This window comes from Eubacterium sp. BIOML-A2 (assembly GCF_009680135.1).
Classification (GTDB): Bacteria; Bacillota; Clostridia; order Lachnospirales; family Lachnospiraceae; genus Faecalicatena; species Faecalicatena contortus_B.
Map to the genome: position 1 here is coordinate 1 of NZ_WKZK01000046.1, position 57671 is coordinate 57671.

General features: G+C 46.3%; 43 protein-coding genes, 1 tRNA gene and 1 riboswitch (1 of these 45 running past the window's edge). Of the genes, 33 read left to right on the forward strand and 11 right to left on the reverse strand.

Going from position 1 to position 57671, the window contains the following annotated elements; genetic code table 11:
* The first annotated feature begins 187 nt into the window (after positions 1-187).
* Complete coding sequence (locus GKG43_RS15445; protein ID WP_129879319.1) at positions 188-1600, forward strand: deoxyguanosinetriphosphate triphosphohydrolase; 1413 nt, start codon at positions 188-190, stop codon at positions 1598-1600.
* Positions 1601-1789: 189 nt separating this feature from the next.
* Here the strand turns inward: GKG43_RS15445 and GKG43_RS15450 are convergent, their stop codons facing one another.
* The gene (locus GKG43_RS15450; protein ID WP_129879320.1) at positions 1790-3250 is read right to left on the reverse strand and encodes a DUF6128 domain-containing protein; all 1461 of its coding nucleotides are present in this window, start codon (positions 3248-3250) and stop codon (positions 1790-1792) included.
* A gap of 179 nt (positions 3251-3429) precedes the next feature.
* Between GKG43_RS15450 and tadA the strand changes: the two genes are divergently transcribed.
* The gene (tadA, locus tag GKG43_RS15455; RefSeq protein WP_055151510.1) at positions 3430-3906 is read left to right on the forward strand and encodes a tRNA adenosine(34) deaminase TadA; all 477 of its coding nucleotides are present in this window, start codon (positions 3430-3432) and stop codon (positions 3904-3906) included.
* Between the two features lie 103 nt (positions 3907-4009).
* Here tadA and GKG43_RS15460 read toward each other — a convergent pair whose 3' ends face one another.
* From GKG43_RS15460 to GKG43_RS15470, 3 genes are all read right to left on the reverse strand, one after another.
* The gene (locus GKG43_RS15460) at positions 4010-5614 is read right to left on the reverse strand and encodes an amidohydrolase (protein WP_129879321.1); all 1605 of its coding nucleotides are present in this window, start codon (positions 5612-5614) and stop codon (positions 4010-4012) included.
* A 62-nt stretch (positions 5615-5676) separates the two neighbouring features.
* On the reverse strand, positions 5677-6243 hold the full coding sequence (locus tag GKG43_RS15465; protein WP_055151504.1) for a chromate transporter: 567 nt from the start codon (positions 6241-6243) through the stop codon (positions 5677-5679).
* Positions 6240-6806 carry a chromate transporter gene (locus GKG43_RS15470; protein ID WP_202976925.1) on the reverse strand — a complete coding sequence of 189 codons (567 nt, stop codon included), beginning with the start codon at positions 6804-6806 and terminating at the stop codon, positions 6240-6242. The genes GKG43_RS15465 and GKG43_RS15470 overlap by 4 nt, the downstream gene beginning before the upstream one ends.
* A gap of 107 nt (positions 6807-6913) precedes the next feature.
* On the opposite strand from GKG43_RS15470, the gene GKG43_RS15475 reads away from it, so the two are divergent.
* From GKG43_RS15475 to GKG43_RS15510, 8 genes are all read left to right on the forward strand, one after another.
* Positions 6914-7789, forward strand: coding sequence for a LysR family transcriptional regulator (locus GKG43_RS15475; RefSeq protein WP_129879322.1), 876 nt, complete (start codon positions 6914-6916; stop codon positions 7787-7789).
* 722 nt (positions 7790-8511) lie between these two features.
* Complete coding sequence (gene sstT / locus GKG43_RS15480) at positions 8512-9735, forward strand: serine/threonine transporter SstT (protein ID WP_082202709.1); 1224 nt, start codon at positions 8512-8514, stop codon at positions 9733-9735.
* Between the two features lie 108 nt (positions 9736-9843).
* Positions 9844-10869, forward strand: a complete 1026-nt coding sequence (locus GKG43_RS15485) for an aldo/keto reductase (RefSeq protein WP_055155301.1) — start codon at positions 9844-9846, stop codon at positions 10867-10869.
* 156 nt (positions 10870-11025) lie between these two features.
* Positions 11026-11709: a response regulator transcription factor gene (locus GKG43_RS15490; RefSeq protein WP_050638928.1), complete on the forward strand. Its 684-nt coding sequence runs from the start codon at positions 11026-11028 to the stop codon at positions 11707-11709.
* Positions 11706-12737, forward strand: a complete 1032-nt coding sequence (locus GKG43_RS15495; RefSeq protein WP_055155296.1) for a HAMP domain-containing sensor histidine kinase — start codon at positions 11706-11708, stop codon at positions 12735-12737. The genes GKG43_RS15490 and GKG43_RS15495 overlap by 4 nt, the downstream gene beginning before the upstream one ends.
* 305 nt (positions 12738-13042) lie before the next feature.
* Positions 13043-13708 carry an ABC transporter ATP-binding protein gene (locus tag GKG43_RS15500; protein ID WP_050638970.1) on the forward strand — a complete coding sequence of 222 codons (666 nt, stop codon included), beginning with the start codon at positions 13043-13045 and terminating at the stop codon, positions 13706-13708.
* Between the two features lie 13 nt (positions 13709-13721).
* Positions 13722-16349 carry an ABC transporter permease gene (locus tag GKG43_RS15505; RefSeq protein WP_129879323.1) on the forward strand — a complete coding sequence of 876 codons (2628 nt, stop codon included), beginning with the start codon at positions 13722-13724 and terminating at the stop codon, positions 16347-16349.
* A gap of 194 nt (positions 16350-16543) precedes the next feature.
* Positions 16544-17338 (forward strand): SseB family protein, encoded by a 795-nt coding sequence (locus tag GKG43_RS15510; protein WP_055155298.1) that lies wholly within the window; start codon positions 16544-16546, stop codon positions 17336-17338.
* A 215-nt stretch (positions 17339-17553) separates the two neighbouring features.
* Here the strand turns inward: GKG43_RS15510 and GKG43_RS15515 are convergent.
* Together GKG43_RS15515 and GKG43_RS15520 are read right to left on the reverse strand one after the other, a co-directional pair.
* A tRNA-Ser gene (locus tag GKG43_RS15515) sits at positions 17554-17639 on the reverse strand.
* A gap of 52 nt (positions 17640-17691) precedes the next feature.
* The gene (locus GKG43_RS15520) at positions 17692-19017 is read right to left on the reverse strand and encodes an MATE family efflux transporter (protein WP_243125863.1); all 1326 of its coding nucleotides are present in this window, start codon (positions 19015-19017) and stop codon (positions 17692-17694) included.
* A gap of 377 nt (positions 19018-19394) precedes the next feature.
* Positions 19395-19467: riboswitch (Fluoride riboswitch) on the forward strand.
* A gap of 143 nt (positions 19468-19610) precedes the next feature.
* On the opposite strand from GKG43_RS15520, the gene GKG43_RS15525 reads away from it, so the two are divergent.
* From GKG43_RS15525 to GKG43_RS15535, 3 genes are all read left to right on the forward strand, one after another.
* Entirely contained in the window at positions 19611-20840 is a 1230-nt protein-coding gene (locus tag GKG43_RS15525; RefSeq protein WP_129879325.1) for a chloride channel protein, read from the forward strand.
* Between the two features lie 1001 nt (positions 20841-21841).
* Positions 21842-22186 carry a helix-turn-helix transcriptional regulator gene (locus GKG43_RS15530; RefSeq protein ID WP_129879326.1) on the forward strand — a complete coding sequence of 115 codons (345 nt, stop codon included), beginning with the start codon at positions 21842-21844 and terminating at the stop codon, positions 22184-22186.
* Complete coding sequence (locus tag GKG43_RS15535) at positions 22183-23187, forward strand: hypothetical protein (RefSeq protein WP_050638921.1); 1005 nt, start codon at positions 22183-22185, stop codon at positions 23185-23187. Before GKG43_RS15530 ends, GKG43_RS15535 begins: the two co-directional genes overlap by 4 nt.
* Positions 23188-23348: 161 nt before the next feature.
* Here GKG43_RS15535 and GKG43_RS15540 read toward each other — a convergent pair whose 3' ends face one another.
* Complete coding sequence (locus GKG43_RS15540) at positions 23349-23813, reverse strand: HEPN domain-containing protein (protein ID WP_050638920.1); 465 nt, start codon at positions 23811-23813, stop codon at positions 23349-23351.
* Complete coding sequence (locus GKG43_RS15545) at positions 23798-24133, reverse strand: nucleotidyltransferase domain-containing protein (RefSeq protein ID WP_050638919.1); 336 nt, start codon at positions 24131-24133, stop codon at positions 23798-23800. Before GKG43_RS15545 ends, GKG43_RS15540 begins: the two co-directional genes overlap by 16 nt.
* Before the next feature lie 332 nt (positions 24134-24465).
* Here GKG43_RS15545 and GKG43_RS15550 point away from each other — a divergent pair, with 332 nt between their 5' ends.
* Complete coding sequence (locus tag GKG43_RS15550; protein ID WP_050638918.1) at positions 24466-25590, forward strand: ROK family transcriptional regulator; 1125 nt, start codon at positions 24466-24468, stop codon at positions 25588-25590.
* Positions 25591-25841: 251 nt separating this feature from the next.
* On the opposite strand, the gene GKG43_RS15555 is transcribed toward GKG43_RS15550, so the two are convergent.
* Positions 25842-26846 (reverse strand): LacI family DNA-binding transcriptional regulator, encoded by a 1005-nt coding sequence (locus GKG43_RS15555; protein ID WP_050638917.1) that lies wholly within the window; start codon positions 26844-26846, stop codon positions 25842-25844.
* A 199-nt stretch (positions 26847-27045) separates the two neighbouring features.
* Between GKG43_RS15555 and GKG43_RS15560 the strand changes: the two genes are divergently transcribed.
* The 17 genes from GKG43_RS15560 to GKG43_RS15640 all read left to right on the forward strand — a co-directional run bounded on the left by GKG43_RS15560 (position 27046) and on the right by GKG43_RS15640 (position 52292).
* A complete protein-coding gene (locus GKG43_RS15560; protein WP_050638916.1) occupies positions 27046-27996 on the forward strand; it encodes a sugar phosphate isomerase/epimerase in 951 nt (316 codons plus the stop codon).
* 50 nt (positions 27997-28046) lie between these two features.
* Positions 28047-29219 carry a Gfo/Idh/MocA family oxidoreductase gene (locus GKG43_RS15565; RefSeq protein ID WP_050638915.1) on the forward strand — a complete coding sequence of 391 codons (1173 nt, stop codon included), beginning with the start codon at positions 28047-28049 and terminating at the stop codon, positions 29217-29219.
* Complete coding sequence (locus GKG43_RS15570) at positions 29197-30483, forward strand: extracellular solute-binding protein (RefSeq protein ID WP_050638914.1); 1287 nt, start codon at positions 29197-29199, stop codon at positions 30481-30483. Before GKG43_RS15565 ends, GKG43_RS15570 begins: the two co-directional genes overlap by 23 nt.
* A 134-nt stretch (positions 30484-30617) precedes the next feature.
* Positions 30618-31520: a sugar ABC transporter permease gene (locus GKG43_RS15575; RefSeq protein WP_050638913.1), complete on the forward strand. Its 903-nt coding sequence runs from the start codon at positions 30618-30620 to the stop codon at positions 31518-31520.
* Positions 31517-32353, forward strand: coding sequence for a carbohydrate ABC transporter permease (locus tag GKG43_RS15580; protein WP_050638912.1), 837 nt, complete (start codon positions 31517-31519; stop codon positions 32351-32353). The genes GKG43_RS15575 and GKG43_RS15580 overlap by 4 nt, the downstream gene beginning before the upstream one ends.
* A 20-nt stretch (positions 32354-32373) precedes the next feature.
* Positions 32374-33315 (forward strand): sugar phosphate isomerase/epimerase family protein, encoded by a 942-nt coding sequence (locus GKG43_RS15585; protein ID WP_050638911.1) that lies wholly within the window; start codon positions 32374-32376, stop codon positions 33313-33315.
* Positions 33316-33382: 67 nt separating this feature from the next.
* Complete coding sequence (locus GKG43_RS15590; protein WP_050638910.1) at positions 33383-34354, forward strand: sugar phosphate isomerase/epimerase family protein; 972 nt, start codon at positions 33383-33385, stop codon at positions 34352-34354.
* 92 nt (positions 34355-34446) lie between these two features.
* Positions 34447-37152, forward strand: coding sequence for a TetM/TetW/TetO/TetS family tetracycline resistance ribosomal protection protein (locus GKG43_RS15595; RefSeq protein ID WP_129879327.1), 2706 nt, complete (start codon positions 34447-34449; stop codon positions 37150-37152).
* Positions 37153-37498: 346 nt separating this feature from the next.
* Entirely contained in the window at positions 37499-38524 is a 1026-nt protein-coding gene (locus GKG43_RS15600) for an alcohol dehydrogenase catalytic domain-containing protein (RefSeq protein WP_055155189.1), read from the forward strand.
* A gap of 63 nt (positions 38525-38587) precedes the next feature.
* Positions 38588-40087 carry an MFS transporter gene (locus tag GKG43_RS15605; protein WP_278314256.1) on the forward strand — a complete coding sequence of 500 codons (1500 nt, stop codon included), beginning with the start codon at positions 38588-38590 and terminating at the stop codon, positions 40085-40087.
* 1618 nt (positions 40088-41705) lie between these two features.
* Positions 41706-43607, forward strand: coding sequence for a DNA mismatch repair protein MutS (locus tag GKG43_RS15610; protein ID WP_050638908.1), 1902 nt, complete (start codon positions 41706-41708; stop codon positions 43605-43607).
* 97 nt (positions 43608-43704) lie between these two features.
* Complete coding sequence (locus tag GKG43_RS15615; RefSeq protein WP_050638907.1) at positions 43705-44430, forward strand: MurR/RpiR family transcriptional regulator; 726 nt, start codon at positions 43705-43707, stop codon at positions 44428-44430.
* Positions 44431-44636: 206 nt separating this feature from the next.
* Entirely contained in the window at positions 44637-46577 is a 1941-nt protein-coding gene (locus GKG43_RS15620) for a beta-glucoside-specific PTS transporter subunit IIABC (RefSeq protein WP_050638906.1), read from the forward strand.
* Positions 46570-48000 carry a 6-phospho-beta-glucosidase gene (locus GKG43_RS15625; RefSeq protein ID WP_050638905.1) on the forward strand — a complete coding sequence of 477 codons (1431 nt, stop codon included), beginning with the start codon at positions 46570-46572 and terminating at the stop codon, positions 47998-48000. The genes GKG43_RS15620 and GKG43_RS15625 overlap by 8 nt, the downstream gene beginning before the upstream one ends.
* A gap of 741 nt (positions 48001-48741) precedes the next feature.
* A complete protein-coding gene (locus GKG43_RS15630; protein ID WP_055154965.1) occupies positions 48742-49557 on the forward strand; it encodes an FAD binding domain-containing protein in 816 nt (271 codons plus the stop codon).
* Positions 49558-50025 (forward strand): 2Fe-2S iron-sulfur cluster-binding protein, encoded by a 468-nt coding sequence (locus tag GKG43_RS15635; RefSeq protein WP_055154964.1) that lies wholly within the window; start codon positions 49558-49560, stop codon positions 50023-50025.
* A complete protein-coding gene (locus GKG43_RS15640) occupies positions 50022-52292 on the forward strand; it encodes a molybdopterin cofactor-binding domain-containing protein (protein ID WP_055154963.1) in 2271 nt (756 codons plus the stop codon). Before GKG43_RS15635 ends, GKG43_RS15640 begins: the two co-directional genes overlap by 4 nt.
* Positions 52293-52497: 205 nt before the next feature.
* Here the strand turns inward: GKG43_RS15640 and GKG43_RS15645 are convergent, their stop codons facing one another.
* Both GKG43_RS15645 and GKG43_RS15650 read right to left on the reverse strand, forming a co-directional pair.
* Positions 52498-53598: a glycerol dehydrogenase gene (locus tag GKG43_RS15645; protein WP_050638901.1), complete on the reverse strand. Its 1101-nt coding sequence runs from the start codon at positions 53596-53598 to the stop codon at positions 52498-52500.
* Between the two features lie 280 nt (positions 53599-53878).
* Positions 53879-54364, reverse strand: coding sequence for an acetyltransferase (locus GKG43_RS15650; RefSeq protein WP_050638900.1), 486 nt, complete (start codon positions 54362-54364; stop codon positions 53879-53881).
* Between the two features lie 247 nt (positions 54365-54611).
* On the opposite strand from GKG43_RS15650, the gene GKG43_RS15655 reads away from it, so the two are divergent.
* Together GKG43_RS15655 and pflB are read left to right on the forward strand one after the other, a co-directional pair.
* Positions 54612-56009: a L,D-transpeptidase family protein gene (locus tag GKG43_RS15655; protein WP_050638899.1), complete on the forward strand. Its 1398-nt coding sequence runs from the start codon at positions 54612-54614 to the stop codon at positions 56007-56009.
* 162 nt (positions 56010-56171) lie between these two features.
* Positions 56172-57671, forward strand: the 5' portion of a protein-coding gene (pflB, locus tag GKG43_RS15660) for a formate C-acetyltransferase (RefSeq protein ID WP_055154960.1). It continues 753 nt past the right edge of the window; the window shows 1500 of its 2253 coding nt (coding positions 1-1500); the start codon lies at positions 56172-56174; its stop codon lies beyond the right edge, outside the window.

Sequence of the window (57671 nt, forward strand, 5' to 3'; positions counted from 1 at the left end):
GAAGTAAATACAGTATAATGTCCATGAGCATTGTCTCCTTGGTTTAAGGTTGGTTTGGCGATTGACATTATACCAGAAAAAGGGAGGTCAATGCTCTTTTTATTGCAAACTCCCATAAAATCAAGGTTTAACAATAAAAAAAGGTAGTGAAACTTGACACTACCATCGAAAATAAGGAGGGTGCGTTATGGAGTGGGATACATTATTATCGGCAAAACGGATGCGGGGCGGCGTGTGGAACCGGCGGAATGGTTCAACGGATCTGAGAAGCGAATTTGAAAAGGACTATCACAGGATTATCGGGAGCGCTTCATTTCGGCGCCTGCAGGATAAGACACAGGTATTCCCACTGGATAAAAGTGACTTTATCCGCACCAGGCTGACACATTCCCTTGAGGTATCCTCACTGGGAAAGTCTTTGGGGCAGAACATTGGAGAAAATATATTAACAACGAATAAAGATCCCGGATTCACGGCCCCCATGAAGGAGGATATCTGCAATATCCTCCAGTGTGCGGGGCTTATTCACGATATAGGAAATCCGCCCTTCGGGCATTTTGGAGAAAACGCGATTCGGGAATGGTTTATCCGTAACCTTCCGGATCTCACTTGTTTTGGTAGATCGGTGGAAGAGATGCTGACGCCGCAGATGAGAGAGGACTTCTATCATTTTGAGGGAAACGCCCAGGCTCTGCGTCTTGTGACGAAGCTGCATTATCTGGTGGATGAGCACGGAATGAACCTGAGATATGCGCTTTTGAACACCATCGTGAAATATCCGGTTCCATCCACAGGAATCGACCCTGCCACGGGCAATATCAAGGATAAAAAGATGGGCTATTATTATGCGGATCAGGCTGTATTTGAGGAGATCTCAAAAGAAACAGGGGCCGGCACGTCCAGACATCCCCTTACCTACATCCTGGAGGCGGCAGATGACCTGGCCTATAAGACGGCAGATATTGAAGATGCCTATGTAAAGGGATTTATAACATTTTATGACTTGGAAAAAGAGTTGGAAATATTGCAGAAGAAACAAAATAATGCCAATTTCCAACCGCTTGACAAACTCCGCACCCTCTATGAAAGAGGCAAAGAAAAAGGTGTAAGTCATCCGGAGTCCTACGCTGTGAAGAACTGGATTGTGAGGGTGCAGGGATATCTGATCAGCTGCGCAACTTCTGGATTTACATCCCATTATGACGAGATCATGGAAGGGACTTTTAAAGAGGACCTGTTCTATGGAACCTTTGGACAGGATCTGATGGATCTGCTTGGTGATATGGCTTACCGTTATGTATTTGCATCCAGGGCGATCTATAAGATGGAGGTAACGGAGGCAGTAATTCTGGATTTCCTGATGGATAAGCTGGTTCATGCGGTACTGTATTACGATACAGACCGGCCGCTTGGATCTATCGACAGCAGGGTGGTGTCCTTTATCTCGGATAATTATAAGAATGCATACAGACTGCAGGCAGAAGGAAAGAGTGAGGCGGAGAAGCTGTATCTTCGTCTGCTGCTTGTCACGGATTATGTATGCGGGATGACGGACAGCTATGCCAAACGGTTGTATCAGGAAATGAACGGGCTTGTTTAGGGGGATGGGGGCGCGAATGACAGTGCGATCCGGCTGCCGGTACAGGCTCACCCGGATCATTCTTTTTGAAGAAGCGCAGGCATCAATACAGCGATGAACTGGCAGAGGCGCGCATCATGTACAGTATGACGCGCGCCTCGCTGCAAGTACGCTTTAGTGCATTTGAATTAATTGAGTCTGCCGGAGACACTATTTGATAAACCGGCAGAAGTGCCCAAAATCAGGAGTGGGTGCTTTTTCGTCTTCATCCAGTTCCAGCTGGTCTACATAGGTCTTGGTGAACTGCGGGAAACCGAACAGTTCCGCAGCCCGGGCTTCCCTTGGAGAGTAAATAGCAGGGACTCCCAGCCAGTAACGGCCATCTTCTTCAACCAGTAGAAGGTGGTTATAATTGTGATATCCATGGAGGAGAAAACTGTTATTCGCAAGGTTCCAGCAGCGGCGGGGGAGAATCGAGAGATCGGAACGCTGTATTTTCCTGGCTGTGGGGCCGGTTTGTGTTTCTTCTTCCCCGGAGTCATATGACTCTGTTCGGATTTCGCCGGCGGGGGTATCTGTCTGGGCTGCATTTTCATCAGACATGGCAGTATCTTCTGGCTCCGCCGGGGTATTTATTATCTCCTCAGTGTGATTGAATTCTGAGGGAGGTATATCCGTTTCAGAGGAAGGGAGTGTATTTCTGGTTATTTCGTCTTCATCAGAAGGGGGAAATGCCCTTCGGGTTATATCATCCTCATCAGAAGGAAGAAGTGAACTTCGAGTTCTGACTTCCTCATCAGAAGGGGGAAGTGAACTTCGTGGCCTGACTTCTTCATCAGAAGAAAGACGTGTACTCTGGGTCACATCTTCTTCAGAAGGAGAGGTGAGTGCATCAGGGGATATATCTGATTCAGAAGAGGTTTGTGCATCTGACATAACATCCGTATCAGCTCTGTACGATGCATCTGAGGATATATCGACATCAGAACCGCTGAATGAATCAAAGTACAGATCGTCATCGTAGCTACGGAATGTATCCGTGGAGATATCAGCCTCAGACTCGTGAAAAGTATCAGAATACATAAGATTTTCAGGGTCATTATATGCGTCTGCGCTTTCCTCGCTTTCGGAGAGGCTTTGTGACTCCGCCTGTGCTTCTTCATCGATGACGTCAGGTAAACCGGCCCCGGCCCTGGTGCTCACGGCGGGTCCTTCGTCTGCTGACTCCTGGGAGGGTACTTCGGAGGGCGCAGGCTCTTCCAATACTGCGGCTGTGCTGTCTCCGGTTTTTTTCCACAGTTCGATTTCGCGGGTATCAAAGTCTGCTCCATCTGCGGCGGCGGTATAATACTGGCCGGAGTCCGTTTTCAGGAAAAAGCCGTCTATCTGCTCCAGGGGCCTGCCTTCCGGGAAAGTGGTTTCTGAAATGGTGAATCTTGCAGAGATACATTTATCCCCGCAGATGATCTCGTCGACCTGACTGGAAATAAATTTTGAATTCTGCCTGCAGAATGCATACAGCTTGACTGTGCTGCCGGTCTGCACCGGAATTCCTCTGACATTGACCTGCAGTACACAGGACTGGTAATGCTGGATTAATTTTATAAAGCCTGCATTACGCAGTTTTTGATTATTATTGTATTCATAAATATAACAGATACCGGGATTCATAATACACCTCTGGTCTTGTCTTTCTTTCAATCTAATTTATTCAGAGAGGTTTTGAAAAAGAACACTATTTGTGGTAAATTATATCAAAAGGGAAAAATTAGTGTACCGGCACATTGAAATTTAGGCTGGATATTAAGCTGTATATCAATCAGACAGTGCACGGGGGTGGAGAGATGATTATGAATGCAGACGAAAAATATATGAAAGAAGCTATCAGGCAGGCAAAAAAGGCATATGCCCTGGAGGAGGTTCCGATCGGATGTGTGATTGTATATCGGGATAAAATCATAGGACGGGGCTATAACAGGCGTACGATCGACAAGAACCCTCTGGCCCATGCGGAACTGACTGCGATACGAAAGGCCAGCAAAAAGCTGAATGACTGGCGGCTGGAGGAATGCACCCTGTATGTCACCCTGGAGCCATGCCAGATGTGCTCCGGCGCGATAATCCAGGCCAGGGTGCAGCGCGTGGTAGTTGGATGCATGAATCCCAAGGCAGGCTGTGCGGGATCCATTCTCAACCTGCTGGACATGCAGGAATTTAACCACCAGGCAGAGCTTACGACGGGGGTGCTGGAAGAAGAGTGCAGTACGATGATGAAGCAGTTTTTTAAGGAACTGCGGGAAAAGCAAAAGAAGATGAGGGCCAAATAAAAGTAACAGCCAGAGCGTGTCTGAAAATTGCTTGCTGCAAGATGTTGCCCCAGTTTGCGGCAATGAATTTTCAGACACGCTCTAGGGCAAGCCTGCCCTTCCATTACTTTTTGTACAGGGTTTTTCCTTCTTTCATCGTTTCCAGAACCACGATGTCTTTCAGTTTCATTTTGTCTGTTTTCAGCGGATTTTTATCGAGAATAACAAGGTCTGCCAGTTTTCCGGCCTCCAGCGTACCTTTTTCCTGTTCCTCGTGATAGGCGTATGCCGTGTTAATGGTGATTGCCTTCAATGCATCATACACCCCAATCCTCTGTTCCGGGCCCAGGACTTCCCCGCCGCGCGTAACCCTGTTCACCGCGGCCCATACGGAGTGCATCATATCCGGCTTCGTAACCGGCGTATCCTGGTGAAAATTCAGAACCAGCCCTCTGTCCAGCGCTGATTTACAAGGGCTGATTCGTCTGCCGCGGGTATCGCCCAGATTCTTTTTGTGAATATCGCCCCAGTAATAGACATGCCCCACAAAAATGGAGGGGATCATCTTCAAATCCGCCATTTTGTCCAGTTGATCATCCCTTGCCGTCTGGCAGTGGATCATAACAGGCCGGAGATCTGCATCAGCAGCCTCAGGTATCTTCTTCAACGCTTTCTCATAGGCTTTCAAAAACTGATCACCCGCCGCATCTCCATTGCAGTGCACTAGGATTTGTTTTCGGTCCCTCAAAGCCTGTTCCATAAACCCGGTTACGGTTTCATCTGTGAACCATGGATATGCACAGTAGTCTCCGCTGTTTTCATAGGGATTTGTCAGCCATGCCGATTTCCCCTGGGGTGAACCGTCCAGCACGGTTTTGTAACCCCCTAGCTTAAAATGGTTATTGTACTTCCGGTCACACTCCGGATACTCGATAAAGAGCTGGCCCGGATCAGCTTCGCTCATAACCGGATAGGATACGACATCAAGTACAAAGGCGCCCTCATCACATGCTTTTTTCATGAACTGAACTGCGTCTGTGCTGCTGGCGCCGTCCTGAACGGTTGTGATTCCGTATTTCAGGTATTCCTGCTGTACGATCCTGAGGCCTTTCATGAGATCCATCTTCATATGAACGGAGAGTAGTTTCTGCAGCTCTATCATTGCGGCTTCTTCCAGATATCCGTCCGGCTCTTTGGTTCCGGGGATCTTGCCGATGACACCGCCCTGGGGATCTGCAGTATTGCTGCCGATCCCTGCAAGCTTCAAAGCAGCACTGTTTGCGCAGCCCATATGGCCGGAAGCATGGGATACATAGATGGGGATACGTTCAGATACCTGATCCAGAATCTGTCTGGTGGGATGCCCTCCTTCTTTCAGGAAATTGTGGTCATAGCCGAAACCGACGACGACATCATTTTCTGAAATGTGCCTCGCCTCAATATATTGCTTTAAGGTATTGATGATATCCTGATAGCTGCCGCAGCCGCTCAGATCGGCATTTAAGGCCATCTGCGCTGCCATTGAGACATGTCCGTGTCCGTCCAGAAAGGCAGGCATCAGAGTCTTTCCATTCAGGTCAATATATTCGGTATCCGGGCCTGTCAGCTTCTCTGCCCCGGCTTTCGGGCCTGCGTATGCAATTTTTTCATCTGTGACAAGCAGTGCCTCCGGCATATTGTGTTCCCCTGTCATCGCGATGATATTTCCGCCATAGTACAATTTTTGCATAATATATTCCATCCTTTCTGAAAGCGGATTTCGCTTGATCTTATTTCAAATTATACCTCATATTACAAATAAAATACCACCCCCGCAGCACCACTTATGACCATAATCAGAATCGGATTCATCTTCCGCCTGCGCAGTATCAAAAGCATCACAAAAAATAGGAGAACTGCGATCCAGTTAATTTTCGAGAACATGGAACTTAAATGAAATGTGCTGGTGCCAAAAAACGCGAGTAGTATAATTGTAGCTGCCGCCGAGATAATCAGGCCTAAAGACGCTGACTTCAGTCCGTTTAATATTTCAAAAATATAGGTAGAACTTCGGTGTTTCTGAAAAAAGCGGTATAAAAATAAAGAAATAGCTACTCCGCATATTACACAGCCGATTGTAGCTGCTGCCGCGCCTCCAATCCCTCCGATCTGCAGGCCGACAAAGGTAGAGGTATTAACGGCCAGCGGGCCCGGGGTCATCTGTGAGATTGTAATAATGTCCGTAAAGAGCTTTTCACTGATCCATCCGGCCTGATTTACCACCTGCTCCTGAATTAAAGGAATGATTGCATAACCGCCTCCAATACTGAGCAGGCCGATTTTGAAAAATGTAATAAATAAATTCCAGATTGTCGTCATTTCATCTTCCTCTTTTCCCAGAACACCCGTATCACACATAAAAAGCAGCAGACAACCAGTATCAGAGCCACATTGATACCGAGCACAAAGTTTGCCAAAAAGGCTGCAGGTATCATGGCAGATAAAAACCAGGACCGCTCCTTCAGGATCAAAGCGCACATGTCGATGATCAGATCTACAATCAGTGCGGCCACGCCCGCCTGCATCCCTTTTAACACCGCTGCAACAACAGCGTTTGAGATAAAAGCGGTATAAAATGCCGATACCAGTCCCAGTATAACAAGGGGCGGTATGACGGCGGCAATGCAGCTGATGGCTGCGCCCAGAGTTCCTGCGACCCGGTATCCCGCCAGCGCAGACAAATTAATGGCAATCGCCCCGGGAGTCGACTGTGCCACAGCTGCCATACCCACCAGTTCCTCCTCCGTAAAATACTGTTTCTGGGTTACAAAATAACGGCGGACCATAGGTACAACCACATAGCCGCCGCCGAAAGTAAAACTGCTGATAAACAGGTTGACTGCCAAAAGCCAGAAATATGTTTGTTTCTTGGGATGCTCCATCATGCCCCTCCTCTCTGTGTCTCCCATTATAGTTCTTGTTGAGGCATCTGTAAAATGATATAATTATATACAATACATAAAATTTATTCATGTCAGGAGAAGAGCCTATGAACATACGGCATCTAGAAATTATAGAAGCAGTTGAACAGACCGGAACTTTTACAGGTGCAGCAAAAAAACTGCACCTCACACAATCTGCGGTATCACACGCGATAGCAGAACTGGAACAGCAGGCCGGGACAGCACTGTTTGACCGTCTGCCGCGGGGCGTATGCCTGACGAGCTGCGGTACAATGCTGCTGAAAGAGGCGCGGAATATACTGGCCTCCTGCCGCAGCCTGGATCAGCGGATCAGCCGTTTAGAAGAATGCACGCCTGTAAATATTGTGTCCAGTATCACGATTGCATCTTTTCACCTGCCCCAGATTTTAAACCGTTTGAAAGCCGTACTTCCGGAACTTCAGGTGAATGTGCGCGTAGCAAGTGCCAATTCGGCAATGGGGATTCTACAAAACGGGGAAGCGGATATTGCCTTTTGGGAAGGCGTTGAGCCACAGGGAGCATTTCGGACCATTTTATTGGGCAGTTATAAGCTGTGCGCCGTGTGCGCTCCTGATTTTCCACTGCCTGACCGGGCAGTATCACCCCGCCAGTTGTGCAAATTGCCGCTATTACTGCGGGAGAAGGGCAGTGCGGTACGGGATACTTTTGACAGTACACTGTCACTTGCAAACCAAAAGGCCTATCCCAGATGGGAAAGCGTAAACTCTTTTGCACTTATTAAAGCGGCAGAAGCGGGCCTGGGCGTGGCCATTTTGCCCGCGTGTTTATTGACAGCCCCTGTTTCGGAGAAAAAGTTACGCCTGATCCAATTGGAGGGGATGGAAATGGAAAATAAAATGCTGGCAGTACTGCATGAAAATAAATACATTACGCAGCCTATGCAAATGATATTGGATACCATAGCAGGCATGCCTTTGTAGTAAGCAGATATATAATCGGGAGTTAGTGACGCGCTTTAGTCGCGGCACGGATGGGGACGCTCCATAAAGGGATAGCCGAAAACCTCCCGGAGAACATCCATGTCCTTTCAAAAACGCGGCCGCGGACCTAAGAAATTCTAGGCGGGAAACAGCCCTGAAAATGGAGCACCACTGACACATCACGAGAAATCCGATGATTTCTCGCGCTGGGTCAGCTGATTTTTGGATTCGGAATCCAAAAATCTCTCCATTTTCAGGGCTGTTTCCCACCAAGAATTTCTAAGGTCCGCTTTGAGCGTTTTTGAAAGGACATGGATGTTCTCCGAGAGGTTTTCGGCTATCCCTTCATGGAGCTGGCGCATCCAACCGGCAGGAAAAAGCTCGTTTCTAAGGAGGGGCCTCAAGCGGGGGCAGCGTATGGTATTGAATTGGCGGGACTTTTATGTCCCCAGTAGGTGTACATAAGCAAGGGAATACAGCTTTCAGAATAATCAAACCTGTGAGCGCGATAGGATTTATTGATGGCTTGCAGCTCTTTTTGCCATTAAGCGTCCCCAGACGCTTCCGGGGACGAAAGCCAGTCCGTTGTATTTTGATTTTAGATTTGCCATATGCCGTTTCCTGCGCTATACTTAATTATATTCTAAAGCAGGCGGCAGAAGATTGAAAATGGTGGAGGTACTTGAGCGTGCCTGAGTGAAGCGAAAGGAATGGATTTAAAAATGAAAAAAGTGTTTGAGAAATGGATGGAGATCAGCCTTGTTAAGCGAATTCTGGGAGGTTTGATCATTGGAGCGGCCCTGGGGCTTCTGATTCCCTCCGTAACAGCAATCGGTATACTGGGGGATCTTTTTGTTGGGGGATTAAAAGCGGTTGCGCCGATCCTGGTATTTTTCCTTGTCATGAGCTCGCTCTGCAATGCAGGAAAATCACATGGAGGCGTGATTAAGACGGTTATTATTCTTTATATGTTCAGCACCTTGCTTGCGGCAGTCATTGCAGTGTTTGCGAGCATGGCTTTTCCTTGTACGCTGACACTGACAAAGGCAGTGACGGATACCGCGCCTCCAAGCGGAGTGGCGGAAGTGCTTCAAACGCTGCTGTTGAATGTTGTTTCCAATCCGGTGAGTTCGCTGGCAGATGCAAATTATCTGGGGATCTTATTCTGGGCAGTACTGCTGGGACTTGCATTCCGGAGGGCGGCGGAGACGACGAAAAACATGCTTAGGGATATTTCAGGCGCAGTCTCTACGCTGGTGACATGGATTATCAATCTTGCTCCGTTTGGGATTCTGGGCCTTGTGTTCCGTACGATTTCTACCAGTGGGTTAAATATTTTCACGGAATATGGAAAGCTTCTTGTTCTTTTGGTAGGGTCCATGCTGGCAATTACCTTTATTACGAATCCGATTCTTGTATACTGGTGCATCAGGAAGAACCCGTACCCACTGATTTTCAGATGCTTAAAGCGCAGCGCCATTACGGCATTCTTTACAAGGAGTTCTGCTGCCAATATCCCTGTGAATATGGCAGCGTGCGAAGAGATGGGGCTGGACAAGGATACTTATTCCGTCTCCATTCCCCTGGGGGCTACCATTAATATGGACGGCGCCGCTATTACGATTACTGTTATGACGATGGCGGCTGCCCACACGATGGGGGTTCCGGTGGATATCCCTACAGCCATAATTCTAAGTGTACTGGCTGCTCTGTCGGCCTGCGGAGCATCCGGGGTTGCGGGGGGATCTCTGTTACTGATACCTATGGCATGTTCCCTTTTCGGGATATCAGACGATATCTCCATGCAGGTAGTTGGTGTGGGATTTATCATAGGGGTTGTACAGGACTCGGTAGAGACTGCACTCAATTCTTCTTCAGACCTGCTGCTTTCTGCATCTGCAGAACTGAGACAGTGGAGAAAGGAAGGGCGGGAGATCAATTTGTAAAGGATTTTGACAGCAGGTTGTATTTTCTCTGCCGTATGTTTTTGATTATGCGAAGAACATGTATGAAAGACATATCATGATGATGTAAGGAGTGAACGGACTATGAAGATGAAACAGGTTACATTAGGTACCACGGGAATTACTGTCCCGCAGAATGCATTTGGAGCTCTGCCGGTACAAAGAGTGGACATGGAGAATGCGGTAAAGATTCTCAGGAGGGCCTTTGAAGGCGGTATGACATTTTTTGACACGGCGCGTGCATACAGCGACAGTGAGGAAAAGCTGGGGAATGCTTTTGCCGGTATTCGCGGGGAAATTTACATAGCAAGCAAGACAATGGCGCGCACGCCGGAGGAGGTTGAGAAGCAGTTGGATCTTTCCTTAAAGCTGCTGCAGACCGATTATATAGATATTTACCAGTTCCACTGTGTGGATGTCTGTTACCGTCCCGGCGATGGCACAGGAATGTATGAGCGCATGCAAAAGGCTAAGGAGCAGGGAAAGATCCGCCATATCGGAGTGACTGCACACAAAATGGATGTTGCAAAGGAGTGTATTGAATCCGGGCTTTATGAGACGCTGCAGTACCCGCTTAGCTATCTGTCCTCAGAAAAAGAGCTGGAACTGGTGGAGCTGTGCAGGGAAAGAAATATGGGCTTTATCGCGATGAAAGGGCTGGCAGGCGGTCTGCTTACGAACTCCCGCGCTGCTTCTGCGTTTATGTCACAGTTTGATCATGTGCTTCCGATCTGGGGCGTCCAGCGGATGGAAGAACTGGAGGAATGGCTGGAATATATGGAAGATGCCCCTGTGCTGGATGAAGAGCTGGCGGCATTTATTGAGAAGGAGAAAAAAGAACTGACCGGAGAGTTCTGCCGCGGCTGTGGCTATTGCATGCCATGTCCGGCTGGTATTGTCATCAATAATTGTGCAAGGATGTCACTTATGGTAAGGCGGGCTCCATCGGCGGGGTGGCTGAGTGAGGAATGGCAGGAAAAGATGAAGAAGATAGAGGGGTGCATGCAGTGCGGGCAGTGCAGGAAAAAATGCCCCTACGAATTGGACACGCCGAATCTTTTGAAAAAGAATTACGAAGATTATCAGAAGATATTGGCGGGGAAAATCACAGTCTGATATGAGTTGAATGATTGGAGCATTTAAAATTAAAAGGGCGGAGGAACCTCTCTAGTACAGAGAGGGATCTTCCGCTTTTGTTATGGTACAAAAACATGTATAATAAGAAACAGATTGTCGGTAAATGGAATAGCGGTGTGAAGGAGCAGAGTTAAAATGGAGAGAATATTGGTCGTAGAGGATGACAGGATTTTAAATATGACCCTGAGTTATAACCTGAAAAGTGCAGGATATGAGGTGGAATCGGTTATGAATGCGGCGGATGCAGAGAAAATTGTGGGGGGACAGCAATTTGCACTGGTTGTGCTGGACGTGAACCTGCCGGACGGGAACGGGTACGAGGTGTGCCGTACCATAAAAGAGAAGCAGGATGCCGCCGTGATATTTGTAACGGCGCAGGATATGGAGAGCGATATGCTCAAGGGCTATGAATGCGGGGCGGACGATTACGTGACAAAACCCTTTTCCGTGGCAGTATTTCAGAAGAAAGTGGCAGCGATTCTGAGCCGCATGGAGAAAAAGCTGGTATCGGATGTGTTCGATGACGGGTATCTGGCAATTGATTTCACAGAGAACACCTGCACGGCAGGACAGCTACCTGTGGCTCTTACCCCAAAAGAATGGAAGCTATTGAAAATCTTTGCCAAGAGCGGGAAGCAGGTTCTTACCAGACAGATCCTGCTGGACAGGTTGTGGGATATAGACGGCAACTTTGTGGATGACCATACACTGACAACTACATTGAGTGCGCTGAGAAAGAAGATTGAGAATAAAGAACATACCTATATACAGACGGTGTACGGAATGGGTTATATGTGGAAGGGCGGTGAGCTAAGATGAATTATCATAGCCTCTCCCTCGGGAGGATTGTCCGTTATATCAGCTGTGGGGTGATATTGACAGATGTGGTGATCCTTGCTGTGGTTTATGCTCTGACCGGGAGCCGCACCGCCGTGTTTGGTACAGCGGCCGCGGCGGCCGCCACTGTCTGCTGGGGAATTGCTCTAACCGTTGTTTTTCAGAAGAAATTATCCGTGTTTACAGAAGAGATCTGCGCCATTTTGGAAGAAATGGCAGAGGACAACCTGCAGGAAAAGCCTTATATGGAAGAAGAGACACTTTTAGCCAGGATTGTACACAGACTCAGGCAGCTCTACAAGGTCATGCAGAAGCAGAAGGAGCAGAATGTCAGAGCAAGGGAGGAGCTTCAGTCCCTTGTATCGGATATTTCACACCAGACGAGGACTCCGGTCACAAACCTGAAGATGATCCAGGAGACCCTGCATGATGACAGCCTTACGGAAAGCGAGAAAAACGAATTTCTCGAAGCTTTCGCTTCTCAGATTGACAAACTGGATTTCCTTGTGCAGGCCATGGTGAAGACGTCGCGGCTGGAAACCGGAGTTATCATGCTTACGAAGAAAACACAGAATCTGTACGATACGCTGGCAGAGGCTGTGGGAGGCATATTTACAAAGGCGGCACAGAAGCAGATGGATGTGCGGGTGGACTGCCCGGAGACATTTCTGGTGTCTCATGACCCAAAATGGACCACGGAAGCCATCTTTAATATTCTGGACAATGCGGTGAAGTATACGCCTCCAGGGGGGATGATCAGTGTATCGGTGGAACGCTGGGAGGCCTATGTAAAGATTGACATTGCAGATACCGGAAAGGGGATCCCGGAAGAACATTATGCCCTGATTTTCCAGCGCTTTTACAGGGAGGAAGAGGTGCATGATGAGGAGGGTGTGGGGATCGGACTGTATCTGGCGCGGGAGATCATTTCCCTTCAGGGAGGCTATGTGAAGGTTAGCTCACGGCAGAGGAGCGGTTCAGTTTTTTCTGTCTTTTTACCAAATGAATGAGAAATATGGCAGTAGTTCTGTGGCTATTATATGGCCTGTTATTAAAAATTAGAATATTCTTTCAGATAGATTAGCAGAAGTTTTTGTGGTATGCTATGAATAAAAAGGAAGAACAGGCAGTAATGACTGGAATGTTTTCAGCATGCTGTCTGTTCTATTTATGTGAGAAGAGCGGAAATATAATGAAAAGTCCCGAAAACGGGACTTTTTCAGTGAGAATAATCAAAATTAACGAAAGAGCCCGGAGGATTCCCGGACAATTGCCGATTATAATAGGCTTTAGAAAGTCAGAGGAGGAAATCAAAATGAACATATTACAGGTGACTGGATTAAAAAAATATTATGGGGAGGAACCAACTATTACAAAGGCGCTGGATGGAGTGGATCTTTGTGTGGAAGAGGGGGAATTCACGGCAATTGTCGGAACAAGTGGGAGCGGGAAATCTACGCTTTTGAATATGATGGGCGGCCTGGATATACCGACATCCGGAAGTGTGGTGGTGAGAGGAAAAGAGCTGTCTAAAATGAATGATGAACAACTTACGGTCTTCCGAAGAAGAAATATCGGATTTATTTTCCAGAACTATAATCTCATTCCGATTCTGAACGCTTATGAAAATATTGTTATGCCGGTGGAATTGGACGGGAACCGGGTGAATGCACGCTACGTGGAGGAAGTGGCAGGACTTTTGAGCCTGAAAGACAGACTCGAATACATGCCCGGCAGTCTTTCGGGAGGGCAGCAACAGCGAGTGGCCATTGCGCGCGCCCTTGTATCAAAACCAGCCATCGTCCTGGCTGACGAACCGACCGGAAATCTGGACAGCAGAACAAGCGCCGATGTGATCGGGCTGTTAAAACGAACCTGTTATGAGCTGAACCAGACAATTGTCATGATTACTCACAATGACCAGCTGGCCCAGATGGCAGACCGGATCATACGGATCGAAGACGGCAGGATCACAGCATAGGAGGGCATAAGCGATGGTATTACCTTTTGAAAATGACAATCTGAAGATTATGAAAACGCTGTCAAGAAGAAGTTTCCTGGCAAGCCGTTTCCGCAATCTGGTAGCAGTGCTGGCGATTGCACTCACGGCCGTTCTGTTTACTTCCATTACCACGATCGGCATGGGAACCATGGAATCTATGAAGATGACCCAGCAGATTCAGAAAATGAGCAAGGCGGATGTGGATATCCGGAATTTGACAGAGGAACAGTATGAAAAACTGAAAGAAAGCGGTATCGCCAGTGAATTAGGACTTCGTATGCCTATAGGCTTTCTGACAAATACGGTGAGACATGAGATAGAGCTGGATCTGGAAAACTCTGTTCAACGGGAGCTAACCTTCTGCCAGCCAACTCACGGAGTGGAACCCGTGAAAGCCAATGAAATTGTAGCATCAGATAGAGCGCTGGAGGAACTGGGGGCAAAACCGGAAGTGGGAGCAGAGGTGATCATTGAATTCACCGTACACGGAAGGGATTATCAGCTTCCAATGGTTGTATCGGGATGGTATGAAAGTTCCCATGACGAACTGAGCATTATGACTGTGTCAGAGGCATTCAGGGAGGAGCATCCGGAGATTTTTGAGTATACTTACCGGGAAGATGCGGAACTGGCAGGGACATACTGGGCCGATTTTATGATGGCGGATAGAACGAATATGGAAGAGCAGCTGGATGAGTTCGTAGAATCAATAGGCGGATCCAGGGAAATCGGCGCCCCAAACAGTATCCCGGCGGTGATCAACCAGGAAACGAATCCTGGGATGGACAGTAAAATGATGGCTGCTTTTGCGGTACTGGTGATTCTGTTTATCTTTTGCGGGTATCTGCTGATCTACAATGTTTTTGATATTGCTGTTATGCAGGAAGTAAGGCGTTATGGCCTGTACTGGACCATTGGTATGTCAAAAAAACAGGTAAAACAGCTGATCAACAGGCAGGCGGTATGGGTGTCCTGCATGGGAATCCCGCTTGGTCTGCTGATCGGATTCTTTGTGGGAAAAATAACACTTCCGAAAATTATGGATATCCTTTCAACGGAGTATAAGAACATTGTGATTTCGGTTTCCCCGAATCCGGTAATCTTTATCGCAGCGGCGATTCTGGCCGCGCTGACTGTATTCATCAGTACGAGAAAACCTGCAAGAATGGCATCCAATATCTCTCCCATGGAAGCATTCCGGTATGTAGAGACAAAAGGGAAAAACCGGAAAAATGCCAAGGTGAAAAGACATTACAGAGGAATCAATCTCGGACAGATGGCATTTGCGAATCTTGGAAGAAATAAAAGACGTTCCGTATTCATCGTTGTCTCTCTGATGCTCAGTGTAGTGATGCTAAATACGGTAGGTACGGCAGCAGGAAGTGTGGATGTAGAGCGTCAGGTGAATGAGATGATACGTACAGACTTTGAGATCGCCCATGTGGATACAAGAAGCAATTTGAAAGGATTTATCCGCCATGACCAGGCAGTTCCCCAAGAGGCTGTCCAGGCCGTGCAGGAAATGCCGGGCGTGACAGACGCAAGTTTGGTATATAAGAATACGCTGGAAGACCTGCAGGTAACTTTTGATTACGGCATGAAAATCTCGGATATTAAAGTATTCGATGAGCAGGGAACAGAGCAGAGGGCCGGCCTGGATCCGGATGGCCGTTTTGTATCGGTGGGAGCAGATGATTATCCGATCTGCAATGTATATGGAATGGAAAAGGCCGGGCTTGCACATCTGCAGATTGCGGAGGGAGAAAAAGATTTTAATAAGCTTTATGAAAAGCTGATGGAGGGCGGCAGCGTCATTCTGGGAATGCAGGCTGACAGAAAAACAAAAGTGCTGAAAGAATACTATAATTATATGAACGTAGGGGATACCATAACCGCCCGCATAAACGGGGAAGAGATAAAGAGCTATACTGTGATCGCAAAAGCCGCCCTTACAAGCGATGATGAAGGGTTTGGATACAGTGTAAGCAGTTCGATTGATGTGGGGATTGATGCGCCTTATCTGTATCTCCCGCAGGAAGAAATGAAAGAGCTTTATCAGGAACCGGCTGTTATGAAGTATACCTTCGATGTAGAGGAGGGCAGCAAAGACGAGATGAGGCAGTTCCTGGAATCTTATATACAGGAGAATCCGTCCCTCACCTACCTGTCCGCGGATAAGGCAAGGGCAAGCGCAGAATCTTCAAAAACCATGATCTATATGGTCGGCGGAATCATTGCATTCATCTTCGGAATCACAGGAATTCTGAATTTGATTAATATGATGAGCACAAGTATTCTGGCAAGGCGGAGAGAATTTGCTACAATGCAGAGCATCGGAATGACGAAAAAACAGCTGAGAAAACTGCTCATGCTGGAGGGCTGCTTTTATGCGGCGGGAGCAGCGGTTCTGGGAATCGTGTTCTCAGTAGTGGTTGATCAGACACTTTTAAAAATGATGCTGTCCAATCCTTCTATGTGGTACTTCACATATCACATTACAATCCTTCCGGCGGTAATTCTGAGCATGATACTGGTTGTGATATCTGTGCTTATACCGCGGGGGGCAATGCGGATGTTCTATAAGGGAAGTGTGGTGGAGCAGCTGAGGATAGCTGAGTAAGGGAAACCGAGGCATTAGGGTTAAGCAGGGTTCATACAGGAAGACTTGACACTTCCTGATTGAACTCTGCTTCTGTTTTGTACAGACCGTCCCGTTTCAATGAAGTATTATGCCTTTCACTCATTCATACTTTTCGATTGCCTTGTGGATTATCGTGTAGTATAATTTAGAAAATAAATGAATCGAGGTCTGACATGGAAAACGAATTTCAAATACAAGTTAAGAAGCTGCAGAGGTTAGAAACTACATATGTGATTTTTGGACAAGGCACGAAGATGCCTTTTCTGATCTGTGATGAAGAATCTTTTAATGATCAGATCTGGGTGTTTACCACTGAGGATGGAGCAAAAGATTTTGCACAGAAGCGCAAGGATGAGAATAAAGACTTCATGATGGTTGTCAAACTGGAGAACAAGCAGCTCCTTGGATTCTACAGCAGCCTGTACCTCCTGGGTGTAAATGAGATCGTATTCGCAGAGGAGGCGCAGCTATCCAAGATTCCTCTGGAGCAGCTGGTGGTACAGAAGGATTATTCCAAGCTCCCCAGGAATCAACAGCCGCTTTTGAATCCGCAGATGCAGCTGACCGGACTCTATTTTATGCAGGAAGTCCAGAGGGCCATCCCGAATAATGAGAAGCCGAAGCTGCGTGAACTGGAAGAAGAGATGGCGGTGAATCTGGTGAGATCCAGATTCTTGATTGCGGTAGAGGTAGAGGGCGAAAAGAGGCTGCCGGATGGCTCCAATATCAAGATCCCCTGTGTAAAGAACCAGGAGGGCAAGATGTTCCAGCCGATTTTCACGGATTATAATGAGTTTGTAAAGTTCAATTCACAGGGCAAATTCCAGGCCAATATGATCGAATTTGCCAATATAGAGAAGGTGCTCGGCAAGAATGTAGAAGGCATCGTGATGAATCCGCAAAGTATGAATATCGTTATATTAAAAAGTAAGATTCCTGGGCTGCTGCAGCGGTTCGTGCAGGGGTAGTGTATTACCGTTTCTATATTTGCTGGCTTTTAGAGTGATAACATAAATACTCGGAAAGTCTTCTCTTTTTTGTGATGACACAGTCGCTTGGCAAATACTTGCTTTTCCCTTCATTTCTCGAGTATAGATAAAATAAAAACGGCCCATACCCTTTAAAATGGATATGAGCCGTTTTTGCTACCGTGTAATTGTAAAGTATGCCGGTAAATAAAAAACGCAGCAGGAGGGATTTGAACCCCCGGAGCGTTGCCGCTCTTCTGCTTTCGAGGCAGATGCCATCAGCCAACTCGACCACTGCTGCGTATGGGGTGCGTCACTTATCTGGCACACCTCTGATATTGTAACAAATTTCGTCAGGAAACTCCAGTATTTTTTGAAGAAAATACTGCTTTTTTTTGAAGCCGTGGGTAGCCCCATTTAAAGAACCAGAAGCACAGGACAATCTGGACCACGGTGGAACAGGGCGTAGCCAGTGCTATGTGAAACAACGACACTTCTTCCGCCTGGCTTGCCAGCCAGGACACTGGGATCCGCACCCCGAATGCTCCGATTAGGCCCTGGATCATAACAAAAGTGGTACAGCCGCATCCATTAAAATACCCGATGAAGCAAAACAGAAAGGAAACCAGCAGTGTATCAATCGCGTACCCTTTCAGGTATTCTGCTGAGGCCAGGATAACAGCTGTGTCTCTGGCAAAAATGCGTGACAGGGCGGCTCCGTGGAAGAATGCAAAATAGCTCATGACCAGTCCCAGGCAGAAAGAGGTAGCCATGCCATAATACATGCCCTTCCTTGCCCGCTGGGGCTGCCCTGCTCCGATATTCTGTGCAACATATGCGGACATGGACTGGGTATAGGCGGAGGGAACCAAAAGGATAAAACCGCAGAGCTTCTCCGCAACGCCTACACCTGCCGATGCAATTACACCTAGTTGGTTGACGATTGCCGTAATTGCCAGAAACGAAATGCTGACCAGCAGATCCTGCAGTGCACAGGGAGCGCCCATCTTACAAATCCTGAAAATGACTTTTTTATGAAACCGGATCTGTTTTCTGGAAAACGGAAAAATCAGTCCCCGCTTCCGGATAATAAGCATGGACAGAAATACACTGACTGCCTGTGCTGTAACCGTGGCAGCGGCAGCTCCGGCCGCGCCCATGTTCAGCCCGGCTACAAAGAGCAGGTCCAGCGCAACATTGGCAGCACAGGCAATTGCTACAGCCATGAGCGGGGTATGTGAATCCCCCATCCCCCGGAAGATACTGCCCAGAGTATTATAGGCGGCGATAAACACAATCCCTCCGGAGCAGACTCGGACATACTGCACAGTAAAGTCATAGGCCTCCGGAGGAGCCTGGAGAAGACGGACCAGAGCTGGTGCAGCCAGAAGCATAACAGCGGTAAGGATCAGTGAAAATGCGGCAAAAAGGCAGATCCCGGCTCCCACGGTATTGCCGATTTCATTTTCCTTATGCTGACCAAACTGCTGACCTATGATAATTGTGACACCCATAGAAAGCCCGGTGATAACCACGGTCAGCGTATAAAGAATCTGGCTGCCGGTAGCCACAGCTGACACTGCCGCAGGCGCGGCGAACTGCCCGACAACAAGCAGATCCACGGCTCCGTACAATGTCTGTAGTATCAAAGCCGCCATAATAGGCAAAGTAAATTTCATAAGGGGTCCTAATATCTTCCCCTGCGTTAAATTTGAAGCATTATGCATCTCAGTCATCCCCTTTAAACTTTTGTAATGTAATGTTTTATTTAACAGGCAAAATAAAAGTCTACCCTGTAAAATAAAAAAGGATAAGAAAGCAGACATTTCAGTCCGCCATCTTATCCGGCAAATAATCTATCTTGAGTATCCGCCCTCCGATGAGCAAGTTTATTTTAGAACAAAAAGGAGGAAAATGTCAACTGATTTTTAATGCCTGTTTCTTATATATTTTAATCATTGTAGAATTAAAGCAGTTTTCAAGTGGTCATAAAGGGCCATAAATGACAGGCAAGTATATTGACATGCGGGTACATAAATGATATGCTACTAAAAGTAAACTTTGAGGGAATGAAGTTCTCCCGTGGATGATTCCAAAAACGCTTTTTAGCTGATGACTTCTGTGTAAAAACAGGGGTGTCAGCTTTTTTTGTTGGAAATTATTACGCCGTATCTGTTATAGGAGCTGAGACCTTCCGGCAGTCAGGCTGTAATTATCCCGTATTGTGGGATGGCTGTTGGAGAAGAAAACTAGAGTAAAGGATGAAGAAAATATGTATGACAGAATAAAAAGAGTATTAATGACTTATAAGGAATTGGTGGTTTTGGGCCTGCTGGGAATTCCGATCGGGTTGGTAGTGGGCAGCATTGATGCGGTATTTGGGAGGATTCTGCTGGGGATCACTGATTTCAGGGATGCGCATCCGTTGCAGTTGATCCCCTTTCTGGCCCTGGACGGTGCATTCATAGCATTCTGTTATCTCAAATTCGGGGGGAAAAGCAGTAAGGGAATGAATTTGATTTTTGAAGTCGGCCATGGGGAGGAGGAAGTGATTCCGCTCAGGTTGATTCCGTTTGTCATTTCCGGCACCTGGATTACTCATTTATTTGGCGGCAGTGCTGGGCGGGAAGGGGTGGCAGTACAGATTGGGGCGACTTTTTCCCATTGGGTGGGTAAGAAAATTCCGCTGAAAAACAGTTCCCATATCTTTTTGGTAACAGGGATGGCCGCCGGATTTGCCGGACTCTTTCAGACACCGCTTGCGGCAGTATTTTTTGCAATGGAGGTTCTGATAGCCGGTGCATTGGAATATCAGGCGCTGCTCCCTGCCGTTACAGCTGCATTTACAGCCAGTATGACTTCTCATTTCCTTGGGCTGGAAAAGTTCACCTTTGCTCTGACAGCGGAAATGAATTTGAATCTGCCGGATATGGGAAAGCTGATCCTGGCCGGAATTCTGTTCGGAATTGTGGGCGGCGCATTTGCCTGGACGTTGAAATACATAAAAGCGAAACTTTCCAGGATTTGGAGCCAGCCGGTTATCCGCATCTTCTACATGGGACTTATCATAAGCTTGCTGCTGCTTTTGCTCTATCAGGGGAGATATGCAGGGCTGGGGACGAATCTGATCCATACAAGTTTTTATGGCGGGGAAATTTACAGCTTTGACTGGATGCTGAAATTCATTCTAACAATCATGACACTGGCGGCCGGTTTTCAAGGCGGTGAGGTCACTCCGCTGTTCGCCATCGGCGCAAGTCTGGGAGCGGCAGCCGGACCTGTGCTGGGAATCCCCCCGGAACTTGCGGCGGCGCTAGGCTATGCCGGCGTCTTCGGAAGTGCCAGCAATACATTTCTGGCGCCGGTGCTGATCGGGGCGGAGGTGTTTGGTTTTGCATACTTTCCACAATTTTTTATAACGTGCGCGTTTGCGTATCTGTTTAACCTAAACAAATCCATATATTCTCTACAGAAGATATGGGGAGGAACGCGTTCTGGTTAAAGGGGCGCGCTGTAGATGGACAGTCAGGGAGCCGCATTCGGATATACATGCTGTCTGATAATGCACCCGTGGGTCAACGAATTCTAGGAAAAAATCAGGCGGGAAACAGGGGCACGGGATGACACAGCGTGAGAAAATTGATATTTTCCCACACTGGGTCATCCGAGACCGTGATTCGGAATCACGGTCTCTCCCCTGTTTCCCGCCTGATTTTTTCCAAGAATTCGTAGGATCCACTCTAGCATTATCAGACAGCATGTATATCCGAATGCGGCTCCCTGACTGTCCATCTACAGCGCTAGACTCATCAAGACAGAAGTGCGGCTTTCCCGGTGGGGATATCAGATGGGAGCAGTGGATCACGTTGGGCTGCAAGTGGGATATTGGGAGGGGAAACAAAAACGGACGGCCAGTTGTGAACATGTTGGGAGCCACATATAAATCCAGTGGTAATAAATTACGGTACTGAAAGTATACAATATAACCAACATACAAAAGCGTCTGCATAAAAATACTGGAGTCAATATTCCTCCTATTATCCAATTCAATCCGCTGCTCCCGCCGATCATTCCCCCCAAGTGTCGGAACATCTTCCGCAAGGATGCACGCAGCCTGCCGAAAGAGGGGGTTCTGCCCGGGGGCGGGAAACAGGAAGGGGCCTTTCAGCAAGCATAGAATGCGCGCTAGAACGGCTTAGCGGAAACCCTGCCGGATTTTGAGGCTGAACTCGGCTCACAAAGCCGAGTTCAAGACGGCCTGAGCTGCACAATCATCAAGATTGTGCAGTGAATGCCGTCGGTGTCTCAAAATCCGGCAGGGTTTCCGCTAAGCCGTTCTAAGCAAATGGACAGCTTGCAGAAAGGCCCCTTCCTGTTTCCCGCCCCCGGGCAGAATCCCCTCTTTCGGCAGGCGTCCCCCCTTACACACATCTCCCGCCCACTATTATGATCTTGACAATAGTGTGCGTCATACAGTATAATTTGTTTATAGGAGGATTTACTATGCCGGAAGAGAAGGATTTGATGGCGAACCTGACGTCAGAGCTGCGCAGGGGCACGCTGATTCTTAGTGTGCTGAGCCAGCTGGGGGAAGCCAAGTATGGATATGCTCTTGTCCAGAGCCTTGAGGAGAAGGGCGTAGAGATCGACCCGAACACGCTGTATCCTCTGCTTCGGCGTCTGGAGAAGCAGGGACTTTTGAGCAGCGAATGGGACGTGGGAGAATCAAAGCCGAGGAAATATTACAGAAGGACTCCCATGGGAGATGATATTTACAGGGAACTGAAGGCGCAGTGGGAGCAGCTTTCGTTTAACATGGATCGGATTTTAAGGGAGGGAGCGTTATGACAGACAGGGAGAGAGAACTGATTAATCGCTATGTATATGAAGTTACGAAACGTGTCCCAAAGGAGCAGCGGGATGAGATTGAGCTGGAGATGAGAGAACTGATCGGGGATATGCTGGAAGAGCTGACGCTCGATCAGGTATTTGCAAAACTTGGAGATCCGGCTGTGTTTGCCCGAAAGTACAGGGAAGATAAAAATTATGTCATCAGTCCTGATTATTATGACAATTATATCTGGGTGATGAAGATCGTGCTGATCTGTGTATGGACAGGGATGTTTATTTCCATGGTGGTTCAGTGTGTGATTGACTATAGAAATGTATTCTACGAGATAGCGCGTTTCATAAGCGGGCTAATGACGGGGTCTGTTGGTGCATTTGGAGCGGTGACGCTGGTCTTTGCATTTATGGAACGGCAGAAGATAAAGGTGGAACTAAAGAAGGATAAGGTCTGGACCTCCGATATGCTGAATCCGATACCGGATAAGAAGGCCAGGATCAGCCGGGGGGATTGTGTGGCATCCCTGGTATTTATCATGATTTTTGCCTTTATTCTCATATTTGTACCGCAGTTTATTGGAGCAAGCTTTACAGATGGGAACGAAGTTACACGCATTTCCCTCTTTAATCTGGACAAATGGGGGATGATACTGCCCATATTTCTGGTTGCCCTGATGGCTGCATTTGTAGATGAAATTATCCGGCTGGTAGCCGGGTGCTACTGCCGGACTGTGATGCTGAGCAGTGTCATAGCGAATGTGATTCAGGTAATATTGGCGATACTTGTATTAAAAGTATTTCCCATCTGGAATCCCAATTTTGTATTTGAGTTAGAGTCAAACTTAAGCGAGTCATTACACTGGAAAAATGAGCTGATTAACAGGTGGAATGCAGGGCTGCTATCTGACATCATCCTGGGGATCATCGTATTTGCATCAGTCATAGAGGTTGGACTGACCGTGTACAGGACTGTGCGGTATGGGAGAGATTTGGGCGGGCGTTGAGATATGAAAACCAGTATGGTTTCCGGAAAAGAACACTTTGAATTAAATAGACGCTGAGAAAGAGGTATATTACTGCTTATGCAGATGCATCCAGAGTACCTCAAAAGCAGGAACACAGCCAGGGAGTTGTATGCCCTGGCTGTGATGTTTTGTGACTATAATTACAGATCAAAAGAATCCAGTTCTTGGATTTGTCTCTTTTTTTGCTGCATTTTGCTATGGTTCTGCTCCAAGAGCGGGGTTATCTTTTGGCATAAATCCTCGGTTATCCGCAGGCATTCCAGCGCGTCCTCCCTGTTAACCTCTACAAAGTTATCACCAGGATATCTGGCGTCATAGTAAAAATCGCCAAGCCACTTCATGTCTTTTGATGAAAGGTCTAATTTAGGATAAATTTCTTTCAGCTTGTTGGTGATAGCCCGCAAATTATGGGAATGCATAAGTCCCAGAGCATCTTCCGCAAAAGTTACTTCTAAAATTGCCTTCAGGTATTTCTCAGCAGACTGCGCGCACAGAGCAGCGACTCCATTATAGTTGCCAAGCTGTTCACCTACCTGCATTCCGGCCTTTGCATAACAATAATCGTTATACGCCATTCCATAGTAAGAATTTATTTTTTTTTCCATAATACGATTCCCTCCTTTTTGACCTGAGATACTAAAAGGCATTCTGAGTTTCGAAATGTTTCAATATCATAAAAAACTAAATCTATATTCTCTTCATCAAATTCACTGCATAAATCACCTCGGAGTAAGCGGTCGGGAATGCATGATGTAATTGCCATTAAATCAATATCGCTTTTTATGGTTTGTTCTGTACGTGCATAGCTGCCAAACAGTATAATATATTCCAAATCAGGTATTCGGCTGATCAGGTACTGTATCTTTTCTGCAATGAAAGTTTTTGTAGTACCTTCCAAAAAAGATATTGACTCATCTATTTTCATTATGCCCTCCTTATCGGTTGAGTTGCAGAGTTTTAGGGGTGTTGGTATAAATTTCTGAGTGATATATTAATTTATCATAGCATAAAATATATGTCAAAAACAATCTGTATTTGGTACGTTTAGTGGAAAATATAAGTAAATCAGCTCAAATATTTAGTTTTTTTTATTCATAATAAAATTTTACTTCAGGCAGGCGTCCCTTCTTCGTTCTCCCCCGCTTTCAATAAGTACTTGCAATATTGAAAGGGAAGAGGTAAGATTCTTTTATAAAACGATTTATGAAAGAAAAATCCACCCCCGTTTAAGAGCGGGTTTTTAACAGGAGGCAGCATATGGGCACAGGGATCGGAATCGATAAAAGGAAAGCAAATTTAGCAAAGGTGGCAAAGTTCATCCTGCACCGCCGCAGCACATCAAAGCCGGAGATTGCGGCTATGCTTGGCCTGAGTATGCCAACGGTTTTACAAAACGTGAAGGAGCTGCTGGAGCGCGGAATTATCGTTGAGAGCGGGGAATATGAGTCGACCGGCGGGCGTAAGGCAAAGGCATTGTCAGTCAATGCGGGGTTGAAGTATGCGGCAGGGATTGATATTACGGCGAATCATATCAGCTATGTCGTGATTGACCTGACGGGAGAACTGATAGAAAAAGAACGGATCCGGGCCGTGTTTGAAAACTCACTGGAGTATAATGAAAAGGTGCATCAGGGCTTTCTGGAATTTGTGCAAAGAGCAGGGATCGAGGCTAAAAGGATTTTGGGCGTGGGGATTTCGCTTCCGGGGATTATCGACAAGGAGCATGAGACCCTGATCATTTCCCATATCTTAAGGCTTAAGAATGTAAGCCTGAAAAATCTTAGCCGTTTGTTTGAATATGAAGTCTGCTATGAGAATGATGCCAACAGCGCGGCGATGGCGGAAATGTACCGGCTGGAGAAGAATGCGGTATATTTGTCCCTGAGCAATTCGGTGGGCGGGTCTTTTTATATTCATAACGGAATATACGAGGGGGATGATTACCGGAGCTCCGAATTCGGGCATATGATCATTGTGCCGGGAGGCAGACAGTGTTACTGCGGGAAGAAGGGATGCGTGGACGCTTACTGTTCCGCACAGGTTTTGGCAGCGAAAGCGGATGATAATCTGGAGCAGTTTTTCGAAAGGCTGGATAGAGGCGATGAAGATTTGCAGCAGGTATGGGATGAGTATCTGGAGTATCTGGCGGTAACAGTTACCAATCTGAGGATGGCATACGACTGCGATATCATTCTTGGCGGGTATGTGGGGGGATACCTGGAAAAATATATGGCGGAATTGAGTAAAAGAGTGATAAAATATAATGGCTTTGAGAATGACACAACTTATCTGAAAACATGCAGCTTCCAAAAGGAGGTGTCTGCTGTAGGAATTGCGATGAGTTTTGTGGAAAATTTTTTTGAATCACTCGGGCGTGTTTAGTATGCATTAATGGAACAATGGGCAAATGTGATTTGCAGGGAAATGAGTGGCGGTTACTGTTCACGGAACAAAGGAAGACTATGAAAAAGAATATTTTTTATTCCAGGACAAAGAAAGGGTCTGGTGGAAAATGAAATCTATATACTGTATATTGCTTATAACTATGTGTTTAAATAACAATATATAGTATAAATGTTTCGTTTTCCAAAAACTCTTTCTTTGTCCTTATATTTTCTGAGACGAAGTACAAATCAAGTAGAATCTCTTACAATCAATTCTGTATTCAACAATATATGTTGTGTCGGCGAAGATGGATTTTCTATCAAATCTAGTAACAATTCACATGACTGATGCCCGATCTGCCGTTTCGGCTGGCTGATCGTGGTTAAGGAAGGAACAACCATTTTAGATAAATCAATATTATCAAACCCGATGACCGCGATATCTTTGGGCACCTGCAGATTGCAGTTTTGTATTGCTTTTATTGCGGCTGCGCCATAGACGTCGGATACACAATAAAAGGCATCGGGATGGTCAGGTTTCTTTAATAAGGCCGATATGATAGAAACAGCCATATCAAAATCAATACTTGAAACATGCATGATCCATTCATTTCTGGGAACCAGCCCGGCTTTTGCCATGGCTTCTAAATAGCCCTTTTCACGGTATTTTGCGTATGCATTTGTCAGCATGCTGTTGATAAGGGCGATCTTCGTTCTCCCGGTAGAAATTAAATAATTGATTGCAATCTGAGAGGAATAAATATCGTCAATGGATACAAAGGAAACATTGGGCAGATAGCAATGCTCCGAACACATTACGATGGGGTACTTTAGCCGCAGTCTGCTTAATTTCTCTTTGTCAAAGATATTATGGACGAGAAGCAGACCTGAAAAATGATTCTGATCCATAATGACTTCATACTCGTTTAATGCATTTTTATAGTCTGACGCTTCATAAAAAAAAGTGCGGAATCCCCTGGAAGCAGCCGCTGCCTGGATTCCATCGATTACCTCCGTATAAAAAGGGTTTCTAAAATCCGGAAAACAAACGAGAATAGAGCAGGTGTTCGTTGCTGTTTCGGCTATGTGAAAGTCTTTCGGGGTTAGGCCAAAGTGGGAGATTGCCTGTAATACTTTTTGTGTGGTTTCAGGCTTTACATATCCACTTTTATTAATAATGCGGGATACAGTAGCAATGGATACATTTGCCTGTTTTGCAATTTGTGAGATGGTTACGGTTTTTGAAATAGCCATGCTGACCTCCTGGGTGTAAAAAATATGTAAAATTTACATACAAATTAGTGAAAATATTTAAAAATCGATCCTTAAACTGCTGTTATTAATGAAAATTATATAAGGTATTGAAAAGAATGTCAATCGATAATATAATAAAAGTGTAAAAATTACATATTAAAGTAAAAAATGTGAAAAAAATCAGAAAGGAGGTGCGAATATGAAGCAGGGATTTGTGACTGCTGTTATGGATCAGTATTCAATAGAAGAAGTGATTGATTTTGCAGCTTCCAATGGGTTCGAATGCATAGAAGCGGCATGTTGGCCAAAAGAAAAAGCGGAAAGACGTTACGCAGGTGTAACACACATTGATGTGGATAAACTAGATCATGAAAGCGCAGAGTATATTTTAACCTATTGCCGGAAAAGAAGAATAGAAATATCTGCATTAGCCTATTACCCAAATGTATTGGATCCTGATTTGGAAAAAAGAGCTTATTGTATTGAGCATTTAAAAAAAGTCATAGAAGCCGCCAACAGATTGAAAGTATATATGGTGACAACATTTATAGGAAGAGTTCCCGATTTGAATGTTATGAAAAATTTAGAGATCGCAGAGGAAGTCTGGGGGCCTCTCTTACAATTTGCAGAGGAGCTGGGGGTTAATATAGCAATTGAAAACTGTCCGATGCTATTTACAGAGGACGAATGGCCCGGAGGAAAGAACATTGCAACATCGCCCGTTATCTGGAGGGAATTGTTTCATAGGCTGCCAAGCCCCAATTTAGGCCTGAATTATGATCCGTCACATTTTATATGGCAGGAAATGGACTATATCAAACCGATCTATGAATTTAAAGATAAAATATTTCATGTCCACTATAAAGACATTAAGCTGAATAAAGAGGCGAGAAGTGAGGTTGGTATACTGGCGGCGCCGCTGTCTTATATGACTCCCAGGATTCCGGGGCACGGAGATGTGGACTGGGGGGGCTATATATCTGCATTACTCGAAATTGGATATCAGGGGGCTGCATGTATAGAAATAGAAGATAAATCTTTCGAGAACAGGAAAGAGAATATAGAAAATGCACTGAAGATCAGCAGACAATATTTAAAACAGTTTATTAATTATCCGGAACTGCCAGACAGCCCAAAAGTCCGGAACTGAGATTTGCATAATCCATAAATAGACGGTAAAAAAGGAGAGGAGGGATAAATTTGCAGAAAATTGCAGTGGGAGTGATCGGGCTTGGCTTTATTGGAAAACAGCATATTGAAGCGCTTAGAAGAGTTCCTGGAATTGAGGTGGCTGCTGCGTCCGATGCGGATGCTTCCATGCGGAATTGGTGTCAGGCAAACGGAATCGAGAATTTCTATGTAAATTATCAGGATATGCTTAAGAAAGTAAAGCTGGATGCTGTACATGACTGCACGCCGAATCATATGCATTTTGAGGTGAATAAGGCGATATTGGAAAGCGGCCGTCATGTCTATAGTGAAAAGCCTTTGACGCTGCGTTCGTCGGAGGCGTTGGAGCTTTGCAGGCTTGCAAAAGAGAAGGACAGGCTTGCGGCAGTTAACTTTAATTACAGAAATAACGCGATGGTACAGGAAATGAAGGGAAGAGTACAGGAAGGAAGGCTGGGAGGCTTCAGCCATATTCAATTGGAGTACTTACAGGATTGGCTGCTATATGATACGGATTTTGATTGGCGGATCAGCAGGGAGACAGGCGGTGAGTCCAGGGCAACAGCGGATATAGGATCTCATTGTTTTGATACGCTTCAGTTTATTACGGGAGAGAGGATTACCGCAGTCTATGCAGTTTTTCATCAGCAATACCGAAAGCGAAAGTATTGTAAGGAAAAGAGAGAGACATTTTCCGGCGGACAAAAAGGAGATACTTATGAAGTGGCTGATGTAGAGAATGAAGATGCCGCACATATTTTGTTCAGGCTGGAAGGCGGGATAATAGGAAACATTGCGGTAAGTCAGGTATGCGCGGGAAAAAAGAATGGCTTAAAAGTTCTGATCAGCGGCGAAAGAGAAGCTGTCCAGTGGGAGCAGGAGAATCCGGATAAGCTGTGGATCGGGCATCGGGATGGCGGAAATGAAGTTTTATATGCAGATGGAAAATACCTGACCGACTATGCAAAATCATTCGCAGTGCTGCCGAACGGGCATCCGGCAGGTTGGACGGATGCATTGACGAATGGAATAGGAAACTTTTATTCGCAGATCAGGGATAGAAAAAGCAACATTCGATACGCAAATTTCGAGGATGGATATTATATTTCCAAAATTGTAGAAGCATGTATAGAAAGCAGCCGGCTTAACCGCTGGGTGGAAATAAAAGGAGGAGAAAAATATGAAAAGAAACAAAGTGATTAGTATGGGACTGGCTGGTATGTTAGCTCTGTCACTTATCGGTTGTGCAGGAAAGGGGGAAGAACAGCCCAAAAAAGAAGCGGATGCCAAAGAAGAGCTTACAATCTTGATTGACGGCACGACTGAAGGGACAGACGGATACCTGATCAAACAAGGCGCGTTGGAATTTGCCAAGGAGTATGATGTTGACGTTAAATTCGTAGAAACACCATATGCCGAGATCCACCAGAAGCTAATGAACGTGGGGGCAAGCGGCGGCAGTGATTTTGATGTTGTATTTGTAGAGTCAGACTTCGTTGCCCAGATGGGGAAAGCGGGGATTTTAGAGCCTCTCAATGAATATGTAGAAAAATCAGAGTCGTTAAAGTGGGATGATTTTGTGGACTCCACAGTTGAAAGAAATACTTTGGAAGGTACTGTATATGCAATTCCACAGGTTGCAGATGTCCAGACAACCATTTACAATAAGGAGATTCTTGCGGATCTGGGATTCGCAAATCCGCCTGCAACGATTGATGAGTTTATCGATTACTGCGTAAAGGCGAAAGAAGCGGATTATTTGCCGATGGCAGTCAGATTTAATTCCACGGCGCTTCCGTGTCAGTTGATGGGGCTGTTCCTGTTTACAGATAACGGTGCATTTGTAGAAAAGGACGGCGACACATGGAAAGCGGCTCTGGATAATGAAACCGGCGCAAAGTGGGTAGAAAATGTAAGAAAGATTTTTAGCACAATTAACGGGGATACACTTGTTACAATGGATGATACAGCAATGTATGATGCGCTGAATACCGGTAAGGCAGGATGTACAATCGGCGGCGCATGGATGTATGATGCTTTAAATGATGATATGAGGGAGAAGATGGTAACTGCTCCGTTCCCGAAAGGCTCAGGAGACCAGGTGGCTTTGATGAGCGGCTGGAATTTAGGGATTTTTGCAAACTCAGAGCATAAAGACCTCGCATTTAAGTTTTTGGAATATAAAGCCGATGCGGAAAATGCAGGAAAGATGACAGCTGGACTCAGCGGAAGGAAGGATGCCGAGGAGCATTTTACAGAAGAGCAGAAAGCATATTATCCGGAATTCCAGGAGCTGATGCAGTATGGTATGGGCATTACTTCAGCAGAGTTTACGTTGAGAAGTGAAATGACGACAGCCATTCTTCCGGTTTTCCAGGAAGTGACATTCAGTGATGATGCTGCGCCGGCAGATGCTGCGAAAATGATGAACGATGCAATACAGAAAACAATAGATGAGAATCAATAAAATCCTGGTGTGCTGGCACATGGAGACATGATGTGGCAGTCTGCCGGAACAGTATGAAAGGGCCGGGCATCGGCTGGTTGGTTGTTTAGCCGGCCGGCAGATGCCGCCGGTTGTTTTCCGGGGAGAGATTAGAAATGAAAAACACGACAAAAAAACTATTGCCTTATCTTTATAGTACACCATTTCTTATTTTGTTATTTGCATTTGCATTATGTCCGTTTATCTTAAATATTGGTATGAGTTTTACCAATTACGGTTTAATGCGCGCTGAGTGGAATTTTGTGGGCCTGAAAAATTATTCTGACATTTTAATGGATAAGACAACTTGGAAAGCGATTGAACTTACGGTAGTTTTTATTATTGGGTGTGTTGGACTGACGATGCTGCTGGGCATGTTTTATGCTATAATCATGACGTTTAAGATTAAGGGGATAACCCTGATAAAAGCTTTGATTTTAATGCCGTGGATCATTCCGGAATCCGTGACTGCTTATGTATGGAAATGGTTATTTTCAGCCGATTCCGGACTGGTTTTTTATATTTTAGAGAGGGTAGGCTTGATTTCAAAAGATACTTCATTTTTCTTTGACGGTAAACTTGCCATGCTGATGATTATTCTGGCAAATGTCTGGCGGACGGCTCCTTTTGTGGCGATTATGACGTATGCAAAGCTGAGTGCAGTTCCGGATGGGCATGTGGAGGCAGCCCAAATAGACGGGGCCAGTTCTGTTCAGGTATTTCAATATATAAAAATCCCCTGGATGATGCCGATTCTAAAAAGATGTGCGATGCTTCTTTTCGTATGGTCATTCAATTCCTTCTCCATTATCTATATTCTCACGAATGGAGGTCCGGCAGGAGCCACCACGACGCTGCCTTATCTGATACGCCAGGCTGGATTCGTGAACTTTAATTTTTCCAGAGCGGCGGCACTTAGTACGATTTCACTGTTGATCATATTGATCTGCGCGTGTCTGGCGAAAATGATAAATGCTTCGGCTCAATGGATCAAAAGAAAGGGGGAGATACGGCTATGAAGAAAAAGAAGAGAATAGCGATGGTACTGCAATATGCAGCATTGCTGTCGGCATTATTGATCATTATTTTCCCGATATATTGGATTATTATCAGTTCGTTTAAGATAAAAGAAGATATACTGTCTTATCCTCCGAAACTGTTTCCAAGCCAGTTTACGCTAGAAAATTATGTGACAGCGTTCCGGGAATATGATGTATTAATGTATTTAAAAAACAGCCTGATTGTTACGGTGGTTACCGTGATTCTTACTGTTATTATCGCCGCGCTTGCCGCATATGCAATGTGCTTTTTCAAGTTTGCACCAGCCAAAATATTAAATAATCTGCTGTATTTGCTCCAGGTACTGCCGACAATTACTATGATGGTTCCCTTGATGACGCTCTACCGGATTATGGGAATACAGAATACTTATACATCATTAATCCTTACGTATACTGCGGCTATAACAGGGGTTCCTATTGCACTGATTTTAATTACCGGGTATTTTAAGGCAATACCGATGGAATTGTTTGAATCAGCCAGTATAGACGGAGCGGGCTCTTTTAAGGCATTTTATAAAATATTGCTGCCGCTGGGGGCTCCTGGCCTGGTGTGTACGGCTATCTATGTTTTTGTGCAGGCATGGCAGGAATTTATGTTTGCTGTAAACCTGATAACGGCTCCGGAAAAATACACTTTGCCGGTAGGGCTGCAGAGTTTCGTAGGAATGCGGAGTACGGACTGGGGCGGTATGATGGCAACATGTACAATGATAGCGATCCCTGCAGTGATATTGTTTACAGCGGTTCAAAATTACTTTGTGGACAATCTGGCGGGCTCGGTAAAAGAATAATAAAAGAGAGGATGTAGACTATGGCTATGAAGGTAGGATGTGCAGCATGGACGTGGACGGAACCAGCCCATAATCCGCCGTATGAAGGCGCAATTAAGGCAATTGGGGAACTGGGATTTGACGGGGTGGAATTAATACTCCGTGATTTTGAGGATGTAGAATGCTATTGGACCGTAAAAAAGAGAAAAGAAATTAAAAGTATGCTGGATTATTACGGTTTGGAAGTCTCTCAGTTTGCAATGTTTCAAAATGTAATGGATGGGTTAGCCAGCCTGGAAAATGACAGAAAACAAAAATCGATTGATGCATTTAAGGCAGGGTGTGAAATCAGCGCTGCTTTAGGGTGTGATATTGTTAATTTTGTATCTCCCTGGCCGGATACAATTACTGCTCCCAATTCTTATCTGCCGGAATATTATTATATCAATGTTCCGGGCGTGGATCCGAGGATCCGTGCATTGCAGGTATTTCAGACAAAGTTAAAGTACCGGTTTCCGAAACCATTTGAATGGGAGAAGTATTGGGAAAGCCATGTGGATGCGGTCAGGACAGTAACAAAGATTGCAGGCAGTTATGGGTTTAAACTTGCAATTGAAAATCACGCGAATACAATGACACCCCATACAGATTCCATTTTAAGATTATGTGAGGAAGTAGGAGAAGAAAACTTAGGCGCAAATCTGGATACAGTATGGGCTTACTTACAGAGAGAAAACCTTCCGTGGGCAATCTATAAGTATGATAAGAAACTATTCCATGTCCATATGCGGGACGGTGACGGGCTGGCAGCCTATAACCTTCCGGTAGGTTATGGAAATACAGACTGGGAAATGGTAATTAAGGCATTGAAGGAGATCGGTTATGAAGGATACCTTTCACTTGAATGGGCGCATGACTCAGAAAAGCATAAGCATTGTCTAGAATCTTTAAATTATTTGCGTACATTAATCGCAGCAGTTTAATGTTTCGGGGAAAGTAAGAAAAGGTAACGGTTCAGGTCTGTCTGAACTGTTATAAGAGGAGGAATATATGGCTATTAAGATAGGATGCACAGTATGGACATTCATGCAGCCCGGTTATCATGCTCCATATGAAGAGGCAATTCGCAAGGCGGCTGATGTTGGATTTGAAGGAATCGAGCTGATGGTTGATGATGAAAAGGAGCTGGAAGCATACTGGACAGAGGCGAAGACAGAGGAAATCAAACTTCTGCTCAAGCAGTTGAAACTGGATTTGATACAGATCTGTATTTTTCAAAATCTGGCAGGAGGATTCGCAAGTCTGGAGAAAGCAGATAGCGAAAAAGCCCTTTATAATTTCAGAAGAGTATGCAGGCTGGCGAAAAAGCTGGGGGCTCCTGCAGTCAACTTCCCGGTTCCGTATCCGGAAAACGATATTCGGGCAAAAACGACGGCAACTTTGCCGGAATATTTTTATTTAAACACTCCGGATATGGTATTGCCAGGCGGCGAGACAAGGTGTGTTGACGGCTGGCGTTTTGATGCAAAATTCAGACTTTATTTTCCAGCGGATTTCAAATGGGAAAAGTACTGGGAAAATTTTGTTGAGAATATGAAAAAAGTTTCTGAAATAGCGGCATCGGAAGGCGTGACTTGCCGGATTGAGAACACTTATAATACAATGGCTCCCCACACAGACTCTATATTGCGCTTATTGAAACGGGTTGAAAGTGATGTGTTAAGTGTAAGCTTTCACAGTGCACAGGCATTTCTGCAGAGAGAGGTCCTGCCATGGGCGGTGCATAAATATGGGAGGAAAATGACTCACTTCCGGGCGTGCGACGGGGATGGACTGGCCTGCTATAATCTGCCGGTTGGGTCAGGGATTATTGATTGGGAAGGCGTTCTGAGCGCCTTGCAGGAAATTGGGTACGACGGATATCTTTCATTTGAATGGCTGAATGATGCTGATATAGAAGAGAACGCGGCAGAATCGTTGGGGTATATTAGGAGAAAATTGAAAAAGGTATATAATCGTTAATTAAAGAAGCAGAAAGAAACGAGCATCGACTTATACCTCTTCCTGTGTTATGATAATGTTTGATTATTATAGAACAGAAAGAGGTATTTTTGATGAGCAATACATCAGTGAATAACCCCCATAAACATATCTGCCTGGGTATCCTTGCTCATGTTGATGCAGGAAAAACAACGCTGTCGGAAAGCATGCTCTATACGGCAGGCAGTATTCGGAAGCTGGGCCGGGTGGATCATCAGGACGCTTTTTTAGACACATTCGATCTGGAGCGTGCGAGGGGGATTACCATCTTCTCAAAACAGGCGGAATTTGTGTGGAAAGATATGGAGATTACGCTTTTGGATACACCGGGCCATGTGGATTTTTCGGCTGAAATGGAGCGCGCTCTGCAAGTGATGGATTTTGCAGTGCTTGTGATCAGCGGAGCGGACGGCGTACAGGGGCATACAGTTACCCTCTGGCGTCTTCTGAAACAGTATCAAATCCCGGTATTTTTATTTATAAACAAGATGGATCAGGAGGGAACGGATCGAGAGTTAATTCTAAAAGAACTAAAGAAACGTCTGAGTGACGGGTGCGTGTGCTTTCATGAATTATCTAACCTCGAAAATGCAGAGGACAGCTGCCTGGAGAATCTGGCAGTGTGTGAAGAAGGCATGCTGGAGGAATACCTGGAGACCGGGAAGCTTGGGCTGGATTCAGTGGTACGCGCGGTCCGTGAAAGAAAAGTATTCCCTTGTTACTTTGGATCCGCACTCAGACTGGAAGGCGTGGAAGAATTGATGGAGGGGCTCAGGACGTACATGGCCAGTCCTGCTTATTCCCATGAATTTGGGGCAAAGGTTTATAAGATCGCGAGGGATGAACAGGGAAACCGGCTGACCTATCTGAAGGTGACAGGAGGGACTCTGCATGTGAAGGATGTACTGCCTGGCACGGAGGAGAAGATCAACCAGATCCGTATCTATTCGGGCGTAAAGTATGAGGCCGTCCAGTCGGCTGCAGCGGGCCGCGTGTGTGCTGTGACAGGCCCCGTCAGTACGTATCCGGGACAGGGACTCGGCGCGGAGAAGGAGCTGGACATGTTCATACTGGAACCGGTTCTGACCTATCAGATTCAGCTTCCTGAGGACTGCGATGTGCATCAGATGCTGCTGAATCTTAAACAGCTGGAGGAAGAGGAGCCTCAGCTTCATATCGTGTGGGAGGAGCAGCTCGGAGAGATCCATGCCCAGCTGATGGGAGAGGTGCAGACAGAGGTGCTGAAAAGTATGATATGGGAGCGCTTTAAGGTCCGCGTAGAATTTGGCGAAGGGAATATTGTTTATAAAGAAACGATTGAAGAACCGGTGGAGGGTGTCGGGCATTTTGAGCCGCTTCGGCATTATGCGGAAGTGCACCTGCTTTTGGAGCCGGGAGAACGGGGATCAGGCCTTCAGTTTACGTCTGCCTGCAGTGAGGATGTTCTGGACAGAAACTGGCAGCGGCTGATCTTAACTCATTTGGAGGAAAAAGAGCATAAGGGAGTTCTGACCGGCGCGGCTGTCACGGATATGAAGATTACGCTCACAGCAGGGCGGGCACATCTGAAACATACGGAAGGCGGGGATTTCAGACAGGCCACGTACCGTGCGGTGCGCCAGGGGCTAAAAAAAGCGAAAAGCATTTTGCTGGAACCGTATTATGAATTCCGTTTGGAAATGCCTTCGGACCATATCGGGCGCGCGATGTCTGATATACAAAAGATGTACGGCCGATTCGATCACCCCGGGATGGACGGGGGGACCGCGGTGCTTACCGGAATCGTTCCGGTAGCGACGATGCGGGGATATCAGCGGGAATTTATTTCCTACACGGGCGGGCAGGGCCGGATGTTCTGCAGCCTGAGGGGATATGAGCCGTGCCATGATCAGGAGGCGGTTATATCCGCATCCTGTTATGATTCCGAGGCCGATATGGAGAATCCGACAGGATCGGTTTTCTGTGCCCATGGGGCCGGATTTGTCGTGAAATGGGATCAGGTGGAGGAGTATATGCATATGGAAAGCACTCTGAAGACAGACGCTCCCGAACAGGATTCTTTTGTATATATACCGCCGGCTTCCGGCTCTTCTTCCAGGATAGAGCTGACACAGTCGGAACTGGATGCGATCTACAGGCGGACTCCGGATCCGGTAAAAAGAAGGGCACAGAGTGCGCCGGTTACCGTTAAGGCGCCGGAAAAGAAGCCATCCGACGGAAAATGGGAGGAACGGCAGAAAAATAAGAAAAGCAGAGAGACCTTTCTGCTAGTTGACGGCTACAACATTATTTTCGCATGGGAAGATTTAAGCGCCCTGGCGGAGGTAAACATAGAGAGCGCCAGGGACAAGCTGATGGATATTCTGTGCAATTATCAGGGATATAAACAGTGTACACTGATTCTGGTATTTGACGCCTACAAGGTGGAGGGAAATCCGGGGGAGGTTCTGAAACACCACAACATTTACGTAGTTTATACCAAGGAGGCGGAGACCGCGGACCAGTATATAGAAAAGACGGTACGCCGCATAGGACGGGGGTATGATGTTACGGTTGCTACATCCGATGCCCTTGAGCAGGTAATTATCCTTGGGCAGGGAGCGCAGCGGATGTCTGCAGACGGATTGAAAGAGGAAATAGAGCTTATGCAGAATGAGATTCGAAGTGAGTACCTGAACAAACCGGAAAATGCAAGAAATTATTTATTCGACCACATGTCAGAGGAATTGGTCAATGAAATGGAAAATGTGCGGTTAGGGAAAAAGAGGAGGGATTCTTAACCTGTGTTTAGGAAATATAGTGGGTGATATTTATAAAAACCACATCGTTTTGGAAGGCAGTATGCCTTAACCAATTCGATGTGGTTTTTCTTTAGGATGCTGAACAAAGAGAAATGCCGGGTGATGATAAACAGCACAGAATCTTATGACTGCTATTATGATGCATAACTCAAAGTAAATTCAACCAAATATACACATGTTTTTTTGTATGTTTTACCAAAAATGAAAAAGAATATTGACTTTTTAAATAAAGTGGGGAATAATATAATTACTTTAATAAAACGTTTAATAAAAGATTAAAACAAGGAAGCGAGGTATTATAATGTTAAAGAGGAAAGAGAACACAATGCTTCAGCAGATTATGACAGCGCCCAAGGAAATTACGTTCAGGGAGGTACCCGTACCTGAACCGGGAGAGAAACAGGTTTTAGTAAAGGTCATGAATATAGGGATCTGCGGCTCGGATATTCATGTATATCATGGACAGCATCCCTTTACTACATATCCTGTCACCCAGGGACATGAGGTATCAGCGGAGGTTGTAAAGCTGGGGGAAGGCGTGGACGGATTAGCAATAGGACAAAAGGTAACGATTCAGCCGCAGGTGGTGTGCGGAGAGTGTTATCCGTGCCGGCATGGAAAGTATAATCTCTGCGAGGAACTGAAGGTCATGGGATTTCAGACAACGGGCACGGCATCGGAGTATTTTGCGGTTGATGCAGAAAAAGTCACACCGCTTCCGGAAGCTATGAGTTACGAGGAAGGCGCTATGATTGAACCCTTGGCGGTAGCCGTACACGCCGTAAGACAGGCAGGCGATGTGAAAGGATTGAAAATCGCAGTTCTTGGAGCCGGCCCGATCGGCAATTTAGTTGCCCAGACAGCACTTGGTATGGGTGCAGAATCCGTATTGATAACAGACATCAGCGGTTTGAGGCTGGAGAAAGCAAAAGAATGCGGGATTAAGCATATGGCTGACACGAAGGAAGAAGATTTTGGTGAAGCTATGATCCGTGTATTCGGTCCTGACAAGGCGGATGTTATCTACGACTGTGCAGGCAGCAACATAACAATAGGTCAGGCAATTCAGTATGCAAGAAAGGGCAGCACAATTATTCTGGTTGCTGTATTTGCAGGAATGGCAGAGGTGGATCTGGCCGTACTCAATGACCATGAACTGGATCTTAATACAACAATGATGTACCGTAATGAGGATTATATAGAAGCAATCCGCCTTGTGAATGAGAAAAAGGTACATCTGCGTCCGCTGATTTCAAAAACATTTGCGTTCCAGGACTATAAGCAGGCGTATCAGTATATCGAGGATAACCGGGAGACAACCATGAAAGTAATCATTAACGTGCAGGAATAAGGGAAAAGGGGTCAGACCCCTATGAAGATTCCAAACGTATTTTTTCATAAGGAGGATTAAAAAATGGGAGCCGTAGAGCTAAGTTCAGGTGTTTCGCCAGTCATACACAGCAAGGAGACAAAATGCAGCGCAGTCTGTGAGATTCCGGTAAAAGCAGATAAAAGGGATACAAATGTTAAGGTGCCGTTTGTTAGTAAAATCGCCTATGGCATGGGCGATGTGGGATGCAATTTCAGCTGGATGTTTGTAGGAAACTTTTTGATGATATTTTATACAGATGTTTTTGGGATTAGTATGAGCGCAGTAGCAGGCCTTATGTTGTTTTCCCGTTTTTGGGATGCGATCAATGATCCGATGATCGGGAGCCTGACAGATAAGACAAAGTCACGCTGGGGACGTTACAGGCCATGGCTGCTGATTGCAGCGCCGCTCACCGCAGTGATACTAATGCTGACATTCTGGGCGCATCCGGACTGGACTTCCACGGCAAAAATAACGTATATGGCGGTGACATACTGTATTCTTGTCCTGGGCTACACCTGTGTAAATATTCCATATGGAACCTTATGCGGGGCTATGACACAGAATATAGAGGAGAGGGCAAAGATCAATACATCCCGCTCTGTGGCGGCCATGATAGCTATCGGTATCATAAATATTATCACAGTGCCGCTGATTACCAGGCTGGGCGCGGGAGACGATAAGCGGGGTTACCTGATGATAGCGGTGATATACGGCTGTATATTTGCTGCCTGCCATATCTTTTGCTTTGCCAAAACAAAGGAAGTTGTTGCAGTTCCCGAAAAACAGAAAGTATCTATCATGAAGCAGCTGAAGGCTGTTGCACAAAACAGGCCTTATATCCTCGCATTAATAGGGCAGATGTTATTTGGCTTTACACTATATGGAAGAAACGCGGATGCATTGTATTATTTTACATACGTAGAAGGCAATAAGGCGTTTTTTACAACATATTCCATGTGTATTATCATTCCGTCTATTATCGGGGCAGCATGTTTTCCGCTGTTGTTCAAATGGACGAACAATAAAGGGCGGGCCGCTTCTATTTTTGCCTTACTGACAGGAATCAGTATGCTAAGCTTATACTTTTTCAGTGTTCAGTCTTCGCCGATTCTGTTTTATGGGGTGTCGGGGCTAACACAGTTCTTCTTCTCCGGATTTAATACGGCAATTTATGCAATTATACCGGACTGCGTAGAATACGGAGAATGGAAAACCGGGCTTCGCAATGACGGATTTCAGTATGCGTTTATTTCGCTGGGAAATAAAATCGGCATGGCGCTGGGGACTTCTCTTCTGGCTCTCATTCTTGGTGCAGCAGGATATGCGGCAAATCAACAGCAGAATGCGGCGGTGCTGGCTGTTATGAAACATTCTTTTACTACAATACCAGGTGTTTTATGGGTGGTGACAGGAATTGTACTGGTTTTTTATAGGCTGAACAAAAAGCGTTATAATGAAATAGTAGAAGAAATTAACGTAAGAAAATCGGGATTTAGTCGGCAAGCTTTAGACTTGTCGACGGATGGGGACGCTTCATGACAGGGAGGCCGGGGAGGTGCTGGGGCTGTATATGCCGTTGCGATATGCACCCATGCTGCTAAGTGATTCTAGAACACCCGATGCAGGATAGGCGGGTATGCTGAACACATCACAGGAAATCTGATGATTTCCCGCGCTGGGTTCAGCAAAAACTTGATTTGGAGATCAAGTTTTTCCCCGCCTATCCGGCATCGGCTGTTCAAGAATCACTAAGCGCATTCCAGCATATCGCAACGGCATATACAGCCCCAGCACCTCCCCGGCCTCCCTGTCATAAAGCTGGCTCATCCAATCGGCAGGAAAACCCACCAACCGGGTGGGATCCCGGACCAGGGCAGCGGATGTGGATTGGCTATGCGTGTCTTTTCATCTTCAAGATGTGTATGAACTGGAAGCCGTATCACCTTACTTATATACACCTACTGGGGACATAAAAAAACAGTCAATTCTATATCCATACGCTGCCCCCGTTTGAGGCCCCTCCTTAGAAACGAGCTTTTTCCTGCCGGTTGGATGCGCCAGCTCCATGAAGGGATCGCCAAAAGCCTTCCGGAGAACATCCATGTCCTTTCAAAAACGCTCAAAGCGGACCTTAGAAATTCTTGGTGGGAAACAGCCCTGAAAATGGAGAGATTTTTGGATTCCGAATCCAAAAATCAACTGACCCAGCGCGAGAAATCATCGGATTTCTCGTGATGTGTCAGTGGTGCTCCATTTTCAGGGCTGTTTCCCGCCTAGAATTTCTTAGGTCCGCGGCCGCGTTTTTGAAAGGACATGGATGTTCTCCGGGAGGNCCTCCCGGAGAACATCCATGTCCTTTCAAAAACGCTCAAAGCGGACCTTAGAAATTCTTGGTGGGAAACAGCCCTGAAAATGGAGAGATTTTTGGATTCCGAATCCAAAAATCAACTGACCCAGCGCGAGAAATCATCGGATTTCTCGTGATGTGTCAGTGGTGCTCCATTTTCAGGGCTGTTTCCCGCCTAGAATTTCTTAGGTCCGCGGCCGCGTTTTTGAAAGGACATGGATGTTCTCCGGGAGGCTTTTGGCGATCCCTTCATGGAGCGTCCCCATCCGTGCCGCGACTAAAGCGCGTCACTAACTCCCGATTTTGATGTTGGCTGGGGTGTGAAATGTAAGTCGCAGAGGATACATATGGTATCAGTAAAAAATTCCTGTTGACAATCTGCACAAGTCCGGGATATAATAAAGAAAATTTTTCGAGAGAGGTAATGTATGTTACGTGTGGTAGTAATGGAGAATACGGCTAATTAAATAGTTGTGGGGAAGCAGCGTTGTCGTTTTTATGGGACAGCTGTATCCTTTTATCTGCCTTACAAAATGCGAACATACGCTTTGGATAGATATCTGTGATAGATGAGATTTGAAGAGCATGGCTGTATGGTCATGCTGTTTTTTTCTGTTATAGTATATTTATACGCCACGGAAGTAGTATGCCTGTATATGGGCAGATACTTTTCGTGGCGTTTTTTATTGAAATAAGCATACCTGCAGGGTACCGTATTATGCGGCTCTCCGGAAGGTTCCGATGTAAACGTTGGAATAAGGTTAAAATTCAGGACAAAATAACAGGTTGGTTATTTTTTAGGAGGTCAATATGTTAGATACAGAAAAAATACTAGAATTTGATAAAATAAAAGAACAGCTGGCAGATCTGGCATGCACGGAGGGGGCAAAAGAGCAGGCAAGGGATCTGAAACCATATCTGTCCGAAATTGATGTCAGAGCCAGGCAAAAGGAGACAACAGAAGCCCGGGATATGATTGAAAAATGCGGGACGCCGCCGATGACGGCGCTGCAGGGAATCGGGGAATGGATCGAGTTTGCTGGCAAAGGAGGGTGCCTTACCGCCGAACAGCTGGAATGTATTGCCGGGACTCTTACATCTGTAAGAAGGCTGAAGTCCTATCTTGAGAGAGGGAAGCAGTATGAACTGAGCCTGGCTTATTATGAAGAAAATCTGGACTCACTGGATGAGATCTGTGAAGAATTGAATCAAAAGATACGAAATGGTGAAGTAGACGACTATGCCTCTAAGGCTTTAAAGTCGCTCAGGGAGACAATTGACAGGACAGACGATAAAATGCACCAGAAGGCAGAAGCCGCACTGCGGGCAAACAAATCCTATATGTCTGATAGTTTCAGCACAGTAAAAAACGGACATCTGTGTATACCGGTCAAGAAAGAATACCGATTTAAGATTGCAGGTGCAGTGATTGACAAATCCGCTACAGGAAGCACCTTATTTGTGGAACCGGCTGCAGTTGCCGCGCTCTACGATGAACTGCAGGAACTCAGGATTGACGAGGAAAATGAGGTGATCAGGATTCTGTACACATTGTCGGGGCTGCTGTCCGATAAGGAAGAGATTATAAAGAAAAACAACAGGACAGTTGAAAAGCTGGATTTTATTTTCGCAAAAGCAAAGCTGAGCCTGGAAAACGGTGGGACCCAGCCGGAAATCAATACGGAACGCTATATCAAGCTGAAGGACGCAAGACATCCTCTGATGGACAGAAAAGTCAATGTACCTTTGAACTTTGAAATAGGGAATGGTATAAACGGTGTTATTATTACCGGCCCCAATACCGGAGGAAAGACAGTGGCAATCAAGACTGTAGCGCTTAATTGCATGATGGCGCAGTGCGGAATGCATGTCGCATGTGATCATGCAGAAATATGCATGAATAATGCGGTGTTATGTGATATCGGGGATGGACAGAATTTGTCTGAGAACCTGTCCACATTTTCCGCACATATTACAAATGTATTGGATATACTAAAAACAGTGAGCCGCGAAAGCCTGGTTATCATGGACGAACTGGGTTCCGGCACAGATCCGGCAGAGGGGATGGGAATTGCCATCGCCATTCTGGAGGAACTGAAAAAGAGCGGGGCGCTGTTTCTGGTCACCACACATTATCCGGAGGTAAAAGAGTATGCCAAACGGGAAGAGGGAATCGTGAATGCGAGAATGACCTTTGACAAAGAGAGCCTGCGTCCGTTATATCAGCTGGTCATCGGAAAAGCAGGAGAGAGCTGCGCTTTCTATATTGCAGGTAAACTGGGGATGCCGGGTAATATGCTCCGAACCGCAGCCAAAGCTGCCTACGGAGAGGAGGCAGAGCAGGACTTTCAGACAGAGACGGACAACCAGGAACTAAAAAGACATTCTTATCCAAAGATACAGAAAAAGAAAAAAGTTGTAATGCAGGAGAAGGCAGCAAAATACCAGCTGGGAGACAGCGTGATGGTCATGCCGGATAAAACAATAGGAATCGTCTGCCAGACTGCGAATGAAAAGGGAGTACTCCGTGTACAGATGCCGGATAAAAAAATATGGATCAACCACAAAAGAATACGGCTGCACGTTCCTGCAGACCAGTTGTATCCGGAAGATTACGATTTTTCCATCATATTTGACAGTGTTGAAACACGGAAGACAAGACATGATATGGAAAGAAAATACGTACAAAAGACACTAAATTGTGACGAGTAGTTCAAAGGGGTCAGACCCCTTTGAGCAGCGCTGAAGTTATTGACGCACAGGTACTGCATTGATATAATAAATTCATGATACATCAGTGAGGTGAAGCATGTTTAGTTACGAGGTTCTGCAATCGTTGAATGATTTGGAAATGCTTGTTTACAGCTACATCATGGAGCACAAGGAAGAGGTACAGTATATGACGATCCGGGAGCTGTCACAGGCCGTGCATGTTTCGACATCCACGGTGGTACGGTTTTGCAAGAAAGCTGGATGCGACGGTTATTCGGAATTCCGTGTGCAGTTTAAAATGTTCCTCAAAAAAGAAAAAGAGAACAAAAGAAAACTGACTTCTGATGATAATATTGATGAAGTGATTCATTTTTTCCATATGGTTACATCTACGGAATATGAGGAGCGTATTTCCAGGGCGGTTCAGGTGATTCAGGATGCGGGGCAGCTGATTTTTATCGGGATCGGGACATCCGGTATATTGGGGAAATACGGCGCCCGGTATTTTTCGAACCTGGGAAAGTACAGCCAGTATATTGAAGATCCCTATTATCCTGTACGGGAGGACTTGAAGGACACTGTGGTGATTGCCTTGTCCGAATCGGGGGAGACCCAGGAGATTGTGAAGCTGGCAGGCAGATTCAAGGAACATCACTGCAGGCTTGTGAGTATCACAAACGGGGCGGGGTGCACACTGGCTAAAATGGCGGATTGTCCCCTGGCTTATTATGTGTCCGAGCGCAAGATTAAAGAAGAATATAATATCACTACGCAGGTTCCGGTGCTGTATTTGATAGAAACAATAGGAAGGCGGCTTTCATAGCTGCCTTCTTATTATATTGAATAGGAAAGCGCCCTGGCATTTCTAATACATGCCGGCAGGAAACACCTTGTTTTTTCTCTGAAACAAATTTCTTCCAGGCATATAAATTTCTAAAGAATGTGAAATACTATGAATTTGAAAGCAATTATGTATAATGAAAATTACAGAGCAGCCGGTGCGAAATTGAGAAGAAAGGGGTAGCTGAAATGGCTATTGATTATGGGAAAACGGCCAGGGAACTGGTACAGGAACTTGGCGGTGACGGAAATATAACAAATGTTGCACACTGTGCGACAAGACTCCGTTTTATATTAAAAGATGAAACAATTGTGGATGCAGCAAAAGTATCTAAGATTCCGGGGGTAATAACCACGGTACGGGCAGGCGGCCAGTTTCAGGTGGTCATCGGAAACCACGTAAAAGATGCATACGAAGAGGTACTGAAACTGGTATCTATCAATGAGAAACAGTCAAAAGATACCGGGAAAAAGGGCGGAGTTTTCAGCAGAATTATCGACATCATATCCAGTATCTTCGCACCGTTTTTGTACACCCTTGCAGCATGCGGTATTCTACAGGGAATCCTGGGGATATTTGTGGCGCTGAATGCCATTGACACAACGGGGGGAACCTACCAGATCCTGAATTTCATTTCCTGGACGGCATTTACCTTCCTGCCGGTCCTGATTGCAGTTACCGCATCAAAAAAATTCGGGGTAAACACGTTTGTGGCGGTCGTAATAGCCTGTGCGCTTGTAAGCCCGGACTACATGAATATGGTAAATGCCGGACAGGATGTTTACTTCTTGGGTATTAAGGTGCAGCTTTTAAGCTACACATCTTCTGTTATCCCGATCATTCTTTCCATTTGGATTGCCTCCTATGTACAGAAGTTTTTTGACAAATACCTGCCGATTGTAGTGAGAAACCTGTTTTCGCCGATGTTTACGATCGTGATTATGGTACCTCTGACACTGCTTGCATTCGGGCCTATCGGAAATACGATTGGAGGCGCGATTGGAGGGGCTTACAATTACCTCTATGGTTTGAGCCCGATTGTGGCAGGTGTAATCGTGGGCGGTCTGTGGGAAGTTCTGGTTATCTTCGGTGTACACTGGGGCATTACGCCGGTTACTGTCGGAAACTATGCAAACCTGGGATATGATACATTTACCGGGCTTCAGGCCTCAGCTGTATTCTCCCAGGCAGGAGCCGCACTGGGCGTATTCCTAAAGACAAAAGACAAAGACATGAAAGGGGTATCACTTTCAGCAGCAGTTACCGGTCTTTTCGGTATCACGGAGCCTGCCATTTACGGCGTTAACCTGCGGCTTAAGAAACCAATGATCTGCGGATGCGTGGCTGGTGCAGTCGGCGGCGGTATCGCCGGGGCTTTCAATGCCGTATCATGGGGATACAACATGCCGGGGATCGCAACCCTGCCGGCCTATTTCAAAGCGGGTCATATGTCACAGTTTACAGGACTTCTTATTTCCATAATTGTATCATTTGTTCTGGCCATCGTGCTGACTTACATCGTTGGTTTCGATGAGGATGTTCCGGAAAATGAAGCTGCAATTGAAACAAATGATACAAAATTGACTGCTTTCTCAAATGAGGAACAGAAAGAGAAAGACGGCGCTCCGAAACTAACAGAAAGCGGAATCCAGGGCTTCGGGATTGAGATGGGAAGCCCCGTAAAGGGAAAAACAATCCCGCTTTCACAGGTAAATGACGAAGCATTTGCTTCCGCTGCAATGGGGGACGGACTTGGTATCATACCTTTGGAGGGAAAAATATATGCCCCTCTTGACGGAACTGCCGAAGCCGTATTCCCGACCGGTCATGCCGTGGGGCTTGTTACAGAGGAAGGCAGAGAAATCCTGATCCACATCGGAATCGACACCGTACAGCTGGAGGGCAAAGGTTTTCATGCCCATGTGGAGCAGGGGGATAGAGTGAAAAAAGGGGATCTTCTGATCGATTTCGATCCGGAGCTGATTCAAAAAGAGGGCTACGATCCAACCGTAATCTATATCATAACTGATATGGAACAGGTGGCGAAGCTGAATGTCCGGACAAATCAGTATGTAGAAGTAATGGAAACGGTTATGTACGTGGAAGGAAAGGAGCATACAAATGGATAGATTGCCGGATAATTTTCTTTGGGGCGGCGCGGTAGCCGCCCACCAGGTAGAGGGCGGATGGAATGAAGGCGGTAAAGGAGTCAGCATTGTAGATGTCCTGACCGGAGGGGCGCACGGTGTGGACAGAAGAATCACAGACGGTATCCAGCGTGACTGCTACTACCCTAACCATGAGGCAGTGGACTTTTATCATCGCTATAAAGAAGACATCAAACTGTTTGCCGAAATGGGATTCAAGTGCTTCCGCACATCAATAGCCTGGACCAGGATTTTCCCTTTGGGTAATGAAGAAACTCCGAATGAGGCAGGACTGCAATTCTATGACGACCTTTTTGATGAATTGCTGAAAAACAAAATAGAGCCAGTCGTGACCCTATCACATTTTGAAATGCCGTATCATCTCGTAAAAAAGTATGGGGGATGGAAAAATCGTAAACTCATAGATTTTTTTGTAAAATATGCAGTTACTGTTATGGAGCGGTATAAAGATAAGGTTAAATACTGGATGACTTTTAACGAGATCAATAACCAGAAGAATTATAAGTACCCTCTCTTCGGTTACACATGCTCCGGCGTGGTATTCACAAAAGAGGAGAATCCCGAGGAATGCATGTACCAGGTGGTGCACCACGAACTGGTGGCCAGTGCACTTGTAGTTAAGAAAGGACATGAAATCAATCCGGATTTCCAGATCGGATGCATGATAGCCTGTGTACCGATTTACCCATATTCCTGTCACCCGGACGATATGATGTACTCCGTAGAGGCTATGCATGACCGCTATCTGTTTGGCGATGTCCATGTACGCGGGGAATATCCTTCCTATATCTACAGAGAATGGGAGAGAAAAGGTTTTACGATTAAAATGGATCCGGAAGATGCAGTGGTACTAAAGGAAGGCACGGTTGACTATGTAGGCTTAAGCTATTATATGACCAATGTGGTCAAAGCAGATGTGGTCAGAGAAGGAAACGGGCTGGATGGCTTTCCGGGAAGTGTCAGCAACCCCTTCGTAAAAAAGAGTGACTGGGGCTGGCAGATTGATCCGGTAGGCCTGCGGTATGCTCTGAATCTGCTTTATGAGAGATACCAAAAGCCATTATTCATAGTAGAAAATGGTTTTGGCGCCGTAGATGAGGTGAACCCGGATGGTACGATAGATGATGATTACAGAATATCCTATCTGAGAGAACATATCAGTGAAATGAAAAAAGCTGTGCTCCTCGATGGCGTGGAATTAATCGGTTACACACCATGGGGATGTATAGACTGCGTATCCTTCACAACCGGGGAAATGAAAAAACGGTATGGATTTATCTATGTGGATAAGGATAATAAGGGGAACGGAACACTGGAAAGAAAAAAGAAAAAATCATTCAAGTGGTATAAAAGAGTCATTGAGAGTAATGGGGGGGAGGTGTAGAAAGGGGGGACGCTTACCAGGAGCCGTGACGGGCTGAGAAAAGCACCTGTCCTGTTGGAAATGCAGCCGCTGCGTCAAGCAACAGTAAGAGGGAATCCGCAAAATCAGCCTGAACCGAACACATTCACCGCTTAATCTGGTGATTAAGCGGCTCAGGTGTTCTAAAAAGCTGCTTCGGAAGCAGCTTTTTTCAGGCTGATTTTGCGGATTCCCTCTAACTGCTGCTAGACTCGCTGATAGCATTTCCAACAGGACAGGTGCTTTTCTCAGCCCGTCACGGCTCCTGGTAAGCTAGGTTCATCCTGTCGGTAAGTGGATTACTCGTTTGGGATTCCGGACCGGAGCTGCGGATGTGGACTGGCTGCGCTGATTGTTTATATATAGGTATGGATATTTTGCAGTTGTTGAAAAGTTGTTTTTGTTTTTTATGTTAAATTATAGAAAAATTCAATTTGTCGAATAGTTAAATTCAGTTAAGCAAGATGTAAGATACGCATAGCCAGTCCAGATCCGTTGTTTCGGTATGAGTTCCCAGCCGGGGAATGGGGGGCTTCCCCGGCCTCCCTGTCATGAAGCGTCCTCATCCGTCAACGATCCTAAAGTCCGTTGACTATAGCACAGATATTTTGACAAAATCAGCGTGATATGATAATATGGATAAGTACGAGGTGTAAATGACAGCTAGCATTTGCACCTTTTTTTCGCGCAGAGCAGAGAACGGGGATTGAAAGGAGAAAGGTTTTGCTTACGATTAATCATTATGTAAAAGCAAAAACACTGGAAGAGGCCTATGAGCTGAACCAGGCCAGAAATGCGCGCATCATGGGCGGCATGATGTGGATGCGTCTGGGAAATGCAAAGGTACAGACAATTATAGATATATCGGGCCTGGGGCTGGATCAGATTGAGGAGACAGACCATGTATTCCGTATTGGCGCCATGTGTACCCTGCGGCAGCTGGAGCTTCACGAGGGGTTAAGGGATATGTATGGAGATGCGGTTGCTGAGTCCGTACGCCACATAGTAGGAGTACAGTTCCGGAATCAGGCAACCGTGGGTGGAAGTATTTATGGGAGATTCGGCTTTTCGGATGTGCTGACCTGCCTGCTGGCTCTGGATACATTCGTAGAGCTGTATGACGGGGGAACGATCCGTTTGTCCGAATTTGTAAATAAAAAGCGGGATAAGGATATCCTTGTCTCTATTATCATAAGGAAGAGCGACCGAAAGCTCCGCTATTCCTCTGTCCGCAGGACAAAAACAGACTTTCCCGTGCTTTCCTGTGCGGTGGTTACCGGACCGGTGCATGGGAAAGAAACCTGGTATTTTTCAGTGGGGGCCAGGCCAATGAAGGCGGCGGTGCTGGAGAAAGAGTGGGAAATCCCGGACAATATTACAGAAGAGAAACTGGCCGAGTGCGCAAAAGAGGCTGCTGCGGGCTTTGTTTACGGAACTAATATGCGCGGGAGCGCCGAATACCGGCATCATCTGGCAGAAGTCCTGATCCTGCGGGCCATGCGTTCCATTTTGGCAGACCGTACACAGGAGGGCAGATAGATGGAAGTAAAATTCATATTAAACGGAAAACAGGCATGTGTGGAAGCGGCAGGCGATACCATTCTTCTGGATGTGCTGAGAGAACTTGGATGCCACAGTGTCAAATGCGGCTGTGAGACAACAAACTGCGGTCTCTGTACGGTGTGGATCGATGGAAAATCCCTCCTGTCCTGCTCCATTCTGGCGGCAAGTGTCGAAGGACAGGAAGTGACAACACTGGAAGGGGTAAAAGAAGAAGCCGAGGAGTTTGGAATATTTCTTGCAAATGAAGGTGCTGAACAGTGCGGATTCTGTTCACCTGGGTTTATTATGAACGTGCTTGCTATGGTGCGTGAACTGGAAGATCCGGGCACGGAAGAAATCAAAGAATACCTGTCAGGAAATCTGTGCCGATGCACCGGTTATATGGGACAGCTGCGTGCCATAAAGAAGTATTTACAGTGGAAAAAAGAGGAGGTGCGCTTATGAGAGTTGTAAACCAGTCCGTACCAAAAGTTGATTCACAGGCACTCGTGACCGGGAAAGGCGTATACACGGACGATCTGGCGCCTGGGGACTGTTTGATTGTAAAGGTGTTGAGAAGTCCCCATGCACATGCACTGATCAAGGACATCAATCTGACACGGGCAGCGGCAGTACCGGGAATTGAGTGTATACTGACTTACAAAGACTGCCCGGATAAACGTTTTACAATGGCGGGGCAGACTTATCCGGAGCCAAGCCCTTATGACAGGTTGATTTTGGATCAGCGCGTCCGGTTCGTGGGCGATGCGGTCGCCATAATAGCCGGGAAAACCAAAGAAGCAGTCAGCAAAGCTATGAAACTGATCAAGGTGAAATACGAAGTGCTGGAACCTGTACTTGATTTCAGAAAAGCAAAGGATAATCCCATCCTTGTACATCCAGAGGAGAATTGGAAGAGCCTCTGTCCTGTAGGGGCGGACAATCAGAGAAATCTATGCGCCCATGAGGCAGATTTCCAGGGGGATATTGAGGCAGTGCTGGCAGACTGTGAATATGTAATTGACAGAACCTATCATACGAAGGCAAACCAGCAGGCAATGATGGAGACTTTCAGAACCTGTACGTATCTGGATACCTATGGCAGGCTTAATGTTCTTACTTCTACCCAGGTTCCATTTCATGTGCGTAGAATTCTGGCCACGGCCCTGGACGTACCGAAGTCAAAAATACGTGTCATTAAGCCGAGAATCGGCGGAGGCTTCGGGGCAAAGCAGACGGTGGTGACCGAGGTCTACCCGGCGCTGGTGACCTGGAAAACCGGAAAACCAGCTAAGCTTATTTATACGAGAGAAGAGTCCTTCATCGCATCCTCACCACGGCATGAGATGGAAGTCCATGTCCGTGTCGGGGCGGATAAGAATGGAATGATCAAAGGGATTGATGTCTACACACTCTCGAATACAGGTGCTTTTGGAGAGCACGGTCCGACTACGGTGGGGCTTTCCGGCCATAAGTCTATCCCTTTGTATGGAAAGGCAGAGGCCTTTCGTTTTGTGTATGACGTGGTCTATACGAATGTCATGTCCGCAGGGGCTTACCGGGGATATGGCGCTACTCAGGGGATTTTTGCAGTTGAGTCCGCTGTCAATGAACTTGCGGCAGAGCTGGGCATGGATCCGGTCAAAATCCGTGAACTTAATATGGTAAAAGAGGGGCAGCTAATGCCTGCATATTATGGTGAGACTGCCAATAGCTGTGCACTGGACCGCTGTCTGAAACGGGCAAAGGAGATGATAGACTGGGATCACAAATACCCATGCCGTGATATGGGCAATGGGAAAGTCCGGGGCGTTGGAGTTGCAATGGCTATGCAGGGATCCGGCATCTCAGCGGTGGACACTGCATCGGTGGGAATCAAGGTGAATGACGATGGCTTTTACAGCCTTATGATCGGGGCGACAGACATGGGAACCGGATGCGACACCATATTAGCCCAGATGGCAGCCGAATGTCTGGAGTGTGAGATAGAAGAAATCATTGTGCATGGAGTAGATACCGATGTATCCCCTTATGACTGCGGTTCCTATGCGTCCAGCACCACCTATGTGACAGGTATGGCTGTTGTAAAGACCTGTGAGACACTTAGAGAGAAAATCTGTGTCAGAGGGGCGTCATATCTTGGATGCTCTGTGGAAGATGTGGAATTTGATGGGGAACGAGTTCTGGATCTGAAAACCGGAAGGAGCATATCAAGGGCTGACATCGGCAATCGGGTTATGTGCAACAATGAAGAAGCACTCTATGCCAGCGAGGCATTTACCTCACCGGTATCACCACCGCCGTTTATGGTGGGCATGGCAGAGGTAGAGATCGATAAAGAGACGGGAGAGCTGGAGCTGGTTGATTATGCTGCAGTCGTAGATTGTGGAACCGTAGTCAATCCGAATCTGGCCAGAATCCAGGCGGAGGGCGGAATAGCCCAGGGGATAGGCATGGCCCTGTACGAGGATATCGTATACAGCGAAAAGGGAAAAAATTACAGCAATTCTTTTATGCAGTATAAAATCCCGAGCCGGCTGGATGTAGGAGAGATCCGGGTGGAGTTTGAGAGCAGTTACGAGCCGACAGGCCCCTTCGGTGCAAAATCCATAGGAGAAATCGTCATCAATACGCCGCCCCCGGCAATCGCAAACGCAGTTCAGAATGCAGTGGGAGTGATAGTGCGGGAAATGCCTATTACATCGGAAAAAATCTATAAGGGGATGCGGTGAGATAGTTTTTTGCGGCGGGGGCGCCTGTCCTGAGAGGTTCACCTGCCGTGGTGCGGAGAAAATGGGGATGCCCCTTTTTGGAAGCAGATCACTTGTAAAGAACGGCTAAATGGAAACCCTGCCGGATTTTGAGACACCAGAGACATTCACTGCACAATCTTGATGATTGTGCAGCGAATGTCTCTTATTGAATCCAAAGTTTTTCTTAAGCTTCTCCCAGGAAGTATCTGCCGTATGCATCGGCGGCTTTGATTGCTGCGCATACGGTTTCTGGGGTGACTTCGAACGGCAGGTTATGCAGGGTGTCATTTTCTGCGCATGCTGCGGTGGCAACGGCCATGAGTTTTTCTTCGGTTACTTCTTTGATTCCCAGTTCTTTTAATGTTACGGGCAGGCCCAGTTCGATGCAGAAGTCGATGATTTCCTGGAGTTCTTCTGCGGGGATGTTTTCGAGTACCAACTGGGTGATTGTCCCGAATGCTACTTTTTCGCCGTGGTACATGTGGTGGCAGTCTTCCAGAACTGTCAGGCCGTTGTGGATGGCATGTGCTCCTGCGAGTCCGCCGCTTTCAAAGCCGATTCCGCTCAGCAGGGTGTTGGCTTCTATTACTTTTTCTACAGCTGCGGTGCATGCTCCTGCTTCCAGTGCAAGTTTTGCTTTTACGCCTTCTTCCATTAATGTATCAAAGCATAATTTTGCCAGGGCCATAGCTGCTGAGGTCACTTTTCCGCCTGCACAGGTAGCGGCGCCTTTTGTCTGTACCGCTCTTGCCTCAAAATATGTGGCAAGGGCATCCCCCATGCCGGATACGGTTAAACGTACCGGTGATTTTGAAATAATGTCCGTATCCATCAAGACCATATTCGGATTAGCCGGAAGGAATAAATACTCCTCAAATACGCCTTCATCCGTGTAGATCACAGAAAGAGCGCTGCAAGGAGCGTCCGTAGATGCAATGGTAGGGCACACCAGAACCGGCGTATGTCCATAATAAGCCACTGCTTTAGCCGTATCCAGAATCTTTCCGCCCCCGATCCCAATCACAAGATCACAGTTTTCCTTCTTCAAAATCTCAGTAAGACGATTAATTTCATTCTTGCTGCATTCACCATTAAAATAATCATATACGATTTCAAAATCCTGACCGGCAAAGCTTCCATCAACAATATTGCCGATCCGCTTATAACCAGATTCTGTAATAAGAATCAAAGCCTTCTTCCCATACACCTTCGCATAATCACAGAGCCTTGCCATCTCGTTAGCACCCTGTACGTATTTGCCCGGACTAATTAAAATATTTGCCATTTGTAATTCCTCCTAAATCAATCAGTATGTTATTTTATTAACAATCATATTATGCACTGATTCTCCAATAAAGTCAATCCCGTACCAAAACTTTCTCACACCCAGATTCCTCTTACGGTAACAATTCAGACAAGCCTGAACTGTTACAATTTACGTTACCATCCGAGTGGGAGGTCTTCCCCACCGTTTGGATGAACCAGCCTGCCGTGGAACGGAGCGGGGACAGACGGAAACATATATCTGTCCGTCTGTCCCCGCTCCGTCCCACGGCAGGCATCCCCTACATTCGTTTCTGATATCCCAGCCGCTCACTTCCATCCTCCAGATAGATGATCCCGCAGTACTGAAACCCATTTTTATCGAGCATATGCTGCATGACCACATTATCTCTGTGTGTATCAATACGGAGATTCCTGCACTGCTCCAGTGCCCAGTTCAGGCAGAAGGATGCAGCTCCGCGGATGGTGCCGTCTGAGGTAATCCTGTGTACAACCCCATAGGGGGATTCATCCAGCCACTGACCGTTATATATTTTAGTATAAGTATCATCACGGCCCTCCTTATAATAGAATGCAGCTATGATATTGCCGTGTTCTTCGCAGACATAACTGTTTCCATCCTCAATATCCTGAGCCAGCAGTGCTTTCGGCGGATAGGTGCTGCCCCATTGTGTGGGATTTCCGTGGCTTGTCATAAACATTCTTGCGCTTTCATACATTTTCAGCAGAATTTCCAGATCTGCCAGCCTTGCCTTTCTAATTTTCATGTTTAAATACTACCTTTCAAATGTTATTTATTCTGATAATAATACATCGCATACTATGCAATATATGTGCGGTTTTAGTAATGGTTTTATGATGTTTAAAATAAATTACACACATATTTTTATTTTAAAACGATTCACATATTAAAGCAATTAGAAAAAATACTGAAAATTTGCAGCCTTTTGCCTTGAAAATCCGTCTATTTAATGTAATGATAATACTGTATTACTATAGAGGAGGGCACATAAGATGAGCGGCAAGAAGAAGGTGTTACTGGCAGGGGGGATAGCAGCTGGCATTTTGATCTGTATTTACTGTGGCATATCTATTTATTTCATGAATCATTTCTTTCATAATACCAGGATCAATGGTGTGGATTTTTCCATGAAAACGGCAGATGAGGCCGAGCGGTATTTTGCAGGGCAGATTGATGGGTATGCGCTGAAAGTTACTCCGATAGAAGGCGGCAGTGAGGAGATCAGCGGATCATCGATATCAATGAAGTATAAGAAGAGCAAAGAGCTGGATAAAGCGCTGAAGGAGCAGGGGGCGTTTCTTTGGCCTTCGATGTTTTGGAAGGATCATAAGGTGAAGCTGTCTCTGGGTTTTGATTATGACCAAAAACAGCTGGAGGAAAAGATTCAGGCGCTGCAATGTTTCCAGAATGAAGAAAAGAGCGATCCGGAGAGCGCTAAGCCGGAGTTTGATGGGGATAAGTTTGTTGTAAAGCCGGAGGTGCTGGGGACAAAAGTCGATCAGGAGCCGATGAAGGAAAAGCTGATACAGGCAGTGCAGGGGCTGGAAGAGGAATTCAGCCTGGAGAAAGAAGACTGTTATCTGAAGCCGAAGTATACTGCGGATTCAAAAGAGGTGGCGGCTGCCTGCGATACCTTGAACAAGTACTGCGGGACAAGCATCACTTACGATATGGCGCCGCATAAAGAAGTGGTGGACAAGGCGCTGATTTCTACTTGGCTGTCCTGGGATGAGAGCATGAATGTTACTTTCCACGAAGACAAGGTCAGAGAGTATATGAATCAATTCGCCGCAAAATACGAAACTCTTTATGGGACTCGTCCGCTGACCACGCCCTGGGGAAAAGCGACGGAAGTAAGCGGCGGCACCTACGGCTGGGCAATCAATGAGGCGGCTGAGGCGGATGCTCTGATCGCCAGTATTAAAGCAGGTGAGCAGGCAACCAAAGAGCCGGTATATGAGCAGCGGGCGGCAAGCCATGAGCAGCAGGACTGGGGCAAAACATTTATTGAGGTGGATCTGAGTGCGCAGTATATGTGGTATATTGTTGATGGGAATGTGGCCTTTGAGACGGCTGTGGTAACCGGCAAGCCTTATGAACACTCCACACCGGCGGGGGTATATGACATCCTTATGATGATCCCAGGCACTACCCTTGTGGGAAATATTGTGCCTGAGACGGGAGAGCCGGAGTACCGGACATGGGTGGACTACTGGATGCAGGTGACTTACGGCGGTGTCGGATTCCATGATGCCACATGGCAGCCCGCTTTCGGGGGAGATCTGTACTGGAGCATTGGTTCCCACGGATGTATTAATATGCCGTTGGACGGCGCGGCGACATTATACAGCATGATATCGAACGGGACTCCTGTTGTCATGCACTACTGATACACATAAGCGGAGAAGAAAACACTATATATTGTATAAAATTAGATACAAGGCCTATAATGAAAACTATTATCATTTATCCTCTTGTCTTTTATTTAACGAAATGATATACTGGGCGGGAACTAAAAGATAACCTGATACATCAAAGGAGGATTTTATAATATGGCTCATTACGATCAGTGGGAAGGATTTAAGGGAAGACTGTGGAGAGATGACATCAATGTCAGGGATTTTATTCAAAACAATTATACTCCTTATGACGGCGATGAGAGCTTTCTGGAAGGACCTACAGAAGCAACAAATAAACTCTGGGGCAGGCTGCAGGAGCTGCAGCGTGAGGAACGGGCGAAGGGCGGCGTACTGGATATGGAGACAGAGGTTGTTTCCGGCCTGACGGCTTATGGCCCGGGATACATTGATGAAGAGATGAAGGAACTGGAGACGGTAGTCGGACTCCAGACAGATAAGCCGCTTAAGAGAGCATTTATGCCTTTTGGCGGTATCAAGATGGCGGAGCAGGCATGTACGACTTACGGGTATCAGCCGAGTGAGAAGCTGCATGAGATTTTCACCAAATACCATAAAACACATAACCAGGGGATTTTTGATATCTATACCCCGGAGATGAAAAAGGCGCGCCATAATAAGATCATCACAGGACTTCCGGATACATATGGCAGAGGGCGTATAGTGGGCGATTACCGCCGTGTAGCTCTTTACGGAATTGACCACCTGATTGAACAAAAAATGGTGGACTTTAACGAAACCGAGAGACACGGAATGAAGGGAACCGATTTTCGTCTGAGAGAAGAAGTTGCGGATCAGTTAAAGGCGCTCAAAGACATGAAGGAGATGGCGGCTGTCTATGGGTTTGACATATCCAAGCCGGCAAAGGATGCGAAGGAAGCAGTGCAGTGGCTGTACTTTGGCTATCTTGCGGCAATCAAGACGCAGAACGGCGCCGCGATGAGCGTTGGGAGAATCTCTACTTTCCTGGATATTTATATCCAGAGAGATATGGAAAACGGCATTCTGACAGAGGCACAGGCACAGGAACTGATCGATCATATGGTGATGAAGTTCAGGATGGTTAAGTTTGCCAGGGTTCCCTCTTATAATGAACTGTTCTCCGGTGACCCGGTATGGGCAACGCTGGAAGTGGCAGGGCTGGGGCAGGACGGCAGATCTATGGTGACCAGGAATGATTATCGTTTCCTGCACACCCTGGAGAACATGGGGCCGTCGCCGGAGCCGAATCTGACGGTATTGTATTCTTCCCGTCTGCCGGAGGCGTTTAAGAACTATGTATCTTACATTTCTATCAAGACAAGCTCCATCCAGTATGAGAACGACGATGTAATGCGCCCGGTATGGGGAGATGATTATTCCATATGCTGCTGTGTATCGGCAACTCAGACAGGGAAAGAAATCCAGTTTTTCGGCGCCCGCGCGAATCTTGCCAAATGCCTGCTGTATGCAATCAACGGTGGTGTGGATGTAAAGACCAGAGAACAGGTAGCTCCTGCATACAAGCCGGTGACTACAGAATATCTGGAGTATGAGGATGTCCTGGATAAGTATGACAAGATGATGGACTGGCTGTCAAAGTTATACGTGGACACCCTGAATATGATCCATTACATGCACGATAAGTATTATTAT

Coding starts and splice junctions, on each gene's coding strand:
- GKG43_RS15570 (WP_050638914.1), top strand. CDS start 29,197: ATGAAAAGAAACAAAGTGATTAGTATGGGACTGGCTGGTATGTTAGCT.
- GKG43_RS15500 (WP_050638970.1), top strand. CDS start 13,043: ATGAACATATTACAGGTGACTGGATTAAAAAAATATTATGGGGAGGAA.
- GKG43_RS15520 (WP_243125863.1), bottom strand. CDS start 19,017: ATGAAATTTACTTTGCCTATTATGGCGGCTTTGATACTACAGACATTG.
- GKG43_RS15610 (WP_050638908.1), top strand. CDS start 41,706: ATGTTAGATACAGAAAAAATACTAGAATTTGATAAAATAAAAGAACAG.
- GKG43_RS15605 (WP_278314256.1), top strand. CDS start 38,588: ATGGGAGCCGTAGAGCTAAGTTCAGGTGTTTCGCCAGTCATACACAGC.
- GKG43_RS15450 (WP_129879320.1), bottom strand. CDS start 3,250: ATGAATCCCGGTATCTGTTATATTTATGAATACAATAATAATCAAAAA.
- GKG43_RS15550 (WP_050638918.1), top strand. CDS start 24,466: ATGGGCACAGGGATCGGAATCGATAAAAGGAAAGCAAATTTAGCAAAG.
- GKG43_RS15530 (WP_129879326.1), top strand. CDS start 21,842: ATGCCGGAAGAGAAGGATTTGATGGCGAACCTGACGTCAGAGCTGCGC.
- GKG43_RS15600 (WP_055155189.1), top strand. CDS start 37,499: ATGCTTCAGCAGATTATGACAGCGCCCAAGGAAATTACGTTCAGGGAG.
- GKG43_RS15465 (WP_055151504.1), bottom strand. CDS start 6,243: ATGACGACAATCTGGAATTTATTTATTACATTTTTCAAAATCGGCCTG.
- GKG43_RS15495 (WP_055155296.1), top strand. CDS start 11,706: ATGAATTATCATAGCCTCTCCCTCGGGAGGATTGTCCGTTATATCAGC.
- GKG43_RS15645 (WP_050638901.1), bottom strand. CDS start 53,598: ATGGCAAATATTTTAATTAGTCCGGGCAAATACGTACAGGGTGCTAAC.
- GKG43_RS15640 (WP_055154963.1), top strand. CDS start 50,022: ATGAGAGTTGTAAACCAGTCCGTACCAAAAGTTGATTCACAGGCACTC.
- GKG43_RS15575 (WP_050638913.1), top strand. CDS start 30,618: ATGAAAAACACGACAAAAAAACTATTGCCTTATCTTTATAGTACACCA.
- GKG43_RS15635 (WP_055154964.1), top strand. CDS start 49,558: ATGGAAGTAAAATTCATATTAAACGGAAAACAGGCATGTGTGGAAGCG.
- GKG43_RS15460 (WP_129879321.1), bottom strand. CDS start 5,614: ATGCAAAAATTGTACTATGGCGGAAATATCATCGCGATGACAGGGGAA.
- GKG43_RS15535 (WP_050638921.1), top strand. CDS start 22,183: ATGACAGACAGGGAGAGAGAACTGATTAATCGCTATGTATATGAAGTT.
- GKG43_RS15540 (WP_050638920.1), bottom strand. CDS start 23,813: ATGGAAAAAAAAATAAATTCTTACTATGGAATGGCGTATAACGATTAT.
- GKG43_RS15625 (WP_050638905.1), top strand. CDS start 46,570: ATGGATAGATTGCCGGATAATTTTCTTTGGGGCGGCGCGGTAGCCGCC.
- GKG43_RS15655 (WP_050638899.1), top strand. CDS start 54,612: ATGAGCGGCAAGAAGAAGGTGTTACTGGCAGGGGGGATAGCAGCTGGC.
- GKG43_RS15485 (WP_055155301.1), top strand. CDS start 9,844: ATGAAACAGGTTACATTAGGTACCACGGGAATTACTGTCCCGCAGAAT.
- GKG43_RS15615 (WP_050638907.1), top strand. CDS start 43,705: ATGTTTAGTTACGAGGTTCTGCAATCGTTGAATGATTTGGAAATGCTT.
- GKG43_RS15585 (WP_050638911.1), top strand. CDS start 32,374: ATGGCTATGAAGGTAGGATGTGCAGCATGGACGTGGACGGAACCAGCC.
- GKG43_RS15510 (WP_055155298.1), top strand. CDS start 16,544: ATGGAAAACGAATTTCAAATACAAGTTAAGAAGCTGCAGAGGTTAGAA.
- GKG43_RS15580 (WP_050638912.1), top strand. CDS start 31,517: ATGAAGAAAAAGAAGAGAATAGCGATGGTACTGCAATATGCAGCATTG.
- GKG43_RS15525 (WP_129879325.1), top strand. CDS start 19,611: ATGTATGACAGAATAAAAAGAGTATTAATGACTTATAAGGAATTGGTG.
- GKG43_RS15475 (WP_129879322.1), top strand. CDS start 6,914: ATGAACATACGGCATCTAGAAATTATAGAAGCAGTTGAACAGACCGGA.
- GKG43_RS15650 (WP_050638900.1), bottom strand. CDS start 54,364: ATGAAAATTAGAAAGGCAAGGCTGGCAGATCTGGAAATTCTGCTGAAA.
- GKG43_RS15445 (WP_129879319.1), top strand. CDS start 188: ATGGAGTGGGATACATTATTATCGGCAAAACGGATGCGGGGCGGCGTG.
- GKG43_RS15595 (WP_129879327.1), top strand. CDS start 34,447: ATGAGCAATACATCAGTGAATAACCCCCATAAACATATCTGCCTGGGT.
- sstT (WP_082202709.1), top strand. CDS start 8,512: ATGAAAAAAGTGTTTGAGAAATGGATGGAGATCAGCCTTGTTAAGCGA.
- GKG43_RS15620 (WP_050638906.1), top strand. CDS start 44,637: ATGGCTATTGATTATGGGAAAACGGCCAGGGAACTGGTACAGGAACTT.
- GKG43_RS15560 (WP_050638916.1), top strand. CDS start 27,046: ATGAAGCAGGGATTTGTGACTGCTGTTATGGATCAGTATTCAATAGAA.
- GKG43_RS15490 (WP_050638928.1), top strand. CDS start 11,026: ATGGAGAGAATATTGGTCGTAGAGGATGACAGGATTTTAAATATGACC.
- tadA (WP_055151510.1), top strand. CDS start 3,430: ATGAATGCAGACGAAAAATATATGAAAGAAGCTATCAGGCAGGCAAAA.
- GKG43_RS15555 (WP_050638917.1), bottom strand. CDS start 26,846: ATGGCTATTTCAAAAACCGTAACCATCTCACAAATTGCAAAACAGGCA.
- GKG43_RS15470 (WP_202976925.1), bottom strand. CDS start 6,806: ATGGAGCATCCCAAGAAACAAACATATTTCTGGCTTTTGGCAGTCAAC.
- GKG43_RS15590 (WP_050638910.1), top strand. CDS start 33,383: ATGGCTATTAAGATAGGATGCACAGTATGGACATTCATGCAGCCCGGT.
- GKG43_RS15545 (WP_050638919.1), bottom strand. CDS start 24,133: ATGAAAATAGATGAGTCAATATCTTTTTTGGAAGGTACTACAAAAACT.
- GKG43_RS15505 (WP_129879323.1), top strand. CDS start 13,722: ATGGTATTACCTTTTGAAAATGACAATCTGAAGATTATGAAAACGCTG.